55 protein-coding genes, 1 tRNA gene and 2 pseudogenes (1 of these 58 running past the window's edge) are annotated in these 57,671 nt (G+C 37.0%); 38 read left to right on the top strand and 20 right to left on the bottom strand.

What is annotated here, in order from left to right; genetic code table 11:
- Window positions 1-110 carry the 3' end of a quinone-dependent dihydroorotate dehydrogenase gene (locus Q0162_RS03150; protein ID WP_297888970.1) on the top strand. The gene continues 919 nt to the left of window position 1, outside the view, so 110 of the gene's 1,029 nt are visible here — the last part of the coding sequence; the start codon falls outside the window, past its left edge; the stop codon is at window positions 108-110.
- 67 nt (window positions 111-177) lie between these two features.
- Here the strand turns inward: Q0162_RS03150 and mscL are convergent, their stop codons facing one another.
- The 4 genes from mscL to alaS form a co-directional block, all read right to left on the bottom strand.
- Entirely contained in the window at window positions 178-552 is a 375-nt protein-coding gene (gene mscL / locus Q0162_RS03145; protein ID WP_297888967.1) for a large conductance mechanosensitive channel protein MscL, read from the bottom strand.
- Window positions 553-713: 161 nt separating this feature from the next.
- Window positions 714-2,078 (bottom strand): oxygen-independent coproporphyrinogen III oxidase, encoded by a 1,365-nt coding sequence (gene hemN, locus Q0162_RS03140; protein WP_297888964.1) that lies wholly within the window; start codon window positions 2,076-2,078, stop codon window positions 714-716.
- A gap of 105 nt (window positions 2,079-2,183) precedes the next feature.
- Window positions 2,184-2,750, bottom strand: a complete 567-nt coding sequence (locus Q0162_RS03135; protein WP_297888961.1) for an acyl carrier protein phosphodiesterase — start codon at window positions 2,748-2,750, stop codon at window positions 2,184-2,186.
- Complete coding sequence (gene alaS / locus Q0162_RS03130) at window positions 2,750-5,383, bottom strand: alanine--tRNA ligase (RefSeq protein WP_297888958.1); 2,634 nt, start codon at window positions 5,381-5,383, stop codon at window positions 2,750-2,752. The genes Q0162_RS03135 and alaS overlap by 1 nt, the downstream gene beginning before the upstream one ends.
- A gap of 110 nt (window positions 5,384-5,493) precedes the next feature.
- Between alaS and recG the strand changes: the two genes are divergently transcribed.
- From recG to Q0162_RS03110, 4 genes are all read left to right on the top strand, one after another.
- The gene (gene recG, locus Q0162_RS03125) at window positions 5,494-7,608 is read left to right on the top strand and encodes an ATP-dependent DNA helicase RecG (RefSeq protein WP_297888955.1); all 2,115 of its coding nucleotides are present in this window, start codon (window positions 5,494-5,496) and stop codon (window positions 7,606-7,608) included.
- Window positions 7,609-7,709: 101 nt separating this feature from the next.
- Complete coding sequence (locus Q0162_RS03120; RefSeq protein ID WP_297888952.1) at window positions 7,710-8,057, top strand: immunity 22 family protein; 348 nt, start codon at window positions 7,710-7,712, stop codon at window positions 8,055-8,057.
- On the top strand, window positions 8,047-8,292 hold the full coding sequence (locus Q0162_RS03115) for a porphobilinogen deaminase (protein WP_278638027.1): 246 nt from the start codon (window positions 8,047-8,049) through the stop codon (window positions 8,290-8,292). The genes Q0162_RS03120 and Q0162_RS03115 overlap by 11 nt, the downstream gene beginning before the upstream one ends.
- 290 nt (window positions 8,293-8,582) lie before the next feature.
- Entirely contained in the window at window positions 8,583-9,017 is a 435-nt protein-coding gene (locus Q0162_RS03110) for a hypothetical protein (protein ID WP_297888949.1), read from the top strand.
- On the opposite strand, the gene Q0162_RS03105 is transcribed toward Q0162_RS03110, so the two are convergent.
- The gene (locus Q0162_RS03105; protein ID WP_297888946.1) at window positions 8,992-9,684 is read right to left on the bottom strand and encodes an LrgB family protein; all 693 of its coding nucleotides are present in this window, start codon (window positions 9,682-9,684) and stop codon (window positions 8,992-8,994) included. The genes Q0162_RS03110 and Q0162_RS03105 overlap by 26 nt on opposite strands.
- 1 nt (window position 9,685) lies before the next feature.
- On the bottom strand, window positions 9,686-10,030 hold the full coding sequence (locus Q0162_RS03100) for a CidA/LrgA family protein (protein WP_095897721.1): 345 nt from the start codon (window positions 10,028-10,030) through the stop codon (window positions 9,686-9,688).
- 125 nt (window positions 10,031-10,155) lie between these two features.
- Between Q0162_RS03100 and Q0162_RS03095 the strand changes: the two genes are divergently transcribed.
- Together Q0162_RS03095 and Q0162_RS03090 are read left to right on the top strand one after the other, a co-directional pair.
- Window positions 10,156-11,136: a hypothetical protein gene (locus Q0162_RS03095; protein WP_297888942.1), complete on the top strand. Its 981-nt coding sequence runs from the start codon at window positions 10,156-10,158 to the stop codon at window positions 11,134-11,136.
- 17 nt (window positions 11,137-11,153) lie between these two features.
- A complete protein-coding gene (locus Q0162_RS03090) occupies window positions 11,154-13,574 on the top strand; it encodes a glycoside hydrolase family 95 protein (protein WP_297888940.1) in 2,421 nt (806 codons plus the stop codon).
- Window positions 13,575-13,626: 52 nt separating this feature from the next.
- Here the strand turns inward: Q0162_RS03090 and Q0162_RS03085 are convergent, their stop codons facing one another.
- Entirely contained in the window at window positions 13,627-15,282 is a 1,656-nt protein-coding gene (locus Q0162_RS03085) for a ribonucleoside-diphosphate reductase subunit alpha (RefSeq protein WP_297888938.1), read from the bottom strand.
- A gap of 163 nt (window positions 15,283-15,445) precedes the next feature.
- Between Q0162_RS03085 and Q0162_RS03080 the strand changes: the two genes are divergently transcribed.
- Window positions 15,446-16,243 (top strand): SAM-dependent chlorinase/fluorinase, encoded by a 798-nt coding sequence (locus Q0162_RS03080; protein WP_297888935.1) that lies wholly within the window; start codon window positions 15,446-15,448, stop codon window positions 16,241-16,243.
- Between the two features lie 91 nt (window positions 16,244-16,334).
- Window positions 16,335-17,387: an efflux RND transporter periplasmic adaptor subunit gene (locus Q0162_RS03075; RefSeq protein WP_297888932.1), complete on the top strand. Its 1,053-nt coding sequence runs from the start codon at window positions 16,335-16,337 to the stop codon at window positions 17,385-17,387.
- 9 nt (window positions 17,388-17,396) lie between these two features.
- Here the strand turns inward: Q0162_RS03075 and Q0162_RS03070 are convergent, their stop codons facing one another.
- The gene (locus Q0162_RS03070) at window positions 17,397-17,954 is read right to left on the bottom strand and encodes an L-threonylcarbamoyladenylate synthase (protein ID WP_297888929.1); all 558 of its coding nucleotides are present in this window, start codon (window positions 17,952-17,954) and stop codon (window positions 17,397-17,399) included.
- A gap of 36 nt (window positions 17,955-17,990) precedes the next feature.
- Between Q0162_RS03070 and Q0162_RS03065 the strand changes: the two genes are divergently transcribed.
- Complete coding sequence (locus Q0162_RS03065; RefSeq protein WP_297888926.1) at window positions 17,991-20,183, top strand: FUSC family membrane protein; 2,193 nt, start codon at window positions 17,991-17,993, stop codon at window positions 20,181-20,183.
- 6 nt (window positions 20,184-20,189) lie between these two features.
- Here Q0162_RS03065 and Q0162_RS03060 read toward each other — a convergent pair whose 3' ends face one another.
- Window positions 20,190-20,639 (bottom strand): energy transducer TonB, encoded by a 450-nt coding sequence (locus tag Q0162_RS03060; protein ID WP_297888923.1) that lies wholly within the window; start codon window positions 20,637-20,639, stop codon window positions 20,190-20,192.
- A gap of 67 nt (window positions 20,640-20,706) precedes the next feature.
- On the opposite strand from Q0162_RS03060, the gene recO reads away from it, so the two are divergent.
- Window positions 20,707-21,423 carry a DNA repair protein RecO gene (recO, locus tag Q0162_RS03055; protein ID WP_297888920.1) on the top strand — a complete coding sequence of 239 codons (717 nt, stop codon included), beginning with the start codon at window positions 20,707-20,709 and terminating at the stop codon, window positions 21,421-21,423.
- Between the two features lie 125 nt (window positions 21,424-21,548).
- The gene (lipA, locus tag Q0162_RS03050) at window positions 21,549-22,439 is read left to right on the top strand and encodes a lipoyl synthase (RefSeq protein WP_297888915.1); all 891 of its coding nucleotides are present in this window, start codon (window positions 21,549-21,551) and stop codon (window positions 22,437-22,439) included.
- A gap of 67 nt (window positions 22,440-22,506) precedes the next feature.
- Here the strand turns inward: lipA and Q0162_RS03045 are convergent, their stop codons facing one another.
- Together Q0162_RS03045 and pdhA are read right to left on the bottom strand one after the other, a co-directional pair.
- Window positions 22,507-24,117: a pyruvate dehydrogenase complex dihydrolipoamide acetyltransferase gene (locus Q0162_RS03045; protein WP_297888912.1), complete on the bottom strand. Its 1,611-nt coding sequence runs from the start codon at window positions 24,115-24,117 to the stop codon at window positions 22,507-22,509.
- A gap of 36 nt (window positions 24,118-24,153) precedes the next feature.
- The gene (gene pdhA, locus Q0162_RS03040) at window positions 24,154-25,152 is read right to left on the bottom strand and encodes a pyruvate dehydrogenase (acetyl-transferring) E1 component subunit alpha (protein WP_297888909.1); all 999 of its coding nucleotides are present in this window, start codon (window positions 25,150-25,152) and stop codon (window positions 24,154-24,156) included.
- Between the two features lie 129 nt (window positions 25,153-25,281).
- Here pdhA and Q0162_RS03035 point away from each other — a divergent pair, with 129 nt between their 5' ends.
- The 8 genes from Q0162_RS03035 (at window position 25,282) to Q0162_RS03000 (ending at window position 36,132) form a co-directional block, all read left to right on the top strand.
- Entirely contained in the window at window positions 25,282-27,621 is a 2,340-nt protein-coding gene (locus Q0162_RS03035; RefSeq protein ID WP_297888906.1) for a family 20 glycosylhydrolase, read from the top strand.
- A gap of 163 nt (window positions 27,622-27,784) precedes the next feature.
- A complete protein-coding gene (locus Q0162_RS03030) occupies window positions 27,785-28,786 on the top strand; it encodes a MoxR family ATPase (protein WP_297888903.1) in 1,002 nt (333 codons plus the stop codon).
- Window positions 28,787-28,845: 59 nt separating this feature from the next.
- Window positions 28,846-29,712 (top strand): DUF58 domain-containing protein, encoded by an 867-nt coding sequence (locus Q0162_RS03025; protein WP_297888901.1) that lies wholly within the window; start codon window positions 28,846-28,848, stop codon window positions 29,710-29,712.
- Between the two features lie 46 nt (window positions 29,713-29,758).
- On the top strand, window positions 29,759-31,396 hold the full coding sequence (locus tag Q0162_RS03020; protein ID WP_297888899.1) for a hypothetical protein: 1,638 nt from the start codon (window positions 29,759-29,761) through the stop codon (window positions 31,394-31,396).
- Between the two features lies 1 nt (window position 31,397).
- A complete protein-coding gene (locus Q0162_RS03015; protein WP_297888896.1) occupies window positions 31,398-32,399 on the top strand; it encodes a VWA domain-containing protein in 1,002 nt (333 codons plus the stop codon).
- A 5-nt stretch (window positions 32,400-32,404) separates the two neighbouring features.
- The gene (nth, locus tag Q0162_RS03010; protein WP_297888893.1) at window positions 32,405-33,034 is read left to right on the top strand and encodes an endonuclease III; all 630 of its coding nucleotides are present in this window, start codon (window positions 32,405-32,407) and stop codon (window positions 33,032-33,034) included.
- Window positions 33,031-34,308 carry an adenosylmethionine--8-amino-7-oxononanoate transaminase gene (gene bioA / locus Q0162_RS03005; RefSeq protein ID WP_297888890.1) on the top strand — a complete coding sequence of 426 codons (1,278 nt, stop codon included), beginning with the start codon at window positions 33,031-33,033 and terminating at the stop codon, window positions 34,306-34,308. The genes nth and bioA overlap by 4 nt, the downstream gene beginning before the upstream one ends.
- 132 nt (window positions 34,309-34,440) lie before the next feature.
- Window positions 34,441-36,132, top strand: a complete 1,692-nt coding sequence (locus Q0162_RS03000) for a L,D-transpeptidase family protein (protein WP_297888887.1) — start codon at window positions 34,441-34,443, stop codon at window positions 36,130-36,132.
- On the opposite strand, the gene dapA is transcribed toward Q0162_RS03000, so the two are convergent.
- Window positions 36,129-37,001: a 4-hydroxy-tetrahydrodipicolinate synthase gene (dapA, locus tag Q0162_RS02995; RefSeq protein ID WP_297888884.1), complete on the bottom strand. Its 873-nt coding sequence runs from the start codon at window positions 36,999-37,001 to the stop codon at window positions 36,129-36,131. The two genes, Q0162_RS03000 and dapA, sit on opposite strands and share 4 nt — an antisense overlap.
- Window positions 37,002-37,007: 6 nt before the next feature.
- Window positions 37,008-37,556, bottom strand: coding sequence for a hypothetical protein (locus Q0162_RS02990; protein WP_297888881.1), 549 nt, complete (start codon window positions 37,554-37,556; stop codon window positions 37,008-37,010).
- A gap of 229 nt (window positions 37,557-37,785) precedes the next feature.
- Between Q0162_RS02990 and Q0162_RS02985 the strand changes: the two genes are divergently transcribed.
- The 4 genes from Q0162_RS02985 to Q0162_RS02970 all read left to right on the top strand — a co-directional run bounded on the left by Q0162_RS02985 (window position 37,786) and on the right by Q0162_RS02970 (window position 40,284).
- Window positions 37,786-38,376: a 5'-nucleotidase C-terminal domain-containing protein gene (locus Q0162_RS02985; RefSeq protein ID WP_297888879.1), complete on the top strand. Its 591-nt coding sequence runs from the start codon at window positions 37,786-37,788 to the stop codon at window positions 38,374-38,376.
- Between the two features lie 6 nt (window positions 38,377-38,382).
- On the top strand, window positions 38,383-39,297 hold the full coding sequence (locus tag Q0162_RS02980; protein ID WP_297888877.1) for a bifunctional UDP-sugar hydrolase/5'-nucleotidase: 915 nt from the start codon (window positions 38,383-38,385) through the stop codon (window positions 39,295-39,297).
- An 88-nt stretch (window positions 39,298-39,385) separates the two neighbouring features.
- Window positions 39,386-39,465, top strand: a tRNA-Leu gene (locus Q0162_RS02975).
- A 60-nt stretch (window positions 39,466-39,525) separates the two neighbouring features.
- Window positions 39,526-40,284 carry a Mur ligase gene (locus Q0162_RS02970; RefSeq protein WP_297888875.1) on the top strand — a complete coding sequence of 253 codons (759 nt, stop codon included), beginning with the start codon at window positions 39,526-39,528 and terminating at the stop codon, window positions 40,282-40,284.
- Between the two features lie 2 nt (window positions 40,285-40,286).
- Here the strand turns inward: Q0162_RS02970 and Q0162_RS02965 are convergent, their stop codons facing one another.
- Window positions 40,287-41,012 carry a 16S rRNA (uracil(1498)-N(3))-methyltransferase gene (locus tag Q0162_RS02965; RefSeq protein WP_095897744.1) on the bottom strand — a complete coding sequence of 242 codons (726 nt, stop codon included), beginning with the start codon at window positions 41,010-41,012 and terminating at the stop codon, window positions 40,287-40,289.
- 129 nt (window positions 41,013-41,141) lie between these two features.
- Here Q0162_RS02965 and Q0162_RS02960 point away from each other — a divergent pair, with 129 nt between their 5' ends.
- Together Q0162_RS02960 and bshC are read left to right on the top strand one after the other, a co-directional pair.
- Window positions 41,142-41,444, top strand: a complete 303-nt coding sequence (locus tag Q0162_RS02960) for a hypothetical protein (RefSeq protein ID WP_297888868.1) — start codon at window positions 41,142-41,144, stop codon at window positions 41,442-41,444.
- 15 nt (window positions 41,445-41,459) lie between these two features.
- Complete coding sequence (gene bshC / locus Q0162_RS02955; RefSeq protein WP_297888865.1) at window positions 41,460-43,061, top strand: bacillithiol biosynthesis cysteine-adding enzyme BshC; 1,602 nt, start codon at window positions 41,460-41,462, stop codon at window positions 43,059-43,061.
- Between the two features lie 360 nt (window positions 43,062-43,421).
- On the opposite strand, the gene Q0162_RS02950 is transcribed toward bshC, so the two are convergent.
- The 5 genes from Q0162_RS02950 to Q0162_RS02930 form a co-directional block, all read right to left on the bottom strand.
- The gene (locus tag Q0162_RS02950) at window positions 43,422-44,045 is read right to left on the bottom strand and encodes a WbqC family protein (protein WP_297888862.1); all 624 of its coding nucleotides are present in this window, start codon (window positions 44,043-44,045) and stop codon (window positions 43,422-43,424) included.
- Window positions 44,046-45,599 carry a signal peptidase I gene (lepB, locus tag Q0162_RS02945; protein WP_297888859.1) on the bottom strand — a complete coding sequence of 518 codons (1,554 nt, stop codon included), beginning with the start codon at window positions 45,597-45,599 and terminating at the stop codon, window positions 44,046-44,048.
- 2 nt (window positions 45,600-45,601) lie between these two features.
- Complete coding sequence (locus tag Q0162_RS02940; protein ID WP_297888856.1) at window positions 45,602-46,426, bottom strand: HAD family hydrolase; 825 nt, start codon at window positions 46,424-46,426, stop codon at window positions 45,602-45,604.
- Between the two features lie 112 nt (window positions 46,427-46,538).
- Entirely contained in the window at window positions 46,539-47,243 is a 705-nt protein-coding gene (dapB, locus tag Q0162_RS02935) for a 4-hydroxy-tetrahydrodipicolinate reductase (RefSeq protein ID WP_297888853.1), read from the bottom strand.
- A 45-nt stretch (window positions 47,244-47,288) separates the two neighbouring features.
- Window positions 47,289-48,059 carry a C40 family peptidase gene (locus tag Q0162_RS02930; protein WP_297888850.1) on the bottom strand — a complete coding sequence of 257 codons (771 nt, stop codon included), beginning with the start codon at window positions 48,057-48,059 and terminating at the stop codon, window positions 47,289-47,291.
- Between the two features lie 218 nt (window positions 48,060-48,277).
- On the opposite strand from Q0162_RS02930, the gene Q0162_RS02925 reads away from it, so the two are divergent.
- The 5 genes and pseudogenes from Q0162_RS02925 (at window position 48,278) to Q0162_RS13265 (ending at window position 52,011) form a co-directional block, all read left to right on the top strand.
- Complete coding sequence (locus tag Q0162_RS02925) at window positions 48,278-48,907, top strand: TetR/AcrR family transcriptional regulator (protein WP_297888847.1); 630 nt, start codon at window positions 48,278-48,280, stop codon at window positions 48,905-48,907.
- 74 nt (window positions 48,908-48,981) lie between these two features.
- Window positions 48,982-50,262 carry a TolC family protein gene (locus Q0162_RS02920; RefSeq protein WP_297888844.1) on the top strand — a complete coding sequence of 427 codons (1,281 nt, stop codon included), beginning with the start codon at window positions 48,982-48,984 and terminating at the stop codon, window positions 50,260-50,262.
- A complete protein-coding gene (locus tag Q0162_RS02915) occupies window positions 50,259-51,188 on the top strand; it encodes an HlyD family efflux transporter periplasmic adaptor subunit (protein ID WP_297888841.1) in 930 nt (309 codons plus the stop codon). Before Q0162_RS02920 ends, Q0162_RS02915 begins: the two co-directional genes overlap by 4 nt.
- Before the next feature lie 11 nt (window positions 51,189-51,199).
- A complete protein-coding gene (locus Q0162_RS02910) occupies window positions 51,200-51,520 on the top strand; it encodes a hypothetical protein (RefSeq protein WP_297888838.1) in 321 nt (106 codons plus the stop codon).
- 28 nt (window positions 51,521-51,548) lie between these two features.
- A pseudogene (locus Q0162_RS13265) lies at window positions 51,549-52,011 on the top strand (N-acetyltransferase family protein).
- Window positions 52,012-52,024: 13 nt separating this feature from the next.
- On the opposite strand, the gene Q0162_RS02900 reads toward Q0162_RS13265, so the two are convergent.
- The gene (locus Q0162_RS02900; protein ID WP_297888835.1) at window positions 52,025-52,354 is read right to left on the bottom strand and encodes a multidrug efflux SMR transporter; all 330 of its coding nucleotides are present in this window, start codon (window positions 52,352-52,354) and stop codon (window positions 52,025-52,027) included.
- 50 nt (window positions 52,355-52,404) lie between these two features.
- Here Q0162_RS02900 and Q0162_RS02895 point away from each other — a divergent pair, with 50 nt between their 5' ends.
- From Q0162_RS02895 to Q0162_RS02865, 7 genes and pseudogenes are all read left to right on the top strand, one after another.
- Complete coding sequence (locus Q0162_RS02895) at window positions 52,405-52,938, top strand: hypothetical protein (RefSeq protein ID WP_297888832.1); 534 nt, start codon at window positions 52,405-52,407, stop codon at window positions 52,936-52,938.
- A gap of 17 nt (window positions 52,939-52,955) precedes the next feature.
- Entirely contained in the window at window positions 52,956-53,381 is a 426-nt protein-coding gene (locus tag Q0162_RS02890; protein ID WP_297888829.1) for a hypothetical protein, read from the top strand.
- Between the two features lie 228 nt (window positions 53,382-53,609).
- A complete protein-coding gene (locus Q0162_RS02885; RefSeq protein ID WP_297888827.1) occupies window positions 53,610-54,449 on the top strand; it encodes a hypothetical protein in 840 nt (279 codons plus the stop codon).
- A 76-nt stretch (window positions 54,450-54,525) separates the two neighbouring features.
- The gene (locus Q0162_RS02880; protein WP_297888823.1) at window positions 54,526-55,488 is read left to right on the top strand and encodes an ABC transporter ATP-binding protein; all 963 of its coding nucleotides are present in this window, start codon (window positions 54,526-54,528) and stop codon (window positions 55,486-55,488) included.
- 81 nt (window positions 55,489-55,569) lie between these two features.
- Complete coding sequence (locus Q0162_RS02875) at window positions 55,570-56,304, top strand: ABC transporter ATP-binding protein (RefSeq protein WP_203137231.1); 735 nt, start codon at window positions 55,570-55,572, stop codon at window positions 56,302-56,304.
- Between the two features lie 14 nt (window positions 56,305-56,318).
- Window positions 56,319-57,449, top strand: a complete 1,131-nt coding sequence (locus tag Q0162_RS02870) for an ABC transporter permease (RefSeq protein ID WP_297888816.1) — start codon at window positions 56,319-56,321, stop codon at window positions 57,447-57,449.
- 7 nt (window positions 57,450-57,456) lie between these two features.
- Window positions 57,457-57,671, top strand: a pseudogene (locus Q0162_RS02865) (ABC transporter permease); the annotation flags it as partial.

The raw sequence follows: 57,671 nt of genomic DNA, 5'->3' as shown, positions 1-57,671 counted from the left end.
TAGAAGCAGGAGCTTCATTAGTACAACTTTACACTGGATTTATCTACGAAGGAGCGGGACTTATAAAGCGTATTAATAAAAAACTTATAAAAAAGAACCACGCCTTATAAAATAGGGCGTGGTTTTAATTAAACAATTGTTGAAATGTGTAGTGTTGCGGTTACACGATTTTTTTATTTATTTTTTCAATAAATCTCTAATTTCAGCTAATAGTTCTTCTTGAGTAGGACCAGCTGGCGCTGCTGGAGCTTCTTCTTCTTTCTTCTTCATTTTATTTATACCTTTTACAAGCATAAACAATGCAATAGCAACACACAAGAAGTTGATTATAGCCGCTAAAAACTTACCGTAAGCTACTCCATTCCATACTAAACTTTGTAAATTTTCAGCTCCTGTAGCTTTTAAAGCTGGTGCTAATAACAAAGGAGTAATCACATCAGATACTAATGATGACACAATAGCACCAAAAGCAGCCCCAATGATAACCCCAATGGCTAAATCTACTACGTTGCCTTTTACTGCAAACTCTTTAAATTCTTTTAAAAATCCCATAATAATTCAATTTTTAAGTTAAAAAAATGATTTGTTTTTATTTCGGGGCAAAAGTAATATTTTTTTCTAAAAATACAAAAAGAAAAGGGACGAATTTCACAACTGTCCCTTTTCATCACTAACTAAAAAACTCAATCACTATAACGGTTAAGTATAACTTTTTAAACTGTCATACTAAATATTTTGGTGTTAGGCATTTTGCGTTGTAAATGTAAATCAAAAGCCATACAAATATTTCTAATAAAAGGTTTCCCTGCATCAGGAACTTCTATACGATTGTTTGATATATGTAACAATCCATCATTTTGCATCTCCTCCAAGTGTGCTATTACTTCATTTATTTCAAAGAATTGAAGTGATTCATCAGTCCAAGAAGTCTCAAACTGGCACATTAAGTTAAGAATGTGACGCCTGATAATCAAATCTTCTTTATTAAGAATATGTCCTTTACAAACAGGAATTTCATTCTTTTCAAGACGTGAATAATAATCGTCTAAGTCTTTTTCATTCTGAGCAAAACCATACCAACTATCACTGATAGATGACATTCCTAAACCTATCATCACTTGAGTTTTAGAGGAGGTATACCCCATAAAATTACGATGTAATTGTTTGTTTTTGAATGCGTGATACATACTATCAGTAGGTAAAGCAAAGTGATCCATTCCTATTTCTATATAGCCTGCCTCAAGTAGATGCTGTTTACCCACTTCATACAATTGACGCTTCACTTCTCCTGTAGGTACATGTTCATCTTTAAAACCACGTTGCCCACTACCTTTTATCCAAGGCACGTGTGCATAACTATAGAAAGCTATACGATCTGGACGAAGGGTATTACTTTTATCAATAGTGAAGAGTACATCGTCTAAGGTTTGAAAAGGCAATCCAAAGACCAAATCATGGCTCACTGAGGTATAGCCGATAGTTCTGGCTTGTTCGGTAACACGCTGTACATTCTCAAAAGGTTGCAAACGATGAATGGCTTTTTGCACTTTAGGAGAATAGTCCTGTACTCCATAACTCACACGTTTGAAGCCTAAATCATAAAGGGTTTGCAAATGTATTTCAGTGGTATTATTAGGATGACCTTCAAAACTAAATTCATAGTTTTCTACTCTATCAGCACGCTCAAAAATTCCTTCTATCAAACGACATAATTGAGAAGGTTGAAAAAAGGTAGGAGTACCACCTCCTAAATGTATTTCTTTAATACGAGGGCGTTCTTTCAAAAAATCAGTATACAATTGCCACTCTTTGAGTACTGCTTCTATATAAGGTATTTCCATTTCGTGACGTTTGGTAATACGCTTATGACAACCACAAAAAGTACAAAGGCTCTCACAAAAAGGTAAATGAATGTAAAGACTAATACCTTCAGTACTATTACTCTCAGAATATGATTTGGATAAACTCTCTAACCATTTTTCAGTGGAAAAAGTACTACTATCCCAATAAGGAACAGTAGGGTAGCTAGTATAGCGAGGACCTGCTACATTGTATTTTTGAATGAGAGATATTGGCATTTTTGTACAAAAAACGAGGCAAAGGTATAAAAAAAAGTGAAAAGTGAAAAATGAAAAATGAAAAATAAATAGCATCAACAATACAATCTTCTGAAAACCAATACTTCATATAGATCTTTGTATTTCTCCAAAGAAGTTTTCAAACTCTTTTTCATATAAACTTTCATCTTTGCACAAATCATTGGCAGCATATTGCATTTTGGAAATAAATCCCGTACGCCTATCCATTTGGTAGAGTATTGATGCTATTCCTTCAATAGTCTGATATTTTTCTAACCAATGTTCTGCTATGATATATTTGCTCAAATTCTGTGCTTTTTCACTTAATAAGAGTTGATGTTTTTCTAAAGAGTTGTAAAAACGTTGGGCATATTGTTCTAAAGATATAGTAGAATATTCTTTCCAATGTTTAGCAAGAAAGTAATCGTAGTAAATATCTACTAAAACTCCTGCATAATGATTATATGTAGGCACTAGGCGATGTTTACTTTGTCGGAAAATAGGATGCGCATCAGTGAATGTATCAATTTTGCGATGTAATAAAATACCCCGTTGCATTGCTTCGGGGTATTGTAAGTATTCTTTACCTCGTACGGTATCGGCAATAAAGTTACCAATGGTAAGTAATTCATCACCTTCTCCTGAGAGATAAATATGGGCTAAAAAATTCATTATAGAAAGTCTTTTACTTTAGATAATGCTTCGGCAATACCTTCAGGTTTTTTACCTCCTGCAGTGGCGAAGAATGGTTGACCACCTCCACCTCCGTGAATGTATTTACCTAATTCGCGTACTATTTTGCCAGCGTCTAAACCTTTAGCTTGAGCTAATTCTTTATTGATATAACACAATAAGAGTGCTTTACCTTCTTCGTGAGCTGAAGCAAAGAATACAAAAGCATCTTTCACCTCATTACCTAATTCAAAAGCAAGGTCTTTAAGTGTTGCTACCTCAGCATCTACTTGCTTGATAAGACATTGAATACCATTAATTTCTGTAAATTCAGCTTTGAGATTAGCTTTGAGTTGTTTAGCTTGTTCTTTTTTCAGTTGTTCCAATTCTCTGTGCAAAGCTGCATTTTCTTCTTGTAAATGTGTGATAGCTTTCACAGGGTCTTGTGTATTTTTAAGTGTTTCTTTGATACGCTCTACCAGCTGTTCTTGTTCAATGAAATACTGCATAGCTCCTCCACGAGTGATTGCCTCAATACGACGAATACCTGCTGCTACGGCTCCTTCTGAGATAATTTTGAAAAACCAAATATCACCTGTATTTTTCACGTGAGTACCCCCACAGAGTTCTTTACTATCTCCAAACTGAATCATACGTACACGGTCGCCATATTTTTCACCAAAGAGCGCCATAGCCCCTGATTCTACCGCTTGTTGGATAGGAATATTTCGGTGTTCTTGCAAAGGAATTTTCTCAAAAATACGTTTGTTTACCAAACGCTCTACTTCTTTAAGTTCATCAGAAGTGAGTTTAGCAAAGTGAGAGAAGTCGAAACGCAAAGCTTCAGGGGCTACACGTGAACCTTTTTGCTCTACGTGTGTGCCTAATACCTCACGCAAAGCTTGATGTAACAAGTGTGTCGCACTGTGGTTGGCTTCTGCCATTTCACGAGCTACTGGATGTACTTCGGCTTTGAATGGGTCGTTGAGTTCAGTAGGAAGATGCTCTGCTATGTGAATGATAAGGTTGTTTTCTTTTTTAGTATCTAAAATATAAATAAGTTCACCATTAGCAGCTTGTAATGTACCTTTATCGCCTACTTGCCCTCCCCCTTCAGGATAAAAAGGCGTAGTATTGAATACTAACTGGAAGTGTGTACCATCTTTCTGACTTTCTACACGGCGATATTTCACTAAACGCACTACAGCCTCTAAGGTGTCATACCCTATAAACTCTTCTTCATCGTCGTCACGAAGCACTACCCAATCATCAGTTTTTACTTGAGCAGCCGCACGCGAACGTTCTTTTTGTTTTTGTAATTGTACTTCAAACCCTTCCTCATCCATAGTGAGCCCTTTTTCAGAAAGAATGAGTGCCGTTAAATCTTTAGGAAAACCATAAGTATCATACAATTCAAAGGCTTTACCACCTGACAGTTGCTTATCAGGACTATTTTGTATCATCACATCAAGCATCAACAAACCTTGTTCAAGAGTACGCAAGAAAGAAGCCTCTTCCTCTTTTATCACACTCATAATCAATAATTGTTGCTTCTCCAATTCGGGGAAAGTAGCCCCCATTTGAGCGGAAAGGGTTTCTACTAATTTATAGATAAATGGTTCTTTTTGGTTTAAGAAAGTGAAACCATAACGAATGGCACGACGCAAGATACGGCGGATTACATAACCCGCTCCGTTGTTAGACGGTAGCTGACCATCGGCTATAGCAAAAGCTACTGCTCTAATATGATCTGAAATCACACGAATTGCAATATTTACCTGCTCTTGCTCAGGAGTTACACGACCATTACTATTATAATGACTTTTGGTAATCTCTTCTACTTTGTGAATAAGTGGAGTAAAAACATCGGTATCGTAGTTTGATTGTTTGTTTTGAAGTACCATACAGAGGCGCTCAAAGCCCATCCCTGTATCTACATTACGTGAAGGAAGTTTTTCAAGGCTACCGTCAGCCTTGCGGTTGAACTCCATAAACACATTATTCCAAATCTCAATAACTTGAGGGTGGTCGTTATTCACCAAATCACGCCCTGCTACTTTGGATTTTTCCTCATCTGAACGGATATCTACGTGAATTTCAGTGCAAGGTCCACAAGGTCCTTGATCTCCCATTTCCCAAAAGTTATCCTTCTTATTTCCAAGCAAGATATGATCTTCAGCAATGCGTTCTTTCCAAATATCGAATGCTTCTTGGTCAAAAGGTACACCATCTTCTTCGCTGCCTTCAAAAACGGTTACATAGAGATTTTCTTTAGGAATTTTATATATTTCAGTTAGCAATTCCCAAGCCCAGCTAATAGCTTCTCTTTTGAAGTAATCACCAAACGACCAGTTGCCGAGCATCTCAAACATCGTATGGTGATACGTATCGCGACCTACTTCTTCCAAATCGTTATGTTTGCCTGATACACGCAAACATTTTTGAGTATCAGCTACACGTTTGTGTTTAGGTTTTGCGTGTCCTAAGAAAAACTCTTTAAACTGGTTCATACCTGCATTGGTAAACATCAAGGTAGGGTCATTTTTGATTACCATAGGAGCTGAAGGAACAATGGTATGTCCTTTGCTTTCGAAGAATTTTAGGAATAGATTTCTTATTTCTTGTGAAGTCATATATTTTCGATTAACAGTTGATAATTAACTTTTTCAGGGCGCAAAAGTAACAATATTTTTTTCAATTAGCAAATTTGCTCATTTACTAATTATTCACTACTTTTGCCCTTATGATTCCAGAAAATATCCTACATACTTCTATAAGTCATCTACGCGGGGTGGGCGCTCAGCGAGCTGAACTCCTGAAAACGGAACTCGGCATTTATGAGTATCAAGATTTGTTGAACCTCTTCCCTAATAGGTATATCGACCGAACTAAGTTCTACAAAATCAATGAGCTACAAAACAATAATGCTGAGGTACAACTCATGGGTAAAATAGTAAATCTACGTACTGTAGAGTCGACTCATCAAAAAAGCAACCGCCTTGTCGCTACCTTTGTAGACGAGACAGGAACTATGGAACTCGTGTGGTTCAAAGGGCTAAAATGGTTGCGTGATTCTCTAAAAATCAACGAGCCTTATGTTATTTTTGGCAAGTTGAATTTCTTTGGAGGAACTTTTTCTATGCCTCACCCCGAAATGGATTTACTCAGCGAGTTCAAAAAAATAGGACATAACAGCATTCAGCCCGTTTATCCTTCTACTGAAAAATTAGCTAAACGCAACATTACCAATAGAGTAATGCGACAATTAGTACAAACTGTTTTTGAAGAAATAGGCTATAATTTTACTGAGAATCTACCCGATACAATACTCACTGCTATGAATCTCATTTCTAAGCAAGAGGCAATGTGTAACATTCATTTTCCTACCAACCAATCCTTGCTTACCAAAGCCTCTATACGATTGAAATTTGAAGAACTCTTTTATATACAAGTACAATTAGTACGCAAAAATCTGTTACACAAACAGAAATTTCAAGGACAACCTTTCAAAAAAGTAGGTGATGCTTTTATGAACTTCTACAACCATCACCTCCCTTTTCCTCTCACCAATGCCCAAAAGCGAGTACTGAAAGAAATACGTGCTGATGTAGGCTCCAATGCCCAAATGAACCGTTTGTTACAAGGCGATGTTGGATCTGGAAAAACAATTGTTGCTCTAATGACAATGCTTTTGGCAGTAGATAATCATTGCCAAGCTTGTTTAATGGCTCCTACCGAAATTCTTGCTAACCAGCATTACCAAACCATTAGTGAGTTGCTAAAAAACACTGGGATAACCGTTGCTCTACTCACAGGCTCCTCTAAAACAAAAGAACGCAGAATATTAGATGAACAATTACAATCTGGAGAACTTTCTATTCTCATAGGCACTCACGCTCTATTAGAAGAGAAGGTACAATTTCAGAATTTAGGACTTGCTATTATTGATGAACAACACCGTTTCGGGGTAGAACAAAGAGCAAAACTATGGCGTAAAAACACTATACCTCCTCATATTTTGGTAATGACAGCTACTCCCATTCCGCGTACTTTAGCAATGAGTGTATATGGCGATTTAGATGTATCAGTAATTGATGAACTTCCTCCGGGGCGTAAACCTATCAAAACCTTACACCAATATGAAAACCGACGTGCAGAGACTTATGAATTTATCAAAAGAGAAATAGATAAAGGTAGGCAGGCTTATGTGGTATATCCTCTCATAGAAGAATCAGAAGCTTTAGATTTTAAAAATCTTACTGAAGGTTATGAATATATCACAGCAAGTTTCCCTTTACCCAAATACAAAGTATCGATTGTTCACGGCAAACTTAAACCTGCTGAAAAAGATGCTGAAATGGAGCGTTTCCTGCGCAATGAAACACAAATAATGGTAGCTACCACTGTAATAGAAGTAGGAGTAAATGTACCTAATGCTTCAGTAATGGTAATTGAAAGTGCCGAACGTTTTGGTCTTTCGCAACTACACCAATTGCGCGGACGTGTAGGTCGTGGTAGTGAACAGAGTTATTGCATATTGCTCACAGGTAACAAAATGAGTAACGAAACTCGCATTCGTATGGAAACAATGGTGCGCACTAATGATGGTTTCGAAATTGCTGAAGTAGATCTTAAACTGCGAGGTCCTGGCGACCTGATGGGAACTCAACAAAGTGGAGTGCTTGCCTTAAAAATAGCCGATCTCGTGAAAGACCAAGATATACTAAAAGCTGCTCGCTTTCAAGCTATCGACCTACTCAAAGCCGACCCTAATTTAGAATTACCTCAAAACCAACAAATTGCTTATACTCTTAATCAGTTACAACGACACAAGAATTTATGGACATATATTTCGTAATCCTACAAAATATATGAAAACATTCAGTATAAAAGAAACTACTGATAACTCATTTGAAGCACTAAAGATATTTGGAAATAGTTTACCTTATTAAAAAGAAAATGAACAAAATAAAAATTTGGATAGGTACTTTTAAAGGTACTAATGAGGAGTTTCAATCTTATTTTGATGAAGATAATAACTGCCTTTTTTGTAAAGATATTAACGAAGAAGAATATGACCCCGACTTTATAGGTATCATTCCTTTATTTGATAGGGTTTTAGATGTAGAATTCTTAGCAAAAGAAACACCTTTGGGAGCTAAAAATAGAACTTTATTAGTAGAAAAATGTAAAGAAATGGGTATTTATCAAGGGAATGCTGTTTTTTTCTATTCAGGAGATACTCGCGATATTGTAGAAGGTGAAATTTTTAATCAATTAGTATATGTAGGACAATATGATTTGTAATAAGGAACCTATTAAAATAGAAGAAATTACAAGAGGAAATATTATAGTATCTTACAAAGGTAATTACTATAAAATTTTAGGAGAAGGATTGTTGTTATCAGCAAAAAACATTTACAGTTATGTTATTTATCGCAATTCAATAGATAATACCCTATCTTATATAGAACAAGAAGAAATATTACAAGCTATTATAGATTATTTTTCAAAGCAAGGACAAAAAATAATAGTTGAATAGTGCAATGAATGTAGATAAATATACACCATTTAAAGACTTTGGCTTCTATTTAATAGTAGCCCTCTTATTATTGCTCACCAGTTATATAACACTCTTTCCTTATCTGCTACAATATGAGGAAAGTAACCATCCCTCAAAAAGAGCAATCTTGAGCAATAGTATTTTTGAGATAGTTTTTTTCTCTTATAACTTCTTGGAAAAGATTACTATTTATGCTTTACCATTGGCTTTTATCACCTCTTTGTTTTCAATAGCGACATTACTATCAATTTTAGCAAATCTGATAAAATATGTATACCATAAAAACAACTGATTTCTTTACAAATAAAGGCATAAATAAAGCCTTATATGATAAAACTCTTGTTCAAACTATAGCCGATGTATGGTCTGAAAACCAAAATCTTTTAGCTATCTACCATATTCATTACAAGATAGAGTTTAGTTTTACTAAAAACAACACACTTCATTATGTAATGATTGAAGAAATAACTCCTCAAGAGCAAAAACAGTCTACTCAGTGTGAGTTTATTGACGATATGGCTATCTTTCAAAAGAGTTTAAACAATATTAAAACACTTTTTAAACTGACTTCTACTGATAACAACATTACTATAGATAAAGTTCTTATTCATTTTGAAGATGGAAAAGTAGATAGCTTGTACTATTTTCCTTATTCTGCAAGTATAACAAACACTGAAATTAGAACAACAGATGCACCACTGTAGGAGCTAATACAGCTGTAAAAATACCATTGAATATCATCCCCAAACTCGCATATACAGCATATTTTTCACTGAGGTTAAACGCTGCCATTATACCCAATGCGTGAGAAGCTGTGCCTAAGGAAATTCCTTTAGCCATCGGACTCTTGATACGAAACCAATTGAGAAAAGTAATTCCAAAAATATTCCCCAAAAAGCCCGTAGTCATCACTGCCATCACGGTGATAGGCTCTATGCCGTGGAGCACACGCGATACTTCTAATGCAATAGGAGTTGTTACTGATTTTGGTGCTAAAGAAATGGCTATATCATTGGAAAGTCCTAACCATTTGGCTGTTAGACACACTGTTATAATCCCTACTAAACTACCAGCAAACTGAGAAACTACTAACGGAATCAGTTGTTTTTTTATCTTAGAAAGTTGGAGATAAAGAGGCACTCCTAAGGCTACAATAGAAGGTTTGAGCCAAAAATCAATATATTGCCCTGCTTCTTCGTATTTTTCTGGAGATATTCCAAAAATAATAAGATATGAAACTAATACCAAAACTGTAATGAGTACAGGGTTTAAGAATACTGAATTATATTTTTTTTGTAGTAGCAATACCCCATAATAAAAAATAAAGGTAATACCTAATAATACTACTTGATTTTCTGCGAGTGCTTTCATTTTATTTGAGACGTTTACGGAAAAATTGATATACGTGACCAGTAACTACAATCACCACTATAGTACTAATAATAATAGAAATAAAAATAGCTAAAAAGTTTTCACCTATCTGCTTGAAATAAGCCATAATACCTATGCTAGGAGGAACAAAAAAGAGACCTAAATTAGAAATTAGCAAATCGGAGAGGGCTTTAATTGATTGCAGTTTTATCCATCCGAGTTGCAAAAATAAGGTGAGAAAAAGCATTCCAATGATACTAGAAGGAAAAGGAATGTGTGTAAGGGTTACAATCAATTCACCTATACCTAAACAGCCAAAAATAATAGCAAAATAACGTATTAACATAACTTGTTTGCATTAAATAACGGCTGCAAAATTACAACTTCTTTTTTAATATGAATAAAAAATGTGAAAAATTTGCATTATATACATTTTTTTTTCTACATTTGCAATATTTTTAAAAGTGATTTATGAGTAATAACTACGACAAAACCCTTTTTTTAGAACAAGCTAACAATAGTTTAGCTGAAATAGGAGCCGAGCAATCTCTTCCCGCTTATGGACTCCCTGAAGAAGACAAGCCTAGAGGAGGAGGTATTTTATCTAAAATTCTTATCGCCATATTAGCTATTGCTACTGGCGGTTTAGGATATTATACCTATTCTCTCAATAAGGATAGACAAGCTACTGAAAATGAGTTAACTACTCAAAAAAAGCAAGTAATGAGTGATTTAGAACTACTTCGAGATAGTTATGATAAAGTAGTGATTGAAAACAAAGATGTAAAAAAAAATTTGTTGCAAGCACGCAATAAAATTGACCTATACATTGATTCTTTGCAAAATATGAAAGTTAGCATTTCTTCTTTAGCACGTTTCAAAAGTCAAGCCTTTACTCTAACTAGAGAAAGAGAGCTTTTGATAAGAAAAAATGACTCTTTGATGCGCGTAAACTCAGTTATCAAAAAAGATTTAGATAGTATGAGTCTGAAATTAGATTTAGCAAGTGCAAAAGTGGACTCTCTCTCCCGCCAAACTAATCAACTCAAAAAAGTAGTAGAAACAGGTGCTGCTTTGCAAATCAGTAAACTTATTGCTGAAGCGGTAAAAGGCTCTAAAAACAAACCTACCGATAGGGGTAGAGCTGCCGATAAGTTGAAAATATGTTTTACTGTTGGTGCTAACAAAATAGCTAAATCTGGATCAAGATATTTCTACATACAAGTAACGAGTCCTTCTGGGACTATTTTAGGTCGTAATAAAAATTTTTCTGCTGGTAAAGAAAGTCTAAACTATAGTACTGCCTCACATTTTATTTATGACAACAAGAGTGTAGATATTTGTGATTTTATTGCTAAAGTAGGTAAAGACTTTGAAAAAGGCAGCTATAAAATAACCATTTATGATGATAAACTCAACCTAGTAGGCAATAGCGATTTATTATTAAAATAGTATAAACTTTATAAATTATGAAAACTATTAGCTTTTTTATATCTTTGTTAATTGGCTTGTCTATCTTTGCGCAATCTCAGGATGTTTCTGTTGTGTTTCATAAACCTGCTGAACACTTTACTGAAAGTCTTCCAATTGGTAATGGACGCTTAGGCGCTATGATTTTTGGTAAAACTGATATTGATAGAATTGTACTCAACGAGATTTCTCTTTGGTCAGGGGGTATACAAGATGCCGATGACCCTAGTGCTCATGTACACCTAAAAACAATACAACAACTATTGTTAAACGGCAAAAATTTAGAGGCACAAGATCTTTTGCAAAAACACTTTATTGCTAAGGGAAAAGGCTCTTGTAAAGGCAATGGAGCAAATTGCAACTATGGTTGTTACCAAATATTAGGTGAATTACTATTAGATTGGAAAAACACCCTCCCTATAGAGAATTACCAACGCATTCTTCGTTTAGACCAAGCTACTGCCTTTACTTCATTTAAACGTGGTAACAACAATGTTCAACAAATAGCTTTTGCTGATTTTAAAAACGATCTTATTTGGATAAAAATTACAGCTTCTCAACCCTTAGATATTGATATTTCTCTACATCGCAAAGAAAACGCCACAATACTCTATGATTCAAACAAAATTATACTTTCTGGGGTACTACCTAATGAAAACACGCAAGGAATGCAATTTGCTTCGGTTATAAACATTCAAACAGATGGAAATCTTCAAAATACAACCAATGCAACTTCTGTACAAAAAGCCAAGGAAATAGTACTCAAAATAAGCGCTGCAACTAACTATAATTTTACTAAAGGAGGACTTACACAAGACAATGTACTACAAAAGGCTAATAACTATTTACAAAAAACAACAATTCTTTTTGATAATGCTATTAAAGAAAGTCAAAAAGCTTATCAATTGTTATTCAATCGCAATCGTTGGTATAATACAAAAAATACCAATACAACAACTCTCAGTACCTTTGAACGATTACAACAATTTTACAAAGGCGAAAAAGATGCCTTACTCCCTATATTATATTACAATTTTGGAAGATATCTACTCATCTCTTCTTCTCGTGAAGGCCTGCTCCCTGCTAATCTACAAGGTTTATGGGCAGAAGAATATCAAACTCCTTGGAATGGCGATTACCATTTAAATATTAATCTACAAATGAACTATTGGTTAGCTGAGAATACAAATCTTTCTGAACTTACCAATCCTTTACATCAGTTTACTAAAAACTTACTTCCTAATGGACGAAAAACAGCAAAATCCTACTACAATGCTAATGGTTGGGTAGCACACGTGATTAGCAACCCTTGGTTTTATACCTCTCCAGGAGAATCAGCTGAATGGGGCTCAACACTTACAGGAGGAGCGTGGTTATGTGAACACATTTGGCAACACTACCTCTATACTCACGACACTGATTTTCTAAAAGAATATTACCCCGTACTAAAAGAAGCTGTAGCTTTTTTCCAAAGCTTATTAATCAAAGACGCCAAAACTGGATATTGGGTAACTGCTCCTTCTAACTCACCCGAGAATGCTTATGTAATGCCTCAGTTAAAAAATGGTAAAAAGCAAATAGGTAACACTTGTACAGCCCCTACTATGGATATGCAAATAGTACGTGAACTCTTTAGCAATACACTCCAAGCCGCTAAAATACTAAATTTAGATAGTGAACTTTACCCAAAATGGCAAGAAGTAATATCTCATACTGTTCCCAATCGTATTGGAAAAGAAGGTGATCTCAACGAATGGTTGGATGATTGGAAAGACGCAGACCCTCAACATCGCCATGTATCACATCTCTATGGATTATATCCTTACGATGAAATTACCCCTTGGGATACTCCAGATTTAGCTGAAGCTGCTAAAAAAACACTTCAAATACGTGGAGATGGTGGTACTGGTTGGTCACGCGCATGGAAAATAAATTTCTGGGCACGCTTGCAAGATGGCAATCACGCTTTAGTATTATTACGACAATTGTTACACCCTGTAGATCCGAATAGTACAAGCGGACAAAATGGAGGTACTTATCCTAACCTATTCTGTGCTCACCCTCCTTTTCAAATAGATGGAAATTTAGGAGGTGCAGCAGGTATTGCCGAAATGCTTTTACAAAGTCATGGAAAAAATTATACCATTCGTTTTTTACCAGCTCTTCCCTTACACCCAGATTGGGAAAAAGGATCTATGCAAGGAATGAAAGCTCGCAATGGTTTTGAGGTAAGTTTCAGTTGGAAAAAACACCGCCTAAAAAAAGCTACCATCACATCTATCAATGGTGCTAACTGTAGCGTTCTACTTCCTGCAGGCAAAAGTATTTACTACAAAAAGAACTTATTAATACGTTCTAAAAAGAAACCTCAAGAGGTAAGTTTCCCTACTGAAAAAGGAGCTACCTATAACATTCAATAAAACAAAAGGCTGTACATTTGTGCTACAGCCTTTTTACAAACAAATTAATCTATTATGCTTCGCAACTACTGCAGTTAACAAAATTCATTATCATCTCTTTTGCTACAGATTGACTACGTTGATAGTACAAACTTTTCACACCTAACTTCCACGCTTCTATCATCACTTTATTTACATCTTTGATAGGCATCACCGATGGAATATTTAAATTCAAACTCTGTGTCTGATCTATATACGTTTGCCGTTGTGCAGCTTGTGATATAATTTCCATTGGAGATATTTCTTTGAAAGTTTTAAATACATTCTTCTCTTGTTGTGTAAGTTCTTGCAAGTGTTGTACTGAACCATTATTTAAGCGGATAGAACGCCATATATCTTCATTATTGAGTCCTTTTTCTTCCAAAAGTTGAGTGAGATATTTATTTTTACGCATAAAATTTCCTTTAGAGAGTCCCACTTTATAGTAATTGCTCGAATAAGGTTCAATACCAGGAGATACTTGTCCCAAAATAGCTGAACTAGAGGTAGTAGGAGCAATTGCCATAGTAGTGGTATTACGCCTACCATAACCTTTTAGCACTTCTGGTTCTCCATAAATATGTGCTAATTCTTTAGTAGCTTTCTCAGCTTCCTCACGGATGTGTTTGAAAGCTCGGGCATTAAATTGAGTAGCTTCAAAGCTTTCAAAAGGTATCATATTGCGTTGCAAATATGAGTGATAACCTAATACTCCTAAACCTAAAGCACGATGGCGAATAGCAAAATTGCGTGCTGCTTGTAAATAGTAGTTTCCTTTTGTTTTCTCTATAAATTCTGATAGTACAGCATCTAAAAAGAATATTGCTAATTTCACTGCCTTAGTATCTTTCCATTCGTCAAAAAGTTCTAAATTCATAGACGAAAGACAACAGATAAACGATTCATCTTCACTAGATGGCAACATAATCTCACTGCACAAATTGCTTGCACGAATGAGCATATCTTTATCTTTGTATACTTGAGGACGGTTGCGATTTGCATTGTCAGTAAAAATGATATAAGGCAATCCTTTTTGTTGGCGAGATTCTAATACACGAGCCCATAAACGGCGTTTTTCTACGTCACCATCTATCATTTCCTGCATCCAATAATCAGGCACACAAATTCCGAAGAAAAGATTTTGAATAGGAAACTCTACATCCTTAATTTGCAAGAATTCTTCAGCATCGGGATGGTCAATATCAAGATAAGCGGCAAAAGCACCACGTCTTACACCTCCTTGTGACACCACATCCATAGCTGAGTCGAACAATTTCATAAAACTCACTGCACCACTTGATTTACCATTATCGGTAACAGCAGAACCACGGCTACGCAATTCCCCAAAGTAACCAGAAGTCCCCCCTCCTATTTTGGTTTGCATAATTACCTCTCCGAGTTTGTGAGTAATTCCCTCAATACTATCAGGCACATGTACATTGAAACACGAAATAGGTAAACCACGCTCAGTACCCATATTTGCCCAAATAGGAGATGAGAAGCTAATCCACCCCTTGGTGATCATTTCCTTAAAAGCTGGCTGTAACTCGGGTTTATACAAACGTTGTGCAGCAGCGCGTGTGATGCGATCTATTGCACCTTCCACACTTTCCCCTTTTAATAAATAACCTCTATTGAGGATTTGCTCAGACTCTTCATTGAGCCACCAAATATCTTTTTCTTCGTTCATAACTTTCTATTTTCGGGGTGCAAAGTAACGGCTTTATATTCGATTTTCACACCCTCTAAAGAATAAGTTATTAACAAAGTTTTCAACAATCAGTAAAAATCAGTGATTTTGAGTTGGGTATTTCAACTTAATACTCTACCTTTGCAACCTCATTCTCACAAATATGAAAATCATCACTCTTACTACCGATTTTGGTTTGCGCGATTATTCAGTTGCCGCTGTGAAGGGTACTCTTTATAGTAAGTGCCCAAATGCTACCATTGTAGATATTTCTCATTTTATCTCTCCTTTTAACATCTTAGAAACTTTTTATATCCTCCAAAATAGTTATATGCACTTCCCTAAAGGGAGTATTCATATCATAGGAGTAGATACTGAACGCACTACTACGAAAAAACACCTATTAATGCTACTTAATGGTCATTATTTTATAGGAGCTGATAATGGTATTTTTCAACTTCTTTCTGAAAATTGTCCAAATGTAGTATTATATAAATTTGACACCCAACCTCATACCCCTCTTTTTTCTACACTTTATAGTTTCACTTCTGTAGCCGAACAAATCTATAAAGGAATTCCTTTTGATCAAATAGGTACTCCTATAGAAAAATGTAATCCTATGTCATATTTCAAGCCAGAAGTATCTACAGACGAAATTTTTATCCATGGAATGATTATCTATATAGATCATTACGGCAATGCTGTGAGTAACATTTCACGCTCTCTTTTTGAAGAAACAAGAAAAGGACGTAAATTTGAAGTGATATTCAACTTCTACTCTTTCAAAAAAATATATAATAGTTACAGCGAAATGAATGGTGATGGCAATATGATGATTCTCTTCAATGAACTAAACTTACTACAATGTAGTATCTATAAAAGTGACACTCGTTCAGTGGGAGGAGCTTCTTCTCTATTAGGTATTAATTATCTTGATAAAGTAAGTGTTAAATTTAATTAAAACACTTTTGGAAACTTTTTTTGTTTATTAAGTTTTTTTATCATACCTTTGCACCCGATTTAGAACACTTAATACGCTTAACACAAGAAAAATGAAAAAAGTAATTATTACAGTTATTATAATAGTCCTCGTAGGATTAATAGCTTTCCGCCTATATTCTAACAAGCAAAAGAATGCTGAAGAAGTGGCTATCGTTGCCCAAAAAGAAGCTCAAGTAGCCGTTCGAGCTGCTAAGGTAGCAGAAGAAAAAGTAGCTGACCTTTTTACAGCTAATGGTACTTTTGTAGCTGAACAAGATTTGAATGTTTCTTCAGAAATGGGAGGACAAGTAATAAAAATCTACGTAAAAGAAGGTGATTTTGTAAGAGCAGGGCAAGTATTAGCTCAAACAAAAGCCGACAGAACTAATGTTCAATTAGATAATGCTAAAGCAGCTCTCGAAACAGCTAAATCAGATTTGAAACGATTTGAAAGTGCTTTCCAAACAGGAGGAGTTACTGCTCAACAATTAGAACAAGCGCGCTTGCAACTCAAAAATGCACAAGCTAACTACAATTCAGCTGCTATTGCCTCGGGAGATACAGCAATTCGCAGTAAAATCAACGGAATTGTGACCAGCAAAGAAGTGGAAGAAGGAACACTTGTAGCAGCAGGACAAACACTTTTTAATGTAGTAAATATTGACAATCTAAAATTGAAAATTACAGTAGATGAAAGTCAAGTAGGACAACTAAAAGTGGGGGATGTTGTTAAAATTAAACCTAGTACCTCTACTGAATTAGTAGAGGGAAAAATTACTTTTGTCGCTCCCAAATCTAATAGTGCTCTCAAATTTCCTGTAGAAATATTAGTAGCTAACAAAGATAAAAAACTAAAAGCAGGTATGTACGCCTCTGCTCAATTTGGTAATGACAACAATGAAATTACAGCTCTTGTAGTACCTCATTCTGCTTTCGTAGGTAGTGTTAGTCAAAACAAAATCTTCAAAATTGTAAACAACAAAGCCGAAATGGTAAATGTAAAAAGCGGTCGTAACTTTGGCGATAAAGTGGAAATCATCAGTGGACTTACAGCTGGTGATGAAGTGATTACCAGCGGTCAAATAAATATCGATAATGGTACTCCTATAAAAATAGTACAATAATTGTACTATTTATCTCAATATTAAAATCTCTCCGTCTGCATCAAAACGTATCAGTCGTGAGGGATTTTTTATTTGGGTATCATATTGACGATAGGGCACTACATAATCACATTGTGCAATAATTTTAGGGTCAATCAACTGATAATACAAAGGCGTTGGTTCTCCACTGATATTAGCAGATGTAGAGACTATTGGCTTGCCAAAATCAGCAATCATTTGTTGGCAGAAAGCATCTTGTACAACTCTAATGGCTACAGTATCATCAGCAGCTATTACATTTTTAGCCAAATGCAAAGGGTGACTATAGATGATAGTGGTAGGTTCTTGTAAAGTTTGAAGATAAGCGAGCACCTTAGAAGGAACAGCTGTTACATATTGTTGTAACATCTGTATATCACTCACTAAAATGATAAGACTTTTGCTTTCACTCCGTTGTTTTATTTGGAAAATTTTGGCTACCGCTTCAGGATTTGTAGCATCACACCCCAACCCCCAAACCGTATCAGTGGGGTATAGAATTATCTTCCCTTCCTTTAATATTTCAGTTATCAGATGGTTATTTGCCATTAGTTTTGTAATTTTGCCCGCAAATATATGTAAAAAATGTATACCTCCATCATATCTTTCTTTAAAAGTTTTTCTTTTTTCAAAGGCTGCCTGAAAACTATTGCGGTGCTTATTCCCTTAGGATTAGGTCTTTGGCTTGACTTATTGGATATTGGTATCCCTATGGCTTTGAGTGTGATTGCCATTTCTCCCAGTGATATCCCAGGAAATCAAAAACACCTCTATGGAGGACTTTTTATAGCAACATTGCTAGCAACTCTCAGCTGTGTTTTAGTAAACCTCACAGCTCCTTATGAGTACTTGTTACTGCCTACTATTTTTCTGCTCACCTTTGGCAATGCTTACATTTCGTTATATGGACATCGCGCTACAATGGTAGCTTTTGCAGGTTTGTTTGAGATAGCCTCTACTTTAGCCCACTTACAAACAGGATGGGGCATTGTGTTGTACAGCAGTTGTGTGCTATTAGGAGGCTTATGGTACAGTGTGTTAGTATATATATTCTTAAAAATACGTCCGCGTTTATACAGCGAACAGTTATTAGGAAAATGCTTTGCTCTCACAGCAGAGTTTTTTTCAATAAGAGCTGATTTGCTTATTGCTAAAGACAGAACTGAAGGTTTAAAAAAACTCATCAATCTGCAAACAAGTCTCAACGAAAATTATGAAAAGCTACGTGAAGCTGTACTTGATTCACGTAGCAAATCGGGTAAAACTGATTACCTACAACGCCAATTTTTGATGTTTATAGAGTTAGTAGATATCTTTGAATTAGCCTTAGCTAACCCCGTACAATACGAAAAAGTAGACAAGGCTTTTGCTAAACATCAAGAATATTTACAAACTTATGTAGATTTCCTCAAAGAATTATCAAGGCAGTTGCACCAAATGGCAGAATATATTGGTTCACGCAAGAAGATACAATTAGACAACTATTTGAAAGACTTATTAGTGCAAACTAAAGAAAAAAACGAAAAATTAAAAGTACTTTCAGAAGTATCGGAAGAAGATAAAGAGCGTGCCTTGCTATTGCGAAATTTTTATATCTATATAGAAAGTCAGTATCATTCTATTGAAAATATCCGACATATTTTTGAGAATTATTACAGCAATGATGCAGGAGTGCGTGATGAGAGTACTTATCGCAAGTTTGTGAGTTACCAAAACTATTCGTGGCGACGTCTCAAAGACCATATATCTTTAAAATCAACCTTTTTTAGGCACGCTATGCGTCTATCTATTGTAGTAATTTTAGGTTACCTCATAGGTGATATATTCCCTATCAACAATGCCTACTGGATTATCCTTACCATCTTCATCATTATGCGCCCTGGTTTTGGCATCACCCAAGAACGTTCGCTTAGTAGAGTATATGGTACTATCATTGGAGGAGTTGCTTCTTTTGCTGTAATCTATCTACTCCCCTACCCCAGTTTATACCTATACATTGCTATTTTGTGTATGCCTATTGCTTTTGGATTAATCCAAGAGAATTATATGTATGCGTCTATATTTATCACTATTAGTGCAATATTTATTTTTGCACTGATTAACCCTAATGTTTACAGCCTTATTTACGACCGCCTACTGGATACTGTCATAGGAGTTGGGCTATCGTTTGCAGGAAATTATCTCATTTTACCTACTTGGGAACATAGTACTTATAGAGAAGCTGTTACCAAGTCGATAAAAGCTAATATTGCTTATTTACAACAAGTAAAAGAAATTTTTAATACTGAAGAAGGAATTACTACTGCCTATAAAGTATCACGCAAAGAAGCTGTGTTAGCACTTTCTAACCTAAATACCACCTTCCAAAGAATGTTACAGGAGCCAAAATTTATGCAATATAAAAATCCATCGGTATACGGAATTATTGTGATACAACAAACTTTCTTAGCTTCAGTAGCATCATTTGGTATTAGGTTGAACAGCAAGAAAGTAACCTTTCCTAAGGCAGTATTCAATGAGGCGATTGAGAGTCTTATAGCTGCTTTACAACACGCTTTAACATTGCTTACTAACCCTACAACTACCATTCAAACTGATTATAAAACACCCATTGAAAAATTCAATCAAGTGATTAAAGAAATTATGGATACCTCTCAAAATACAAATAATTCTTTACAAATTTCAAGGCGTGAGATACAATTCTATGGAGAGCAGTTTAATTATTTATTTGGATTAGCAAAGAACTTAGAACAAAGTATTAAAACAATTAACAATTGATAATTATTAACGGAACTTAAAGATAATACGAGATTGAAAATAAGAAGGTATTGGTCTGCCTCTATGTTGAGCTGGTATTAACTTAGGAAGTTTTTGAACTGCAAGAATAGCCTCTTTACGAGCATATTCAGTAGTGCCTCTACAACTAAGTACCTTCACAGATCCATCAGTGTTTACACAAAATTGAATAACAGCTTCACCAGCATCCTCAAAAGGTCTTTCAAGATGTACTACCGATTGTAAATGCTTGTTATAATATTCATTAAAACACTTATCTTCTTCAGATTTAGGAACAGCTTTACATTCCATAAATCTAACTTTTTGAGTAATCAATGGATAGTTACAAGCTGCCATTTCAGATACTTCAAAAACAGAAGAATAAACTATAATTTTATCTTTGAATTGAGCATAATTTTTAAGACTCAAAAAACAACATAAACATATAAAGAATCTCATAGTAAAGCATTTTTTAAAACTATGAACAAGGAATATGCCAAGAATTATACAATCATAAAGGAGATATATGTACGAAAAAGTTGAAGCTATTGTAATATCAAACTTAAAATATAGTGATAACAGCCTCATTGTAAAGTGTTTTACTAAAACACTTGGCACACGTAGTTATCTACAACAAGGTATTCTTTCTGCTAAAAAGAACAGCCAAACCATAGCACTTTTTCAGCCTTTTACCCTCTTAGAGCTCGTTGCTACTCATAAGAGTAATGGTTCCTTAGGTCGTATCAAAGAAGCAAAAGTAACTACCCCTTATCTCTCACTCCATACTGATATATACAAAAGTACAGTAAGCCTTTTTCTTTCTGAAATATGTGCAAATATATGTACTTCTGAGGCTCCTGATATAGAACTTTTCAACTACTTAGAAGAAAAACTTATCTATTTAGACCGCAATGAGTTTTCTGCTAATTTTCATTTAAAGTTCTTGCTTGACCTTAGTAAGTATCTCGGTTTTTACCCCGATGATAACGATTCACATCTCCCTTTTTTCAATTTGGAAGAAGGTCATTTTACAACTATCGAAAGCAGTTCAACAGTTATTTCGGGAACTATACTTGTTCTATTTAAAAATATTTTAATAACAGATTATCCATCTCTAAATCATATTAAAACTAATAAAAACGAACGCAATGCACTATTACATCAACTACTAAAGTACTACGAATGGCACTTCCCTAATTTTAAAAAAGTAAAATCCTTAGAAGTTTTACAAGTACTTTTTTAAATCTGCTATCTATATTGATTTATAGAATTTTACAATAGTCTATAAGAAGTTTATATCAGCAAAAAATTGTCAGTTTATAAAAAAGTAGTACTTTTGAAAAATTTTTAGTTTAAAGATTAAAAACAATGAATGCAGAATCACTTGCTATCAATAATATAGAAACAGATATAACCCCTACTAAAAAACCTGAGTGGATACGCGTAAAACTACCTACTGGAAAGAAATACACTGAACTGAGAAGTGTGGTAGATCGTTACAATCTTCATACAATTTGTACTTCTGGTAGTTGCCCTAATATGGGTGAATGCTGGGGAGAAGGCACTGCTACCTTTATGATTTTAGGAAATATTTGTACTCGTTCTTGTGGATTTTGTGGTGTAAAAACAGGACGACCTGAAAGTTTAGATTGGGAAGAACCTGAAAAAGTAGCACGTTCTATCAAATTAATGAACATCAAACACGCAGTACTCACTTCAGTAGACCGCGATGATTTGAAAGATATGGGAAGTATTATTTGGGCAGAAACTGTAAGAGCAGTACGCCGTATGAACCCTAACACTACTATGGAAACCCTCATCCCTGATTTCCAGGGAGTAGAACGCAACTTGAACCGCATTTTGGATGCTGCTCCTGAAATTATCTCTCATAATATGGAAACTGTACGCCGATTAACACGAGAAGTAAGAATTCAAGCTAAGTATGACCGAAGTTTAGGAGTATTGCGTTATTTAAAAGAAAATGGTGCTAACCGCACTAAATCAGGAATTATGTTAGGGTTGGGTGAAAAGGAAGAAGAAGTGATAGAAACCCTTCACGACTTAAAAGAAGCTAAAGTAGATATTGTAACTATAGGTCAATATTTGCAACCTTCTAAAAAACACTTACCTGTAAAACAATTTGTAACTCCTGAACAATTTGCTAAATACAAAGAAATAGGCTTAGAATTAGGTTTCCGCCACGTAGAGAGTGGAGCATTAGTTCGTTCGTCCTATCGTGCTCACAAACACTTATTATAATAAGTATGATATAAACAAAAAAGGCTGCTCTTTGAAAGGGCAGCCTTTTCTTTATAATAACATTCTCTTATGCGAGCATCGTTACAGGGTTCTCAATATATGCTTTGAGAGTTTGCAAGAATTGAGCACCAGTAGCACCGTCAATAGTGCGGTGATCGCAAGCAAGAGTTACTTGCATAGTGTGACCTATTACTATTTGTCCATTTTTAACTACAGGTTTCTCTACAATTGCACCTACTGAGAGAATAGCTGAGTTAGGCTGATTGATAATAGAAGTAAATACATCTACACCAAACATACCTAAGTTAGACACAGTGAATGTGCTACCTTCCATTTCAGTAGGAGTCAATTTTTTATTACGTGCTTTGCCTGCCAAATCTTTTACTAATGCACCTATTTGAGTAAGTGTTAATGAATCAGTAAATTTGATAACAGGAACTACTAAACCATCTTCAATAGCTACTGCTACCCCTACATTCACGTGCTTATTATACACAGTAGTATCTCCTTTCCAAGAAGTGTTTACTTGAGGATGTTTTTTAAGTGCCATTGCACAAGCTTTCACTACCATATCATTGAAAGATATTTTTGTATCAGGCAAGTTGTTAATTTGAGCACGTGATGCCATTGCATTTTCCATATCAATTTCAATTGCCAAATAGTAGTGAGGAGCCGTAAATTTAGATTCTGACAAACGTTTTGCAATTGTTTTGCGCATTTGTGAGTTCTTCACTTCCTCAGTTACTTCTACACCCACAGGAATTACTGTTGGGATAGCTGAACTTGCTGAAGCTGAAGTTGTAGCAGGAGCTGCTGCCGCTTTTGCACTTGGAGTAAAGTTCTCTACGTCTTTCTTCACAATACGTCCATTTTCTCCACTTCCTTTTACTTCAGTAAGGTTAATACCTTTATCTTGAGCAATTTTCTTAGCCAAAGGTGAAGCAAACACACGGTCGTTAGCATTAGCTACTAGAGTAGCAGCTGGAGCTGCTGTTTCAGCAGGTTTGCTTTCAGCTTTAGGAGCAGCTGCTGCTGGAGCACTACCACCTCCTTGTAATGCAGCTAATACTGCATTTACATCAGTACCTGCAGGACCTATGATTGCCAACAATGAATCTACTGATGCACTTTCTCCCTCTTTTAAACCTACATATAATAAGGTTCCTGAGTGGAAAGATTCAAATTCCATTGTAGCTTTATCAGTTTCGATTTCAGCTAAAATATCACCTTCTTTTACTGTATCACCTACTTTTTTAAGCCAAGAAGCTACAGTACCTTCAGTCATTGTATCGCTAAGTCGAGGCATTGTTACCACTTCTACACCTGCAGGTATAGCAGCACCTGCAGCAGGAGCAGGAGCAGCAGCTACTTCAGCAGATTTAGGTTCTTCAGTTTTAGGAGCAGGAGCTCCGCCTCCGATAAGTGCTGAAATATCTTCCCCTTCTTTACCTATGACAGCCAAAAGAGTATCTACCTTGGCTCCTTCACCTTCTTGTAGCCCTATATATAATAAGGTACCAGAGTGAAATGATTCAAACTCCATTGTAGCTTTATCTGTTTCAATTTCAGCTAAAATGTCGCCTTCATTTACTTTATCGCCTACTTTTTTAAGCCACTTTGCAACAACACCTTCTTCCATAGTGTCGCTGAGACGTGGCATAGTAATAATTTCTGCCATTTATGTTCTTATATTTAATTAGTGTTTTTTATTTTATTAGAGTCTACTTGGCAAGAAAGGATAATTTTCTTGATCGTAAACCACATCATACATAATGTGTTTTTCTGGGTAAGGTGATTCTTCAGCAAATTTCTCACACTCTGCCACACGTTCTTTTACACGTTCTTCAATAGCTTCTAACTCTGTATCAGTAGCGTATTTTTTCTTTTTGATAACCGCAAGTACATTAGTGATAGGGTCTTGCTTTTTATATTCTTCTACTTCTTCTTTTGTGCGATAGTGTTGCGCATCTGACATAGAGTGACCACGATAACGATAAGTACGAATATCAAGCAAAGTAGGACCGTCACCACGGCGAGCTCTTTCCACAGCTTCGTATACTGTTTCTGCTACTGTTTCAGGGTGCATACCATCTACTGCTTGACAAGGCATTTCATAACCTAAACCAAGTTTCCAAATATCTACGTGGTTTGCTGTTCTTTCTACTGAAGTTCCCATTGCATAGTGGTTATTTTCTACAATGAAAACTACTGGCAATTTCCATAACATCGCTAGGTTAAGTGTTTCGTGAAAAGCACCTTGTCGCACAGCACCATCCCCCATAAAAGTAAGGGTTACCGCCTCACGATTAAAGTACTTATCGGCAAAAGCTAAACCTGCACCAAGAGCAATTTGTCCCCCTACAATACCATGACCACCATAAAAATGATGTTCTTTAGAGAAAATATGCATAGACCCTCCTAAACCAAGAGATGTACCTGTAGCCTTGCCATATAATTCTGCCATAATACGTTTAGGATCAACACCCAAACCTATAGGATGTACGTGGCAACGATAAGAAGTAATCATCTTGTCCTTAGTCAAATCCATTGCGTGAAGGCAACCTGCAGCTACAGCCTCTTGCCCATTATAAAGATGCAAGAAACCTCTTACTTTTTGCTGAATATAAACTGCTGCTAGTTTATCTTCAAACTTTCTCCAAAAAAGCATATCCTCGTACCATTTTAGGTACACTTCTTTATCAAATTTTTTCATTTGTTAATGTATATAAAAGTCTATTCGTTTTAAAAATATTTGCAAAGGTGCAAAAAAAAAATTACGTAACCAAAAAAAAATTAAAAAAAAATTATATCTTTGCCCCATTAATTCAAATTTATAAACATAATGAAGACAAAATTAACTTCCGCACTTTTGTTATTGATGACAATGATTTCCTGTAAATCAACGACTACCAATGGAGAGGGGAGTACTGCTAACTATGAAATAGTTCCAGCTCCCGAGATGATTTCTCCCCCTCAAACTGAAGCTGATAAAGCTTTTATACTTACAACCGACACCAAGCTCACTTATCCTGAAGGTGATACAGCTTTGCAACAGTACGCTGGATTCTTGCAAGAGTACATCAAAAAACAAGCAGGGATAGAAGTAAAAGTAGTTCCTAACCAAAATAACGAAACTAATACCATCTCTTTATTACAAAACTACTCTAGCGATAATAAAGAGGCTTACCAAGTAACCATTACTGCAAACAACATCACTATTAATGGAGCTTCTAAAGCTGGAACTTTCTATGGGGTTCAATTTTTAAGAAAATCAATCCCTGTACAGAAAGTAAATAAAGTAACTTTCTCTGCTAAAGTAATAACTGATAAACCTTACTTTGCTTATCGTGGAGCTCATTTAGATAGTGCTCGCCACTTTTTCTCTGCCGACTCTGTACGTATCTACATAGATATGCTTGCCCTCCACAACATTAATAAATTTCATTGGCATCTCACTGATGATCAAGGCTGGCGCTTTGAATCTAAAAAATATCCTGAACTCACTATAGTAGGAAGTACTCGCAGCCAAACAATGATAGCCAAAGAATGGGATAAATTCGATGGTAAACCTCATAGCGGTTTCTACACTCAACAAGAGATGAAAGAGCTCGTGAAATATGCTGCTGATCGTAACATTACCATCATCCCTGAAATTGATCTTCCTGGACACATGGTTGCTGTTTTGGCTACTTATCCAAAATTAGGTTGTACTGGAGGTCCCTATAAAGTAAGAGAAACTTGGGGTGTTGCCGAAGATGTTCTTTGTGCAGGTAATCACGAAACTTACGACTTTATCAAAAATATACTAGAAGAAGTAACTGAAATTTTCCCTTCTGAATACATTCATATTGGAGGGGATGAATGCCCTAAAACAAATTGGAAAAAATGCCCTAAATGTCAAGCTAAAATTAAAAACTTAGGTATCAAAGGTGATAGTAAACACACTTCAGAAGAATATTTACAAAGCTATGTAATCACCTTTGCTGAAGAAGTTCTAGCTAAAAAAGGTCGTAAAATGATTGGTTGGGACGAAATTCTTGAAGGAGGCTTAGCTCCTAATGCTACTGTAATGTCTTGGAGAGGCATTGGTGGTGCTATTGAAGCTGCTAAATCTAACCACGATGCTATTATGACCCCTATGTCTTTCTGCTATTTTGATTTCTATCAAACTGATAAAACTGATAAAGAACCTCTTGCCATAGGCAACTACCTCCCTGTAGAACGTGTATACTCTTTTAATCCTTATCCAGAAGCCCTCAACAAAGAACAACTAAAACACATTTTAGGTGTTCAAGCTAATATTTGGACAGAGTACATAAAAACCTTTAAGCACGTAGAGTATATGGCCTTACCACGTATGGCTGCCTTAGCTGATGTTCAATGGGTAGACCCTGCTAAACCTAAAGATTACCAAGCTTTTATACAACGTCTAATGCGCCTTATTCCTATCTATGAACTAGAAGGTTACACCTACGCTAAACACATTTTTAACCTTCGTGGAGAAGTAAAGTCTGGTATAGATGAAATTACAATTACTTTATCTTGTTTACAAGACACTCCTATTTATTACACCACTGATGGCAGTGAACCTACTAAAAGTTCCAATGTATATAAAGAACCTTTAAAAATCACTCAAAACGCAAATCTAAAAGCTAAAGTATTTGGAAAAGAAGGCGAAAGCGAGTTCAATCAAGAGTTCTCTTTCAATAAAGCAACCGTTCGTCCTATTGAGTTTCTTAGCAAACCTACTCAAAACTATACTTATAATGGCGCTATTACCTTAGTAGATGGTAGAAAAGGGGGAACAAATTCGCGTTCTAGCGAGTGGCTAGGTTTTAGTGAAGCTCCTTGCGAAGCTCTTATTACCTTAAAAGATAACACTTTAGTAAAAGAAGTGAGTTTCAATGCTTTCATTGAAACTGGTGATTGGATTTATCCTCCTACTAATTTTGAAGTGTGGGGGTCTAAAGATGGGAAAAACTATGAGTTACTTGGTAAAGAAAGTTACTCTCTACCTAAAGAACATTTTAAAGAAATAAAAACTTATACGCTATCTTTTCCTGCAAAAGAAGTTACTTATCTAAAAGTAAAAATCAATGAAGTAAACAAAATTCCTGCTTTCCACGAAGGAGCTGCAGGCAAACCTGGTTTTCTTTTCATCGATGAAATACAAGTAAACTAGTTTTTTTTAAACTCACTAGAAGAAGCTGTCTGAATAGTTTTTAGACAGCTTTCTTTTTATGTTCAAACATATAGTTTTTTCAAAACTATAAAAAAACACTATCTTTGCCTCTGTAACGGCACAATATTTGTACAATAGATAAACACTAAAAATAATTCATATTATGGAACAAAGAACATCTGTAGATATCAGCCAGATAAACGAAAAAATAGAGCGTGAAAGCGTATTCATTGATGCACTTACCAATGAAATGAATAAAGTTATTGTTGGGCAAAAGCATATGGTAAACGCCCTGCTTATCGGTCTGTTAGGCAAAGGACATATTCTTTTAGAAGGGGTACCTGGGTTAGCTAAAACACTTTCTATTAACACTCTTGCAAAATCAGTTCATGGGTCATTTAGTCGTATTCAGTTCACTCCTGACTTGTTACCTGCCGATGTCATAGGTACAATGACCTATAATATCAAACAAAATGAATTCTCTATTAAAAAAGGACCTATCTTCGCAAACTTTGTCTTAGCCGACGAAATTAATCGTGCTCCTGCTAAAGTACAATCTGCTCTATTAGAAGCAATGCAAGAGAGACAAGTAACTATAGGCGACTCTACCTTTAAACTCGATGCTCCTTTTATGGTAATGGCTACTCAAAATCCGGTAGAGCAAGAAGGTACTTACCCACTTCCCGAGGCACAAGTAGACCGTTTTATGCTCAAAACAGTTATCGACTATCCCAAATTAGACGAAGAACAACAGATTATGCGCGATAACCTTAGCAATAGCTATGCTGTAGTAAACCAAACGGTGAGTTTAGAGCAAATCCTAAAAGCTCAAGAAGCTGTTCGTGAGGTGTATATGGACGAAAAGATTGAAAAATACATCCTAGATATCATTTTTGCAACTCGTTATCCTGAAAAGTATGACTTAGCTGAACTTAAACCTCTTATCAGTTTTGGTGCATCACCTCGTGGTAGTATCAATTTAGCTATGGCTGCGAAATGTTATGCTTTTATCAAACGTCGTGGTTATGTTATTCCTGAGGATGTACGCGCCGTTGTTTTTGATGTATTACGTCACCGTATTGGCATCACCTACGAAGCAGAGGCTGAAAACATTACCTCAGTAGAAATGATTCACAAAATAGTGAATACAATAGAAGTACCTTAGCAGGTAAAGTCAACAAACTGATAAGGGTATGTAAGTAATAAATTAATCGCTTATTTATTTTGGATACTAAAGAAATATTAAAAAAAGTACGTAAGATAGAGATAAAAACACGTAAACTCTCCGATAATATTTTTGGAGGAGAATATCACTCTACCTTCAAAGGTCGTGGTATGACCTTCAGTGAAGTGCGCCCCTACCAGTTTGGCGATGATATCCGTAATATCGATTGGAATGTAACAGCTCGCTACAACGAACCTTTTGTTAAAGTTTTTGAAGAAGAGCGTGAACTTACTCTAATGTTGATGGTAGATGTAAGTGGTAGTGAGCTCTTTGGTACCGAACAACAATTCAAAAGTGAGTTTATTACTGAAATAGCAGCTACTTTAGCTTTTTCTGCCCTACAAAACAACGACAAAACAGGCTTGATTCTGTTTTCTGACCAAATAGAGTTGTATATTCCACCTAAAAAAGGAAAATCACACGTATTGCGTATCATTAGGGAACTCATAGAGTTTCAACCAAAAAGTTTTAAAACTAATATTTCTGAAGCATTACAGTTTCTCAGTAGAGTTACCAAAAAAAAAGCTATTGTATTTATGCTTTCTGACTTTATGGATAAGGGTTATGAAAAACCGATACAAATAGCTGCCAAGAAACACGATATTACTGGCATCCGTATCTACGATAAAAAAGAAACTGAATTGCCTAATTTGGGATACATAATGGTAAAAGATGCTGAAACAGGAATGCTAATGCGCGTAAATACTTCTTCAGCTGCAGTACGAAAAGAGTATGCAAAGCAATATCACGAAATTGTGAACTATTTTGAAACCCTTTGGCAAAAATCTGGTGCTGGTGTAGTGAGTTGTAGAAACGATGAGAGTTATACCCAAAAACTATTAGGTTACTTTAAAAATAGGGGTTAGATTTTAGCCAATAGGTCTTAGGAATTAGAAAGATAAAAGACTAAAAATGAAACGAATATTATATTTCATATTATTATTTGTATTTCCTCCTCTTCACGCACAAGAGGTGAAAGTAGAAGCAAATACAAAGAACATAAAAATAGGAGAACAAATAGAGTACAAAATATCAGTACAAGCACCTGCCGATGCAGTTGTAATATTCCCTGAGGGACAAACTTTTGGTGCTTTGGAAATGGTGAAAACAAGCTCTACTGACACCTTGAAAGAAACAGGTAAATTTCGTTTGGAAAAAGCCTATTATCTCACTCAGTTTGACGAAGGAAAATATACTATCCCACAACAAAAAATAAATATCAGCAATAAGGATTTCTATACTGATTCACTACTTATAGAAGTACACACTATTGCTGTAGATACACTTAAACAACCTTTATATGACATCAAACCTATTGCTGAAGTAGCCTCTCCTTCCTCATTTCGCCTTTGGTTATGGATTGTTTTAGGACTTGTAGTCCTTCTTTTTTCAGCAACTGCTCTGTATTTCTTTATCTTCCGTAAGAAAAAATTATCAGCTGAAGAAGAACGAAAAAAACTACCACCTTTTGAGCGTGCAATTCAAGACTTAAAAGACTTACAAAATTCTAAATACCTTATAGAATCACAACACAAAGCCTATTATACTCGCCTTACCGACATTGTAAAAGAATACTTAGAAGATGAGGTGCATATTTTAGCTAAAGAAAGTACCACCGATGAGCTTTTAGCCAAAGTTACTACTCTGCAACAAACAGGAAAACTACACTTATCAGAAGAAACTATCAATAACCTCAAACGTGTATTACAAAATGCAGATTTAGTGAAATTTGCTAAGAGTAAACCTTCTGATAATAACGCTGAATATGACCGTGAAACTATTGAGAGAGTAGTTATCAAAACTAAGGAGGCCATCCCTATAGTAGTTGCAGATGGAGAAACTCCTGCTCAAGACGCTTTTGTGATGAGTGTGCTAAAAATAAGAGAACGCAAAAAAAAACGCAATCGCATAGCTCTGATAGCTTCCCTTTGCTTTATATTGTCAACTCCTGTACTCCTTATTGGGTATAATCTATTGAAAAATAAATATTTCAATACTTATGCAAATATCAATCACAGTGAGTGGGTAACAAGTGATTATGGCTTTCCTATTACTGAACTTACTACTCCTGAAGTACTCATTCGTAAGCAAATAGTAGATATTACCGAATACAAATCTATCATAGATAAACAATATACGTTCTATTATGGTAGTATTAATTCGCCTCTCTATATAATGACGAATATCATTACTTTTAAAAAGGATACCCAAAATGCAACACCTCAACAAGAAGGACAAGACAATAATCTTACTTTAGACCCACGAAAGGTAAATGAAATTGTTCTTTCACAATTAGATAAAGCTAAGGCAAAGAATATTTCTACCTTGGCAGAAGAATATACCTCGCCCAGTGGTGCTAAAGGTATGAAAGTATTTGGTAAAATGAGTATTCCTGATGAAAAAGGCAATTATTTTAATGCTTTGTATGAACTCTATAGTTTTACTGAAAATGGTGCTTTGCAACAAGTACTTATCACTCATATAGACGAACCTAACGCCGAAGAAATAGCTCAAAAGGTCATCAATTCTATAGCTTTTAAAACAGAATAGTATGCTTAAAAATATTACATTTGCCAATCCTCAATTCTTTTGGTTACTATTAGTTTTACCACTAATGGTAGTGTGGTATGGTTATTGGAATAAAAAATCTAAACCAAATGTTACTTTATCCTCTACAATCGCGTTTAAAAAGATGAGTTCGTGGAAGGATTACTTATACCATTCTCTTTTTGCTTTCCGTTTGTTTGCTATTACTTTAATTATTATAGCCTTAGCGCGCCCTCAAACACATTCCGAAAATGCACAAACTAAAATTACCGATGGAATAGATATTGTAATGGCAATAGATGTCTCATCAAGTATGCTTTCTCAAGACCTAAAACCTAACCGTTTTGAAGCCTTGAAAAAAGTAGCCTCCCAGTTTGTAAAAGACCGCCCTAACGATCGTATAGGTTTAGTGGTATACGCTGGAGAAAGTTATACCAAAACACCTGTAACTACAGATAAGGGCATTATTCTTAGCTCATTGGCTGAACTTACTTATGGACAAGTAGAAGATGGCACCGCTATAGGTATGGGATTAGCAACTGCTGTAAACCGACTTAAAGAAAGTAAAGCTAAAAGTAGAGTGATTATCCTCCTTACCGATGGGGTTAACAACACAGGAGTAATTGATCCTCTCATTGCTGCTGAATTAGCTGCTGAATATGGTATCAAAGTGTATACCGTAGGCATTGGCACTAATGGTATGGCTCTTTCTCCTTATGCACTCAACCCCGATGGCAGTATAATGTACCGAATGTTACAAGTGGAAATTGATGAATCATTGATGAAAAAAATCGCACAAGTAACTCACGGACGTTATTTCCGCGCTACTAACAACCAAAAACTCCAACAGATTTACGATGAAATCAACAAATTAGAAACCTCTAAAATAGAAGAGTTTAAATATACTGAAGTAGACGAAAAATTCCGCTTGTTAGTAATCATCGCTACTGCTCTATTGTTCCTTGAGTTCCTTTTAAAACACACTGTTTTTAGGAATGAAATATAATACAAATGAAAAAAAAAGAAAAAGTAAAATTCATCATTGATACACTTGAAAGTATCTATCCTGAAATCACTATACCTCTACAACACAAAGACCCTTATACTTTACTAATAGCCGTACTCCTATCGGCTCAAACTACCGATGCTCGTGTGAACCAAATCACACCTATTCTATTTAGTAAAGCTGACAATCCTTATGATATGGTACTGCTTTCGGTAGACGAAATACACGAAATTATCAAACCATTAGGGCTTGCCCCTATGAAATCTAAAGGTATTCACGGACTTTCACAAATACTCATTGATAAGTACAATGGCGAAGTCCCTCAAACCTTTGAAGCCTTGGAATCTCTTCCCTCTGTAGGACATAAAACTGCTAGTGTTGTACTTGCTCAAGCTTTTGGCATCCCTACTTTTCCCGTAGACACTCACATACACCGCCTAATGCACCGCTGGAAACTCTCCGATGGTAGTTCGGTTATACAAACTGAAAAAGATGCTAAACGCCTCTTCCCTAAAGAGAAATGGAACAAGTTACACGTACAAATCATCTTGTACGGACGTGAGTATAGCCCTGCACGAGGTTGGGATATAGAAAAGGATATCATAACCAAAACCATCATACAATCAAAAAAATGAATTTACAACAGCGAGACGAAAAACATTTGTGGCACCCGTATACTCAACATCAAACGGCTGCCAAACCCCTCGGAATTGTGAAAGGAAAAGATGCCCTCCTTTGGGATGAAAACGGCAAAGAATACATTGATGCTATTGCCAGTTGGTGGGTAAATCCTTATGGACATAGCAACGAGCGATTAGCTCAAGCTGCCTACAAACAGCTCACTCAATTGGAGCACGTACTTTTTGGAGGCTTCACTCATCAGCCTGCTGTAGAACTTGCCGAAAAACTTATCAGTATCTTGCCTAAAAACCAGCAAAAGGTATTCTTTTCCGACAATGGATCTACTGCCGTAGAAATTGGTATCAAAATGGCATTGCAGTATTTCTTTAACAAAGGTGAAAAACGTTTTACTGTAATTGCTTTTGAAGATGCTTTCCACGGTGATACCTTTGCCGCTATGGCTGCCTCGGGTATTTCTTTCTTCACCGAAGCCTTTAAAGAACACTTACTCAAAGTAGTTCGTATTCCTTTACCTAAAAAAGGAAGTGATGAAGCGGCTAAAAAACTCAAAGAGGTAATTGCTGAACATCACCCTGCTGCCTTTATTTTTGAAGCCTTAGTACAAGGTGCTTCTGGAATGCAAATCTATGAGCCTGAGGCTTTAGATGAACTTATTCACATCGCTCAAGAAAATGGCGTAATTACCATCGCTGATGAGGTAATGACAGGATTCGGTCGTACTGGGCGCACTTTTGCTTCAAATTATCTCACCCATAAACCCGATATTATGTGCTTATCAAAAGCACTTACGGGAGGAACAATCCCATTGGCAGTAACAACAGCTACGCAAGAGATATTTGATGGTTTTTACAGTGAGGACGTAAATAAGGCTCTCTTCCACGGACATACCTTTACAGCCAACCCTACAGGATGTGCCATTGCCTTAGAAGCTATTCGCATTTTAGAAAGTGATGAAATGCAAGCTAATTTACAGCGCATTGCACGCCGCCATCAGGAATTTTTAGCACGTATTGCCAAATATCCATCGGTGGAAAATGCACGTACTTTAGGCGTTATTTTAGCTTTCGATCTCAAAACTACTCAAAACACCGATTACTATGGTTCATTTAGAGATAAATTATACAATTTCTTTATTTCCGAAGGCGTTATTTTACGTCCTGTAGGAAATATTATCTACATTTTACCTCCTTACATCATAACAGATGAGCAACTAAACCGAGTATACGATGTTTTAGAACAAGCAATACAAAAGTTCTCTAATCTATAAAAAGGTAACTTTACTAAAGGTTTTATTGCTTATATAGCTAACTCCTTTAGTAAAGTTATTTTGTATATTATTTGTTTAGATCGAAAAAAAAGAATACCTTTGCCCCTTAATTGTAACTTTTTTTTGCATTCAATGAAAATAAAACTCTACTTTTTAGTAGCTGTATTAGCTATTCTCCAAAGTTGTAAAAAGAACCCCGCTTCACACCCCAATTCATCACTGAGAGAGACTGGAGAAGAATTTTACACTGAGGCACTTACTATTGCAACAGATACAACAACTGTTAGTTTTGAAAATATTCCCGTATTAGATTCATACTATAAAAAAGGAGTACTATCCGAAACTCATAGTTTTTATACCCAAAATGGCAACAAAACACGTTGGCTCTACGAAGATATGCCTTCTCGTTTATTTAATGAGTATCTCTCTGTTTTAGATAGTATTACTAACGATGGCTTAACTCCTGAAACTTATAGACGTACCGCTTTGAAGAAAGCGGTAGATAGTGCCTATACACACAAATTATCTAATGAGTATAAAGCTACCTTAGATAAACAGATTACTGCTTCATTTCTATTGCTTACTAAACATCTCACTAGTGGCCGATTTACAAAAATCACTTATGGTAAACACACTTGGCGCAAACCTAAGTATGATACTCAAAAAAATATAAATATACTGTTAAATATAGATGATAAAGAAACTTTAGCAAATGCTATAGCCCCTTTATTTCCTAAAAACAAACAATATGAGCAAATGAAAGCACTCTACAAGCAGCTCAAACAACAAGTAGTTGATACTTTTATTACTGTTGATTTTCCTGCAAAGGATTTTGTATATGGCTACACTGCTCCCATAGTGGTACAATTGCGCAACAGCCTTAAACAAAAAGGATTTAAAGCAGCCCCTGAAATTGAGGCTCAAATGGTAGATAGTACTCTTATCAGAACAATACAGCGTTTCCAAAAAAGCAACGGACTCACAGCTAATGGTTTATTGGGAAAACAAACCCTTTATTTCCTAAATATGAACAAAACTCGCGAACGTGATTTGTTACAACTCAATATGGAACGTATGCGTGTGTTCAACAACGATTTAGGTGAACACTACGCTTTGGTGAATATCCCCGATTTTAAACTATCACTCTTTCACAAGGACTCGTTGCAATTCCAAACACGTGTAGTTGTAGGTAGAACAGAAACCTCTACCCCTATTTTTACTGATACCATTCGCTACGTAGAATTCCGTCCTACGTGGTCGGTACCACAAAGTATTATCAAAAAGGAGATGTTGCCACAAATCATATCACAAGCCGACCCTGAAAAATACCAAAAAAGAGGCTATACTATGTATGAAAAGGGTAAAAAAGTAGATCCTACAACCATTGATTGGACAGACCCTTCCGTTCACAAACGCGGTTTTCACTTTGTAGAAGCTCCATCAGCTAATAACTCCTTGGGATTAGTAAAATTCATACTCACTAATGATATGAGTATTTACCTGCACGACACTCCCTCTAAATATTTCTTTCAGCGTGATGATCGCGCCTTAAGTCACGGTTGTGTGCGTGTGCAAAACCCTAATGAATTAGCTTATCATCTATTAAAAAATGAAGCTACTGAAACACCTTGGACTTTAGAAAAAGTAAATGAAGCAATGAATGGAAAGCGCTCTCAATATCGCATTGCTTTAAAAACGAAGTACAAAATAAATATTCTTTACTACACCGCTTTTATAGATGAAAACGGCGAATTAACTTTGAAAAACGATATCTATGATCTCGATAACGAACAACTAAAAGAAATAAAGCGATTTGAAAGTTAATCTTTCAAATCGCTTATTACTTTTTTCAATTCTTCTGATGCCTCTACTAAAGGCAAACGCACATAAGGTTCGCACAAACCTTTAGCGGCTAACATAGCTTTAATACCTATTGGATTTCCTTCTTTAAAAGCTAATGCTGTTCTAGGGAGCAATTTATATTGAAGTTTATTAGCTTCAACTGTTTTTCCTTGTCGTCCTAAACGCACCATTTCTGAAAATTCTTTAGGATAAGCAATTCCTATCACCGAAATAGCTCCACTACCTCCCATATATACTGCTGGCAAAGTAGTAGCATCATCACCAGAGAGCAAGATGAAATCCTTAGGCATATCTTTGATGATATTCATATCAAGTAACAAATTCCCCGAAGCTTCTTTAATCGCTACAATATTCTGGAAATCATTTGCTAATCGCACAACAGTTTCAGCTGTCATTGATACTCCTGTACGTCCTGGTACATTGTATAAGATAATAGGGAGTGTACTTTCTTTAGCAATAGCAGCAAAGTGTGCATACAAGCCATTTTGCGAAGGTTTGTTGTAATAAGGCGTTACCGATAAAATTGCTACAAAAGGTGATAAATCGGTTTGTTTGATTTCATCAATCACATTTTGGGTATTGTTCCCGCCTATACCTAAAACCAAAGGTAAACGTCCTTTATTAGCTTTGATAATCGTTTCGCGTACAATGCGTTTTTCATCTTTAGTAAGTGTTGGGGCTTCACTGGTAGTACCTAGCACTACAATAAATTCAACTCCCCCTTCGGTTACATAGTCCACAATGCGGGTAAGAGCTTCGGTATCCACCTGATTGTCTTTTGTGAAAGGTGTAATGAGAGCTACACCTGTTCCTATTAGTTGGTTTGTCATAACTTTTTATTTATGAATAATGGTTCCTAATACTTTTTTTACTTCTTCAGTAAAAATCTTTTCTTCAGTCAGCTTACAAGCAATAGTAATATCGTTGTATTGCATATCAATTCCTTGGAAGCCTATTCTCAGTTTAGCTCTAATAGATGAGGAAAGTAAGAGTAAGGGTAATTTAGGCTCATTAAAGTAATTGATGAGCAAATCGTATTCTTGTTCTGCTAAACGATCAGCGTGATAATTTCTTATCTTTCCTTGCCAATTAATTTCTTTATCTACTAAAAAAGGCACTCCATTAGTATGAGTCTCTTCTGAACTGCGTTTATATCCTAAAACAATATAGTTTTCAGGACGTATGGAATAGTGTTTCATTAGTTCTAACAATGGATTTACTTCCTTCACTGCATCCATATCCACAATACAGCCTACTTTCACTAAGTCGCTGTCTAACCTTTTGTTATATTTTTCTAAGGCTTTAAAATTCTTGCGAATTTTATTTTTTAGATAAAAATTTTTTATAATGTCCAAAATATATTGTAATTTTGCGTGTGATTGCAAAGGTAAAAATAATTTTTAAATTAAAAACATATTTATGAGAAAGTTTGACATAATAAAGCATTATTTTTTTATATTTTTTATAACACTATCCTTTTTAGTATCTTGTACCTCTGCTAAATATCGACTCACAAAAGAGCGTACTAAAAATATTCCAATTACTGAGTCTATATTTCAAAAAACTAATATAGAAAATTTCATAACTCCATATAGAGAACGTATCAAAGCAGAGATGTCTACTGTTTTAGCTGAAAATGCTCGCGATTTAGTAAAGGATAGAAAAACCACCTTGCTCAACACAGGAATTAGCAATTTTATGGCTGATGCTACTTTCGAAATAGTTTCTGAATCTTACAAAAAGCGTACAGGGAAAGAAATTGATTTTGTGATGCTTAATTGGGGAGGTATACGTTCCGATTTGCCTAAAGGTCCTATTACAATGGAATCGGCTTTCAACCTAATGCCTTTTGAAAATGAAGTAGTTGTTCTTACTATGCCAGGAAGTAAAGTAAAAGAACTTGCCGATTATCTAATACATCACCGCGCTCCCCACCCTCTCTCTAAACAAGTATCATTACAAATCACCAAAGATGGTAAAATCACTCATTTCACCATTAATGGTAAACCTTTTGATCCTAACAAAACTTATGTAGTAGTTACCTCAGATTATTTGTATAATGGAGGTGATCAAATGTACTTTTTTAAAGACGCACTAAATGCTGATAAAATAGACTATAAACTTCGCAATGTTCTTATTGATTATTTTAAGAAAATTGATGTTTTAGATATTAAAGAAGACCACCGTTTCGAATATAAACCTTAATGTATTATGGAAAGAAGAACTTTTTTAAAGAATATAGGAGCTTCCTCTCTGTTAGTAGGGATGGGAGGATTAGGGTCTCTATCAATGAAACCCAGTAATGCAAAACAAATTACAATTTTGCACACTAATGATGTGCATAGTCATATAGACCCGCTACCTGCTAACGACCCTTTTAGTCCTAATAAAGGAGGTGTAGCACGTAGGGCTGCCCTTATAGAGCAAATACGCCAAGAAAACCCTCATACACTCCTTTTTGATGCTGGTGACATTTTTCAAGGAACACCTTATTTCAACTTCTATGGGGGTGAATTAGAATTCAAATTGATGTCTATGCTCAAATATGATGCTGCAACTCTAGGCAATCACGACTTCGACAATGCTCTCGAAGGTCTCTATGCGCAATTACCTCACGCTAAATTCGATTTTATCATCTCTAATTATGATTTTAGCAATACCATTTTAAATGGACATACACTCCCTTATAAAATTTATCATCTTAATGGTATTAAAATAGGTGTTTTTGGTATAGGAGTAGAACTAGAAGGCTTAGTTAATAAACAGATGTACGGCGAAACTGTATATCTCAACCCTATAGAAGTTGCGCAAGATATGGAACGCAAATTGCATAACGAGGAACATTGTGACCTCATTATCTGCCTTTCACACATAGGTTATGAATACAAAGATAATCCTAATAAGGTGTGCGACCTAAAAGTGGCAGCACAAACATCGTATATCGATTTGATTATTGGCGGACATACACACACTTTCTTGCCAAAACCTACTTTGGTAACCAATCGCCGTGAAAAAACAACTTTAGTAAACCAAGTAGGATGCTATGGTATCAATTTAGGGCGTATTGACTTCTTTTTTGAAGATGAAAAGCTAGTGAAAAATAAATCTGTTAGCATTGAAGTTTAATAAGTTAAAAAATATTTAGCAAAAAAGTTAGGCTTTTTTTTGCATATTCAAAAAACTTATGTACCTTTGCACCCGATTTAAAAAGCAAGCCTGAGTGGCGGAATTGGTAGACGCGCACGACTCAAACTCGTGTTCTTCGGAGTGAGGGTTCGATTCCCTCCTCAGGTACAACAAAAAAAAGCTATCCTAATAGGATAGCTTTTTTTATAACAATTAACTTTCAATACAATGAATATCCATTTTATAGTAGCCCCCAGCACTCACTTGCGCCCCTTGATGATGGCTCTAAATGAACGGAACCACATCACTACCTTACCAGAAGAATTGTCTTCTGAAATTCATTATGTAATTGCTGATCCTCACCTATCACCTACTCACCCCGATTTGTTATTGGCTCAAAACTTAGGGCTTTCACCTATATCACCTAATGCTTTTCTATATGAATATTTCAAAAATAAAACCCGTGTAGTACTCAGTGGTGATAAGGGTAAGAAAGAGTGTTTGGCACGTGTGCTACACACTATGGATTTTTATAACCAACCTTTGAGTTATTGTTTAGAAACTCCTATTAATGGCAAACAAGTACATTTTGTAGATACCGAATTTGTTCTTTTTGAAGGAGGAGACAACAGTGCCGCGCTACATCCTACCATTGCCCTCATCAGTGATATCAATAATGAAAAAGTAGAAGAATATCACAACTTTATAGAATCGATTACTAAAGGAGGTATCCTTATTTATAACGAAGAAGATGATGCTCTCAAAACACTTGTAGAAAACAACGAGAGGGCGATACGTAAAATGGAATACCGCACCCCTCTATTTGAAACGCACAATGGCGAAACTTTTCTTATTACTCCCGAAGGAGAATTGCCCTTAGGCGATGCGTCGGCTACCCAAATAAGCTATATTGAGGCTGCCAAATGGGTATGCCAAAATATAGGCATTGATGAAGCCGATTTCTATGAAGCTATGGTGAGTTTCTAATCCTATTGGAGTTCATTAAGTACGGCTACTGTATGGCAAGCTACTACGGCTGCTGTTTCGGTACGCAAACGCGTATCACCCAATGATATAGGCACAAACGCCTGTTGTAAAGCGGTGTTGAGTTCAGTTGTTGAAAAATCACCTTCAGGTCCTATTAGTACTGTGATACGCTCAGGGAACGGAGTGAGTGTTCGTGAGAACAACCGCTTCTCATTTTCGTAACAATGGGCTATATATTTAGCTGAAGTATCTGTCTTTATCACTTTAAAAAACTGAGTTGATGCAATAGGAGCATTGAGTTTAGGCAAATAACATTGCAGCGATTGCTTCATCGCCGAAAGAAGTATCTTCTCAAAACGCTCTACTTTAATAGTCGTACGCTCAGAATGTTCACAAATAATAGGTGTAATTTCATCTACCCCTATTTCAGTAGCTTTCTCTAAAAACCATTCATAACGTTCATTCATTTTGGTAGGAGCTACTACCAAGTGTAAATAATAAGAACGCGGTGATTGGGTAGTGCATTTCAGTATTCTTACTTCGCATTGTTTAGGAGACGCAAAATCTAATTGTGCTTCAAAAAGTTGTCCCTTACCATTAGTAATATGTAACACATCACCCACTTTTTTGCGCAATACCTTTACTATATGCTGACTTTCTTCCTTATCAAAAAAGCAATTTGTACTATCTAATTGCAGTGCTGGGTGATAAAATAATTGTATACTCATAGTTTAATTTTCTTAGAAATCATAAGCATTTTTCGAGGGCAAAGATACTACAAATTAAAAAAAAATACGTTTTTTATTTTGTAATTATAAAATTTAACTTACTTTCGCCCCGTGAAAAGTAATATTAATATGAAACGCATAATAGTAGACTACAACAAACTAACCAATGAGATTCTCTCTATGTTAGTAGAAAAATACCCTGATGGGTATACTGATGCAGATGTAATTCGTTTTAAAAACGCCAAAAATGAGACCGTTGATGCCTTAGAAATACGCACCGAGGACACTATCTATTTAGTGAAAGTAAGTACTCGTTTAGCCGATACAATGGAAAACTTCGACGAGGACGACGACTTTATGAACAATAATGACGATGAAATAGGGGTAGGCGGTTTAGATATCCCCGACGATTCTTCATTAGACGACGAATAAAAATACTTCAAGCGTATGATTTCCGCTTATATTCCTTACTCCAATATTCGGTTTTTCTCTACGCTCATCACCGATTATGTAGATGGGCAAGAAAAACTACGCCCTTTCTACAATCACTTTCCTTCAATAACAGAATTTGAAAAGCAAATAACTGAAAAAGAAGCTGATTTTAGTCAAGAAAAACGCAATGTTTTAGTAAGTAGCTTAAAAGCACAATACGCCGAGCTAAAAACGACCCCTAAAGTACTCAAAAATATAGAACTTTTAGCTCAAAGTAATACGTTCACAGTTACTACAGGACATCAGTTGAGTCTTTTTACAGGGCATCTTTATTTTATTTTCAAGATAATTTCAGTAATTAATACTGTTAGACAGCTCACTGAAAAGTACCCCGATAAACATTTTGTTCCTGTGTATTGGATGGCTACAGAAGATCACGATTTTGAGGAAATCAACCATTTTCACCTCAGCAATCGCACCATCTGTTGGAATAGCGACCAAACAGGAGCAACGGGCAACTTTTCCACCAATACACTCGAAGCGGTATTTCAAACGTTTGATAGAGCAATAGGATTGGGTAAAAATGCTGATGAATTGCGAGCTCTCTTCCGCGATAGTTATCTAAAAAACAATAATTTATCTGAAGCTACTCGCTATTTAGTAAATGCCCTATTTGAAGATTATGGAGTGGTGGTAATCGACGGTAACGACAAAGCTTTAAAAAAGGAATTTATCCCCTATATAAGCAATGATTTGTTATACAGTGTTGCTCATCGTGAAGTAACTAAAAGTATTGAGGCTTTACAAAAGGTGAATAGTACTTATCCTGTGCAAGTAAACCCACGTGAGGTGAATATGTTCTACCTCACCCCTAACGGCAGACATCGCATCATACGTACCACCGAAGGTTTTGAGGTACACAATACAAATATTCGCTTTTCTAAAGAAGCTATTTTAGAAGAACTCAATACCTATCCTGAACGGTTTTCTCCTAACGTTATCTTGCGCCCTTTGTATCAAGAGGTGATATTGCCTAATTTGGCTTATATAGGCGGTGGTGGAGAAATAGCTTATTGGTTAGAATTAAAAGGATTTTTTAATGAGGAAAAAGTACCCTTCCCCATACTGATGTTGCGCAATTCGGCAATGCTCGTTTCACAACGACAAGCTGAGAAAATGCAAAAACTACAGCTTTCAATAAATGATTTGTTCTTGAAAACAGAAGAGTTAAAGAATAAAAAAGTACGACAACTCAGTGAATTTCCTATAGATTTTACCCCTGAAAAAGAATTACTCCAAAAGCAATTCACTCATCTATACCAATTAGCCGAATATACTGATATTACCTTTAAAAATGCAGTGAAAGCGGAAGAAGTCCGACAATTAAAAAGTTTAGACAAACTCGAAAGACGCCTTTTAAGAGCTCAAAAAAGAAAGCTTGCAGATGAATTAGCACGCACTACTATTTTGCAAAGCGAGCTCTTCCCTAATGGTGTCTTACAAGAACGTTTTTCTAATTTTACTGATTTCTATTTACAAAAAGGCAAAGAACTCATCCCTAAATTCGTAAGAAACTTCAATCCATTTGATTTTAGATTTGTAGTAATACAATACTAACAAAACAAAAAAAGCTCCCTAATTGCTTAGAGAGCCTTTTTCACAATGCATATAAATACTACTACTAACTCCAAAAATAAAAAAAATTCTAAATAAAAAATGTTATTACTATTTAGTATAGTAATAAAGTTTTTACATAAAATTTATTTTAATAAGTATTACATCAATTAATTATGATGATATTTAATTTAGTTTTTCTATCAATTATAAAGAAAACTCTGTGCCAAAATCTTCACCTTATCCAATATTGAGCAAACTTTTCTAATTATCAGCTTCTTAAATAAAAATCAACTAAATTTTTCATTTTCAAAGCTTATGAAAAAATGTGTAATTACACATTCTTTAACGCATACTTACACACTAGACAACAACCTTTTCTAAATACTCTTGGGTATTAGGACCTTCATGAAATAACAAATCTAATATTGATAAATTAGATATAAATCCATGTTTATCTGAAAATATCTGATGATAAAGAGGCATTGTTATAGGATATTCTTTTTTAGCACTACTTAAAAAACGATAGTCATTCACTTCTTGAGGCTCGGCTTCATACCCTTTTGTTTTATCAAAATTGATATGTACCAAGAGGCACGCTAAAATAGTTTCAATAGTATCAAGATTTACATCGAGCAAATAAGTGTATTGTTTTTCAAAAATACGTGCCAAATCGTCCTCGTAATACTCAAAATAAGGTGAAGTGCGATAGGCAGTTTCTAAGCTCTTCCAATGCAATCGTTGCCAAGGAAAATTATTTTCTACCTTTACATCTTTAAACAGCTGTCTGCCAGTATCCCCTCCTACGTGTTTGATAGGTAAATTAAGGGCTTGTTTACCATTCGCACCATAAATATAAGCCCTATTGCGCAAAGTTTGCTTCTGATAATTATCCGAAACTTCTAATACACAAGGGTTGTTCAATATCAAATGAAATTGAGCTATTGAAGGAAAATAAGTGGGGTGCAATAATACTTGTGTTACCATTTATTCTTTTTCTTTTTTCTTTTTCAGCAAACTATAAGCTAACCACAAACCGAGCAAAGCAAACACGATATAACGATACGATACGGGCTCTCCATCACCATTCACAGTGGTGAACAGACGATTCCAACGTATTTTCTTAAAGCCTGAAGCGTTTTGGTCTAAACTCATCCAAACGAGTACTGGTTTTCCTAATACGTGATCTTCAGGTACAAAACCCCAAAAACGGCTATCTTCAGAATTATGGCGATTATCACCCATCATCCAATAATAGCCTTGTTTAAAGGTATAGCTATTAGATTTCTGTCCATTGATATAAATCTCATTACCTTTTACTTCCAATTGGTTGTGTTCATACACGCTGATAATGCGTTTATACAAAGGTAAATTCTCAATAGTAAGTGTTACACTTTTTCCTTTAGCAGGGATGGTAATGGGACCATAATTATCCTCATTCCAAGGGAATGCAGGAGTATGAGGGAAGATAGCCTTATTGTACACTCCCGCCTTATTCACATTGCGAGTTACAGATACAATATTAGGATTGGCAGCTAATGCTTTTGCCACATCGTCAGTAAGAGAAGAAAAAATATAGGTGTCGTTATTGATAGGATAAGCGCGATCGGTCACACCAAATTGTTGGTACATAGCACTCCAAACTTCTTCTATAGAGTTAAACAAATTAGGCTGTGTCACCACTATATACGATGTTTGTAGTTTAGCACGTACAGGGTAAATTTCTTTTTTGCCATTGATCCATACATCACCATCTTTTATCTCAAGTACATCACCTGGGATAGCTACTGTGCGTTTCACATAGTTTGATTTCTTATCAATAGGTTTATCAACGTGAATACCCGAATTATCGCGGAAGTATCTTACCGTATCAGTAGGCCAGTTGAATACAGTAATATCATTTCGGTGTACTTTTTGCAAAGCTGGCAAACGCAAATAAGGTAATTGTGGTGTTTTGATGTACGATTTTGTACCTATTACAGGAATAGAATCGTGTACCATAGGTAATGATAAAGGCGTCATAGGCACACGCACTCCGTAATGGAACTTGCTCACAAAGAGGAAATCACCTACTAAAAGTGTTTTTTCTAAGGAAGAAGTAGGAATCATATAAGGTTGTATGAAATAGGTGTGAATACCCGATGCTGCTACCACTGCAAAGAGTACGGCACTCACCCAAGATGATACGTTTTTCTTAATAACCTCTACATCTTTTCCTACATAGTGAGTAGATGGCAAATAGGTTACATAGGCTGCAAATAACCCTAAAGTAACTACCGAAAGTAATGTATAGCGTTTTTTACGATAGTTAAACACGTGCAACCATTCATAGGTCATCACTACTACCATAATATTACCTATCACAGGTAAGTACAACAAGAATACCCACCACCACGGACGTGAAATGATACGTAAAAAGATGACAGTATTATAAAAAGGTACAAAGGCTTGCCAAGCTTTGTAACCTGCTTTTTCATAACCTTTCCAAAAAAATAGCCCATTGATGAGCTGTGCAATAATTAAAATGTATAAATATACCATCTTTAATTGTTATTATTAATTATTAATTGTTTTAAGAAAGCCGCTACCCCATCTTTAGTATGATGTAGTGTTATATGTTTGGCAACTGCTTTTACTTCTTCACGTGCATTATCTACTGCAACCCCACATCCTACTCCTTTTAGCATCTCTAAATCGTTATAGTTATCGCCAAAAGCAATTGCTTCACTTAGTGGCAAATGATATATTTCATCTAAAACTACCTTCACGCCTGTGAGTTTAGAAATGCTTATATCCGATACTTCTATATAAGTTTCTTTTGCACGATAAATTTGCATTGTGTGAGCATACTTTTCATTCAATAACAGAAACATTTGGTCTATAAGAGTTTCTTCTCCCATCAACATCAGTTTATGAGCTCCGTGTCCCGCTTGTTGCCATTGAGTAAGTACTTCGCGATTAGATCGCACTATAGGAGTTACTAATGTATTTCGTTCTTCTCGTTCTGCCCACTGGTCGTATTGAGGCACATACCACTCATCATTGTAATAAAAGCTAATATGTATTTGCGAAGAAAGTACCTGCTCGTTGAGGGTTACGACTTCTTCCAATACCTGAAGAGAAATAGCTACAGAGTGCAATACTTTCTCTCCATTGAGCACTAACCCACCATTATAGGCTATAAGAGGTAAACCGATTATATCTAAATCTTTTTGTAAGTGGTACATTTGTTTAGGCATACGTGATGATACTAAAACGAAAGGGAGTTTTCCTTTGAGACGCTTCACCTCTGTAATAGTAGCTTGTGACAATGTTCTCAAGCCACTTAAAAGAGTACCATCAATATCCGAAAAAATAATTTTATACATTTTTAGTTTAAAATTCTGAGTTCTAAAGTTACAAAGATAATGCCATTTCCTTAAAGAAAATTGGTGTATTAAAAAAAATTCATTGAGTTTTATACCCTTTTAAAGGTCTATATTAATTGTTAATTCCAAGTACGTCTCCCATTTTGAATACTCCTTGTTTTCCTACAATCCATTCAGCTGCCATCACAGCTCCAAGAGCAAAACCATTGCGATTGTGAGCTGTATGTTTGATTTCTATAGTATCCACTTCACTGCCATAGGTAATAATATGAGTTCCTGGTGTACTATCAATACGTTTGGCTACAATTGAGATTTCGTTTTCCCGAGCCTTATCTAAATGCCAGCCCGTTTTATCAGTTTCTGCAATGATACCTTCTGCTAAAGTTATTGCCGTACCACTAGGGGCATCAAGTTTTTGGGTATGGTGAATTTCCTCAATAGCTACCTCATAATCCTTAAGTCCTGACATTAGTTTAGCCAAAGTTTTATTAAGAGCAAAAAACACATTTACCCCTATACTGAAGTTGGAAGCATATAAAAAAGCTGTTTGATGTGCTTTGCACAGCGCTACCGCCTCATCGTATTTAGCTAACCACCCTGTAGTGCCAGCCACTACAGGCACCTTATGTCTCAAACTATTACTGATATTTGCAAAAGCACTACTAGGTGTACTAAATTCTATAGCTACATCGGCTATTGTAATATCATAAGGCGTTTCGGCATTGTCTATTTTCAAAACAATTTGATGTCCACGTGCAACAGCTATTTGTTCAATAGTCTTGCCCATTTTACCATATCCTAATAAAGCAATCTTCATAGAATTAACATTTTATAATTAATATTTCACCTTCTTGAATTATAGTTACTTAGAAATAATTCTTTTTAAAAGTCGCAACTGATGTGTGTAATTTCTAAGTTCATCATTAAAAATCCCAATATGATCTAAACGATCGACTCTTACTTTTCCAAAAGAATGAATAATTTTATTGTCGCCTAACAATATCCCTACGTGAATGATATTTCCTTCTTCATCATCAAAAAAAGCTAAATCTCCTGCTTCACATTCCTCTATAAAACTAACAAGTTCCCCACACTTAGATTGTTTCTCAGCCGTACGAGGTAGGTGCATATTATTAAGTTTGAACACCATCTGTACAAGCCCTGAAGCATCTATACCAAAAGGTGTCTTCCCTCCTGCTAAAAAAGGTGCATTTAGATATTCTAAGGCAGTAGGAATAATCCCTTGATGAAGATTTCTTTGGGTAGATTGTGAAGTGTGTAAAAGGTGATTGTAAGAGAAAGTCGCTCCTTTAGGTATATGCAAAAAAAGGTCTTCTCCAGTCTTTAAACGGAGTTTCGTAAGCCATCGGTGAGCATATTTTTCTTTCTTCTTAAGACATTTTTTATAATCCCTATCCGAAATTTCAACAAACTGACTATTGGCTACCCAGCCTTCTACATTGTCGAATAACAAACGCACATAGCTCCAATGTTCTTCTTTATCAATTACTTGCAGCAATTCTCCAAAGAGCAATTGTGTAAGCATTCCTGCCCCTTCAGAGGGCTCTAAACGTACAGGAACAACGCTCAAATGGCATATTCCATAAGGGGTTTCTAATATTTTCATACTCATCACGCGCGCAAAGGTACAAATTAATTAGCAATTAGCAAATAACGATGAACAAAACTTACACTCCTCCCTCCCTACAACAACTCTTTTTGTAAAAAATCTCACTCCTCTTATCAAACCTATTACCTCATTCAATAAACACACAATTAACAAAGATTTAACATCAACCATTTGGTTAATACAAATGTTTAACTTACCTTTGCCCCCGAAATCAAACAACAATGAGTAACACTAAAGACACATCCACTGAAGATCGCATCAAAGCTGCTGCTCGCAAAGTCTTTCACCAGAAGGGTTATGCAGGCACTCGTACCCGTGATATTGCCGAGGAAGCTGGTATCAACCACGCAATGCTCAACTATTATTTCCGCAGTAAGAAAAAACTCTTTGAGATTGTAATGACCGAAACAATAGCGTATTTCTTTCAAGGTGTAGGTACTATCCTCAACGATGAGAGCACCTCTTTAGAAGAGAAAATAGAGCGAGTAGTGGCTAATTACATCAATTTACTCTTGGAAGAACCTGAATTACCGACCTTTATGTTCAACGAGGTGCGTGCTAACCCCGAACCTTTTGTTGCCAATACCCCTATCCTTAAAGCGTTAGAGCACTCAGTCTTAGCCCGCCAATACGCCGAGGCAGTAGCGCAAGGACGAATCACCGAACCCAACCTTATGCACACCGTGCTCAACGTGATCAGTTTAGTGATATTCCCCTTCATCGCCCAGCCTATCTTTACCGCCCTGAGCAGAACCGACAAAGAGGCGTATAAAGCCCTAATGCTCCAGCGAAAATCCCTTATCCCTCAATGGATTAAAGCGATATTGTTCCTCCCAAATAGAGCTGAATAAAGAGGAGATATATTTTTTATCCATACCCTAACCAAATGGTTAAATATACTGTATAACGTAAACAACATCTATATATGAGATTTATAGCATTACTTTTACTCTTCCCCATAATAGGTATCGCACAAGAAACAATTACCTTGGAGGATTGTTATCGCTTGGCGCGAGAGAATTACCCTACCGTCAAAAAGCTCGATTTGGTAGCCAAAACCGAAGGCTATACCCTTGCCAATGCCAATCGTGCTTACCTCCCGCAGATCTCTATCTTGGGGCAAGCCACTTACCAGTCTGAAGTAACCGACCTCTCCAAGTCTGTAGCGGGGGTACTTCCATTACCGCCCAATGTTTCTTTGCCTACCATCGACAAGGAGCAATACAAGGTCGTGGGCGAGGTAAGCCAACTGCTCTATGGGGGTGGTGCAATTCACAGTCAGAAGGCAGTCGCCAAAGCCCAGAATGCCGTACAAGCGCAAGCGGTCGAAACGCAGTTATACACCCTAAAACAGCGTGTGAGCAACCTATATTTTGGGGTGCTCCTCATCGATGCCCAGTTATCGCAAAACCGCCTCAATATCGAAACGCTCGAGTCGCAACTCAAAAAGGCGGAAGTAGCCCTGCAGAACGGAACTACCCTCCCCAGCAATGTCAATGAGCTCAAAGCCGAAATCCTCCGCGTAGCAATGCAGACCACCGAGTACGAAGCCGCCCAAGCTACCTACTTGCAAATGCTGTCTACCTTTATAGACAAAGAGCTCACCAGCGCTTCCCAGCTCACACAGCCTGCGCCTCAGTACCAGTCTCAAACCCTATCCACCGAAGTTTTTCGCCCTGAACTCAAGGGATTTCAGCTACAGGAATCGTTGCTCAAAGCCCAAGAAAAACAGCTCAACAGCGAATATATGCCTAAGCTCAGTGCGTTTTTCCAAGGCGGTTACGGGCGTCCCACGCTCAATATACTCAACAATCAAGCGGATTTCTACTACATCACAGGGCTTCGTTTGCAGTGGAATTTAAGTCCACTATACAACCTGTCGAGTAAGAGACACATCTTGCGCCTGAATCGCGAAAGTATCGCAACCGACCGTCAAGCCTTCTTGCTCAACACAAAACTCGAGCTTACCCAGCAGTCCGAGCAACTCAAAAAGCTACAAAAGCTAATAGAACAAGACGAAACATCGGTAACCCTGCGCCATTCCGTCGCCAAAGCAGCCGAAGTACAGTTAGACAACGGGGTCATCACTACCCACGAATACCTGCAGAAAGTCAATGCTTGGCATCTTGCACAACAAACGCTATCGCTTCACAAAATACAACTCTTGCAAGCTCAAGAGCAACAACAATTAATCATAGGAAAATGAAAAAGATAACACTCATCACCGCCCTTGCAGCTCTTATCGCCTGCAACAACAAACCTCAGTTCGATGCTTCTGGCAACTTCACTGCCGACGAAGTAATTGTTTCCGCCCAGCAAACAGGGCAACTCATCGCCTACAACGTAGAAGAAGGCAAGACCCTCACCGAAGGACAAAAGGTAGGGCAAATAAACGTCGAAGTCCTCAAGCTCCAAAAAGAGCAGGTCGAGGCTACCATTTCTTCCCTCAAAGAGAAGACCCTAAACCCTGCCGACCAAGTAGCGCTCATTCGTAGCCAATACGAGGTACAGAAAGCACAACTCGAACAGCAGGAGCGCGAGCTTACCCGTGTGCGACAACTCGTGGCAGGAGGCGCTGCTACCCAAAAGCAATTGGATGACCTCACCGCTTTAGTCGACCAGCTCCGCAAGCAACTCACCGTAACCGAAAACCAACTAAAGGTCAGTCTCACCAATATCAACACCCAGAACCAAAATGTACTAAGCCAAGAAGCCCCCTTGCAAAAAAATGCCGAGGCCGTTCAAGAGCAAATCAACCAAGGGGAAATCATCAACCCCATAGCGGGAACGGTGCTCGTCAATTATGCCCTAAAAGGAGAAATGCAGACCTTTGGAAAACCTCTGTACAAAATCGCTAATACCGATATACTAACCCTAAAAGCCTACATCACCGGCGACCAACTATCCCAAATCAAGCTACAACAGCAAGTCACCGTGCGCACCGATGCCGGCAAAGGCGAATATCGCACCTATCAAGGCGAAATCACCCACATATCCAATAAAGCTGAGTTTACCCCAAAAACGATACAAACCAAATCCGAACGTGCTAATCTCGTCTATGCTATCAAAGTCAAAGTAAAAAACGACGGCTATCTCAAAATAGGAATGTACGGTGAAGTGTTATTCAAATAGTAAATTGAAAAATGAAAAAACGACCTTTATACCTAAGTATTGCGTTTTCATCCGCAGCCATACTCGCACTTATTATAGTAGTAACGCGCTCACTATGCACCAGTTACTACCATTCACCCCTTGCGATAATCCTATCCAAAGCCGTTTTTATCATAACTTATATAATATTCCCGCTATTTTTCATCTATCTAATAATAGCCGAAACCAACCTTAATTTTATGTACCAACACAGCCTTAGAAAGAGGCAACACAAGCGCACAGCCAGCTTCAACCTATCACTCATCACCTTAGCACTAGTACTCCTCAGCCTTCTCGCCCACCTCTTCCTTTAAGATTAATAACACATAAAAAACAATAAGTATGAATATCCGAGCCATCAACCCCAATGAATACCCCTTTTTAGACGGTTTTCTCTACGATGCTATCTTCATTCTCGAAGGCATAACACCCCCCGATAGAAGCATCATACATCACCCCGAACTACAAAAATACATCGCCCATTTCGGTAGGGAAGAAGATGATTATTGTTTAGTAGCCGAAGTAGACGGCGCTCTTGTAGGGGCTGTTTGGGTACGTATCATCAACGATTACGGACACGTAGACGATGATACCCCCTCCCTTTCCATATCCGTACCCTTACCGCCAAAAAGGCATAGGCACAGCCCTAATGCAAGCGATGCTCACCCTGCTCAAAACCAAAGGCTACAAGCAAGTATCGCTGTCGGTACAAAAAGCCAATTATGGCCGCAAGCTGTACTTAAAGTTAGGTTTTCAGATAGTCAAGACCAACGAAGAAGATGAAATAATGGTTTGCACGCTGTAAGAAAACGAGTCAATCAGTGTCCATTTGCCTTTGAAAAAAGGTTAATCTCCACCACCCCAGCGATGATAAGCAGGGAACCTAATACAAAAGGCAAGTCTATTTTGTTCTTAAAAATAAGAATACTCACAATAGCTGTCAGTACAATCCCTACCCCCGACCAGATAGCGTAGGCTACCCCCAACGGAATATTCTTGAGGGCTAAGGATAAAAAATAAAAACAAACACCATAAGACAATAGTGAGCCTACAGCAAACAACCATTTGCTAAACCCTTCCGATTTACCTAAAAGAGCGGTGGCTAAGACCTCTAAAACAATCGCTAATGTGAGGTATAGGTAATGCATATAAGTATAGTATCTAAATTCGTGGCAAAAATATAACAATTTTACTGAAAATGAAATTAAAACTCATAGAACACATAAAGCTCACTAAAGAACTCGTAGACCGAGAACATTTCTTTGCCTTAGGATATTGTGAAGCACTCAAAACCCATTTGATGAAAGTACTTGTAAGTTGGGCAGCAGGCTATGAACGCTATTACCGCATAAGTGCCGAAGATTACGTATCGTTCGAAGAAGATCGTCCTGTATTCTACGAATTGTACAAAAACGAGCTCGGTGAGGATAACGAATGCTTTACACAGAAGTTTATGGGAGCGCAAGCTCTACGCGATTACGATGGTCGTAAGAACTTTCAGGCGTGTTATTCCTCAAAAGAAATGAACCCTTTTGGGCATTATGCCTATTACAACGGAGTACTATATGCTCAAATTCTCTGGGACAAAGGCACGATATACGTACCCCCTTATCAGAAAGTAAAAACCCTTAATGGCGATTGGGATTATCCCTTGCGAAAAGATTGTTACATAGAAAAAGACCCCGAAGGCAAAGACCTCTGCTTTTGTCTTGATATAGAAAACGAAAAGTAACCTAATAATTAGTAAATATGTTTGATATAGAAGAATGTAGAATAACCCTCCTTACAGAGTATACATACGAAGTAGCCTACTTAGGAGGGTGTATGTTGCTAAGATATGGAACAGAGCCTCCACGCGGAGATGAGATTTGTTCAGTATATTTCCCTAAGTCAAACAATGAATTACCCTATTGGTGCTACCTGAGAAATATCAAGCAAATAAGTATAGATAAATCGATCGAAAGTTTCTTTATATCAATAGAAGCCGTGAAACCTCATCAATGGTTAGGTGTTGTAACCCTAATTATTGATCCTAAACATAGTAGATTTGCTTGTTTAGATGATTGGTATCCTTTTGTCAAAATAGAGGAAAACAAAATAAGTTATCGTAACGATTATACAAGAAAAGAATGTATTTTAGATGATTTTCAACTGCTTAAATGGCAATCATTTTAAGAAAATAACCCCTGGTGGCGCGAGCCACAGGCTCGCGCCTACCAAAAAAAAGAGCTTGTAGCTCATTGGCAAAACCGACAAATTAACAAATCAGAAAAATGAATAGTATTACCCAGCAATTGGGCTAACTTTACTAAAATACTTCCTGAAAAGTATTATAATGTGGGTACTTATACTTCTATTGTGGTTAGGTACAAGAAGAAAGAAGAAAAATGAAACCTTTATACTATGATTTACATTGAACAATATCAAACCCTTACTTCTATTCCCGAAAAACTCAACAGTGGGGATAAACTTATGACTCTTACCGAGGAAGGACTCTCGGTAAAGAACACAAAAACAGGTAAAGAGTACTTTATCAAAGGGGATGTGCTCCATTACGAAGAATCTCTAAATCACACCTACCTATGGTGTGCCCTATACAATGAGAATGAGACTTTTACTCTTATGGCTATTGATGAAAATGGCAAAACTATAGCCTCATTGGAGATGGAAGACCCTTTTGGTGCAGCGAGTTTATGGCTTACCCATCTGCCTAAAGAAAATGAAGTAACCATTTCCTTATTAGATGGTGCAGGTTGGTCAGAAAGTTACTATATTGCTTTAGAAGGTAATGAACTGAGAATCTATCAAAAACTGCCTGATAGCTACATATATATGTTTCCTCTTGGCAATCGTTCCCTTCTTACTAACTTTGATGACAGACTGATGTTAGCTTCCTATCCCGATTTTGAGATACTAAAAGAAAAACAACTCTCTGATACTGATGGTGAAGGTATACTTAATATATGGCAAGTAGACGAGCATTTTGGTATTTTCTCCAGTACACAAGGAATATGGTATGCCTTTAGTTTAGATACCCTTGAGATTATTAGTGAATGCGTGATAAAAGGTTATGAGCCTATTACTGAAGGAGAATACTATTACTCACACATTGCAGCTCTTATTCCAACACCTGATAAGTTCCTTTTCGAGCATTGGAGTTACCAAGATAAAAAAGAAGAAAGCCAATGGTTTGCTGTGGATAAAGCCTATTTATCTACCCTTATCCAAAAATACCTAAACTAATTGCTAGCGCGAGCTTGTGGATCGTGCCTACCAAGAAAAGAGTTTGTAGCTCATAACCAAATCAGTAAATCAAAAGATGAATAGCATCACTATACATAATCTCAGCAAGTCCTACGGCGATATCCACGCCGTGCAACACCTTTCCTTAGAAGTTAAAAAGGGCGAACTTTTCGGGCTCATCGGTCCTGATGGGGCGGGCAAAACCACCGTCTTTCGTATGCTCACCACCCTCCTATTGCCTGATGAGGGCACTGCAAGCATCGAGGGCTGGGATATCGTCAAAGATTATAAGGAAATCCGCAAGCACGTGGGCTATATGCCTGGGCGCTTCTCTCTGTACCAAGATCTCACTGTCGAAGAGAACCTCTCCTTCTTCGCTACCGTCTTTGGTACGACTATTTCTGAGAATTACGACCTTATCAAGGATATTTACGAGCAAATAAAGCCGTTTAGCAACCGTCGCGCGGGCAAGCTCTCAGGGGGAATGAAGCAGAAGTTAGCTCTTTGTTGCGCCCTCATTCACAAGCCCCAAGTCCTTTTGTTAGACGAGCCCACCACGGGAGTAGATGTGGTTTCACGCAAAGAGTTCTGGGAAATGCTGAAGAAACTGAAGGAGCAAGGCATCAGCATACTCGTTTCCACCCCTTATATGGACGAAGCCAGCTTGTGCGACCGCATAGCCTTAATACAATCAGGCAAGGTGCTTTCCACCAGCACCCCCGAGCAAATCATAGCCCAGTACCCCACCGCACTCTATGCTATCAAGGCTCCCGACCTGTACGCACTGCTGAAGCACCTGCGCGAGCATCCCAACATTGATAACTGTTACCCTTTTGGCGAGTACCTACACATTACTCTCAAGGAAAACACCCACATTCCCATATTCGAGCAACAGCTGAAAACCACCTTCCCTCACCTCGAATGGAAAGCCATTACCCCCACCATCGAGGACAGTTTTATCCGCCTAATGGAGGGTGATGTAGGGGCGAATGGCAATTCGCCCTCATCTATGACAAATCGGCAAATTAATAATCCCTAAACTTTGCCAAAGTTGAAGCTAACAATTAGAATCAAATAAACTAATAATAATTGCCCGTGTGGCTCGCACCAAATCAGAAAAATGAACGCAATCCACTGTCATAACCTAACAAAGCAATTCGGCGATTTCAAAGCCGTGAACAACATTTCCCTTACCGTTGAAAAAGGCGAAATCTTCGGTTTCCTCGGTGCCAATGGTGCGGGGAAAACCACTGCTATACGTATCTTCTGCGGACTCTCCTACCCTACTTCAGGCGAGGCTACCGTAGCAGGCTTCGATGTCTATCGAGAGCAAGAGCAGATAAAGAAACACATCGGCTATATGAGTCAGAAGTTTTCGCTCTACGACAACCTCACCGTGCAGGAAAACATCACCTTTTATGGAGGTGTCTATGGCTTGAGTCGCAAGGAAATCAAAACCCGCAGTACCGACCTTATCACCAAGCTCGGCTTGGAGGCTGAAGCCAATAAACTCGTAGGATCGCTACCTCTAGGCTGGAAACAGAAGCTCGCCTTTTCGGTGGCTATCTTCCACCGTCCCGAAATCGTATTCCTCGACGAGCCTACCGGTGGCGTAGACCCCATCACGCGCCGTCAGTTCTGGGATATGATATACGAAGCCTCCGCACAGGGCATCACCGTATTCGTTACCACCCACTATATGGACGAAGCCGAATACTGCCACCGCATTAGCATAATGGTAGACGGCAAAGTGGAAGCAATGGATACGCCCACCCGACTTAAATCACAGTTTAATACCCATTCAATGGACGAGGTGTTCTACCAACTCGCCCGTAAAGCAAAACGTAATGAATAACCCCGTAGGGGCGAATGGCAATTCGCCCACCTATTAATATGAAACAGCTCATCGCCTTTATACGCAAGGAATTCTATCACGTATTCCGCGATCGTCGCACGCTATTGATACTCTTTGGTATCCCCATAGCGCAGATTATCCTTTTCGGTCAAGCCCTCAGCAGCGAGGTCAAGAATATTGGTATCGCTGTATTAGATGAGGCAAACAACACCTATAGCCAAGAAATCACACACCGCTTGCAGGCAAGCCCGTATTTTAAGCTAAAGGAGCCTTTGTTCCATTACAATCAAGTAGAAGACCAATTCAAGCGTGGTACTATAAAAGCCGCGCTCATCTTCCCTCCCGATTTCGGCAAAGACCTCTACACCTCCAGTGGTACCTCGCTACAACTCATCACCGATGGTAGCGACCCCAATACAGCTAAAACGGTGCAAAACTACTTCTCAACTATGGTAGCCAGCTATCAGCAAGAGCTGAACCCCGCTGTACAACTACCCTACCAGATAACCGTTGAAAACCGAATGTTATACAACGAGGAGCAGAATGGATCTATGAACTTCGTCCCTGGGGTGATTGCGCTTGTCTTTATGATAGTGAGCACTGCCCTCACCTCGGTAGCGGTGGTGCGCGAAAAAGAGTTAGGCACTATGGAAATCCTTTTGGTATCGCCTTTCAAACCTATAATGATACTCATTGCCAAAGCCGTGCCTTACCTTATTCTCTCGCTCATCAACTTCACCGTGATACTCCTGCTATCGGTCTATATGCTTGATGTCCCGATACGTGGCAATCTGCTGTTGCTATACACCGAAAGCACCTTGTTTATCATCATCTGTTTGTCGTTGGGGCTACTCATATCCACCGTTACCGCCTCACAGCAAACCGCTATGCTCATCGCTATGATGGGAATGATGTTGCCCACGGCTTTCTTTACCGGCTTTATGTTCCCCATAGAGAATATGCCTCTCATCTTTCAGGGAATATCCAAAGTCTTCCCCTCAAGTTACTACTACGCTATCGTGAAGAAAGTAATGCTCAAGGGATTAGATTTCACTTACGTATGGAAAGAAACGCTGATATTAATAGCAATGGCGGTAATTTTCTTAAGCCTTGCAATGAAGAAGTTTAAGATTAGATTACAATAAAGAAGAAATGAAAGTATTAAGCTTTATACTCCAAAAAGAATTTAAGCAGATATTCCGAGATAAGACGATCTTGGCAATGATGCTTGTGGCACCTATGATGCAACTGATTATACTGCCTTTGGTTGCCAATTTCGACGTGAAGAATATCAACCTTGTGTATATCGATTACGACCAGAGTCCGTACTCGCACGAGCTCATACAGAAGATTACTGCGTCAGGGTA

This window comes from uncultured Capnocytophaga sp. (genome assembly GCF_937936315.1).
Lineage (GTDB): Bacteria > Bacteroidota > Bacteroidia > Flavobacteriales > Flavobacteriaceae > Capnocytophaga.
Note: the sequence above shows the minus strand (reverse complement) of the source record. Positions and strands in the feature narration are given on the sequence as shown.

What these genes read in the sequence shown, in the direction of transcription:
- mscL (WP_297888967.1), bottom strand. Translation starts at nt 552, where the DNA reads ATGGGATTTTTAAAAGAATTTAAAGAGTTTGCAGTAAAAGGCAACGTA.
- hemN (WP_297888964.1), bottom strand. Translation starts at nt 2,078, where the DNA reads ATGCCAATATCTCTCATTCAAAAATACAATGTAGCAGGTCCTCGCTAT.
- Q0162_RS03135 (WP_297888961.1), bottom strand. Translation starts at nt 2,750, where the DNA reads ATGAATTTTTTAGCCCATATTTATCTCTCAGGAGAAGGTGATGAATTA.
- alaS (WP_297888958.1), bottom strand. Translation starts at nt 5,383, where the DNA reads ATGACTTCACAAGAAATAAGAAATCTATTCCTAAAATTCTTCGAAAGC.
- recG (WP_297888955.1), top strand. Translation starts at nt 5,494, where the DNA reads ATGATTCCAGAAAATATCCTACATACTTCTATAAGTCATCTACGCGGG.
- Q0162_RS03120 (WP_297888952.1), top strand. Translation starts at nt 7,710, where the DNA reads ATGAACAAAATAAAAATTTGGATAGGTACTTTTAAAGGTACTAATGAG.
- Q0162_RS03115 (WP_278638027.1), top strand. Translation starts at nt 8,047, where the DNA reads ATGATTTGTAATAAGGAACCTATTAAAATAGAAGAAATTACAAGAGGA.
- Q0162_RS03110 (WP_297888949.1), top strand. Translation starts at nt 8,583, where the DNA reads ATGTATACCATAAAAACAACTGATTTCTTTACAAATAAAGGCATAAAT.
- Q0162_RS03105 (WP_297888946.1), bottom strand. Translation starts at nt 9,684, where the DNA reads ATGAAAGCACTCGCAGAAAATCAAGTAGTATTATTAGGTATTACCTTT.
- Q0162_RS03100 (WP_095897721.1), bottom strand. Translation starts at nt 10,030, where the DNA reads ATGTTAATACGTTATTTTGCTATTATTTTTGGCTGTTTAGGTATAGGT.
- Q0162_RS03095 (WP_297888942.1), top strand. Translation starts at nt 10,156, where the DNA reads ATGAGTAATAACTACGACAAAACCCTTTTTTTAGAACAAGCTAACAAT.
- Q0162_RS03090 (WP_297888940.1), top strand. Translation starts at nt 11,154, where the DNA reads ATGAAAACTATTAGCTTTTTTATATCTTTGTTAATTGGCTTGTCTATC.
- Q0162_RS03085 (WP_297888938.1), bottom strand. Translation starts at nt 15,282, where the DNA reads ATGAACGAAGAAAAAGATATTTGGTGGCTCAATGAAGAGTCTGAGCAA.
- Q0162_RS03080 (WP_297888935.1), top strand. Translation starts at nt 15,446, where the DNA reads ATGAAAATCATCACTCTTACTACCGATTTTGGTTTGCGCGATTATTCA.
- Q0162_RS03075 (WP_297888932.1), top strand. Translation starts at nt 16,335, where the DNA reads ATGAAAAAAGTAATTATTACAGTTATTATAATAGTCCTCGTAGGATTA.
- Q0162_RS03070 (WP_297888929.1), bottom strand. Translation starts at nt 17,954, where the DNA reads ATGGCAAATAACCATCTGATAACTGAAATATTAAAGGAAGGGAAGATA.
- Q0162_RS03065 (WP_297888926.1), top strand. Translation starts at nt 17,991, where the DNA reads ATGTATACCTCCATCATATCTTTCTTTAAAAGTTTTTCTTTTTTCAAA.
- Q0162_RS03060 (WP_297888923.1), bottom strand. Translation starts at nt 20,639, where the DNA reads ATGAGATTCTTTATATGTTTATGTTGTTTTTTGAGTCTTAAAAATTAT.
- recO (WP_297888920.1), top strand. Translation starts at nt 20,707, where the DNA reads ATGTACGAAAAAGTTGAAGCTATTGTAATATCAAACTTAAAATATAGT.
- lipA (WP_297888915.1), top strand. Translation starts at nt 21,549, where the DNA reads ATGAATGCAGAATCACTTGCTATCAATAATATAGAAACAGATATAACC.
- Q0162_RS03045 (WP_297888912.1), bottom strand. Translation starts at nt 24,117, where the DNA reads ATGGCAGAAATTATTACTATGCCACGTCTCAGCGACACTATGGAAGAA.
- pdhA (WP_297888909.1), bottom strand. Translation starts at nt 25,152, where the DNA reads ATGAAAAAATTTGATAAAGAAGTGTACCTAAAATGGTACGAGGATATG.
- Q0162_RS03035 (WP_297888906.1), top strand. Translation starts at nt 25,282, where the DNA reads ATGAAGACAAAATTAACTTCCGCACTTTTGTTATTGATGACAATGATT.
- Q0162_RS03030 (WP_297888903.1), top strand. Translation starts at nt 27,785, where the DNA reads ATGGAACAAAGAACATCTGTAGATATCAGCCAGATAAACGAAAAAATA.
- Q0162_RS03020 (WP_297888899.1), top strand. Translation starts at nt 29,759, where the DNA reads ATGAAACGAATATTATATTTCATATTATTATTTGTATTTCCTCCTCTT.
- Q0162_RS03015 (WP_297888896.1), top strand. Translation starts at nt 31,398, where the DNA reads ATGCTTAAAAATATTACATTTGCCAATCCTCAATTCTTTTGGTTACTA.
- nth (WP_297888893.1), top strand. Translation starts at nt 32,405, where the DNA reads ATGAAAAAAAAAGAAAAAGTAAAATTCATCATTGATACACTTGAAAGT.
- bioA (WP_297888890.1), top strand. Translation starts at nt 33,031, where the DNA reads ATGAATTTACAACAGCGAGACGAAAAACATTTGTGGCACCCGTATACT.
- Q0162_RS03000 (WP_297888887.1), top strand. Translation starts at nt 34,441, where the DNA reads ATGAAAATAAAACTCTACTTTTTAGTAGCTGTATTAGCTATTCTCCAA.
- dapA (WP_297888884.1), bottom strand. Translation starts at nt 37,001, where the DNA reads ATGACAAACCAACTAATAGGAACAGGTGTAGCTCTCATTACACCTTTC.
- Q0162_RS02985 (WP_297888879.1), top strand. Translation starts at nt 37,786, where the DNA reads ATGTCTACTGTTTTAGCTGAAAATGCTCGCGATTTAGTAAAGGATAGA.
- Q0162_RS02980 (WP_297888877.1), top strand. Translation starts at nt 38,383, where the DNA reads ATGGAAAGAAGAACTTTTTTAAAGAATATAGGAGCTTCCTCTCTGTTA.
- Q0162_RS02970 (WP_297888875.1), top strand. Translation starts at nt 39,526, where the DNA reads ATGAATATCCATTTTATAGTAGCCCCCAGCACTCACTTGCGCCCCTTG.
- Q0162_RS02965 (WP_095897744.1), bottom strand. Translation starts at nt 41,012, where the DNA reads ATGAGTATACAATTATTTTATCACCCAGCACTGCAATTAGATAGTACA.
- Q0162_RS02960 (WP_297888868.1), top strand. Translation starts at nt 41,142, where the DNA reads ATGAAACGCATAATAGTAGACTACAACAAACTAACCAATGAGATTCTC.
- bshC (WP_297888865.1), top strand. Translation starts at nt 41,460, where the DNA reads ATGATTTCCGCTTATATTCCTTACTCCAATATTCGGTTTTTCTCTACG.
- Q0162_RS02950 (WP_297888862.1), bottom strand. Translation starts at nt 44,045, where the DNA reads ATGGTAACACAAGTATTATTGCACCCCACTTATTTTCCTTCAATAGCT.
- lepB (WP_297888859.1), bottom strand. Translation starts at nt 45,599, where the DNA reads ATGGTATATTTATACATTTTAATTATTGCACAGCTCATCAATGGGCTA.
- Q0162_RS02940 (WP_297888856.1), bottom strand. Translation starts at nt 46,426, where the DNA reads ATGTATAAAATTATTTTTTCGGATATTGATGGTACTCTTTTAAGTGGC.
- dapB (WP_297888853.1), bottom strand. Translation starts at nt 47,243, where the DNA reads ATGAAGATTGCTTTATTAGGATATGGTAAAATGGGCAAGACTATTGAA.
- Q0162_RS02930 (WP_297888850.1), bottom strand. Translation starts at nt 48,059, where the DNA reads ATGAGTATGAAAATATTAGAAACCCCTTATGGAATATGCCATTTGAGC.
- Q0162_RS02925 (WP_297888847.1), top strand. Translation starts at nt 48,278, where the DNA reads ATGAGTAACACTAAAGACACATCCACTGAAGATCGCATCAAAGCTGCT.
- Q0162_RS02920 (WP_297888844.1), top strand. Translation starts at nt 48,982, where the DNA reads ATGAGATTTATAGCATTACTTTTACTCTTCCCCATAATAGGTATCGCA.
- Q0162_RS02915 (WP_297888841.1), top strand. Translation starts at nt 50,259, where the DNA reads ATGAAAAAGATAACACTCATCACCGCCCTTGCAGCTCTTATCGCCTGC.
- Q0162_RS02910 (WP_297888838.1), top strand. Translation starts at nt 51,200, where the DNA reads ATGAAAAAACGACCTTTATACCTAAGTATTGCGTTTTCATCCGCAGCC.
- Q0162_RS02900 (WP_297888835.1), bottom strand. Translation starts at nt 52,354, where the DNA reads ATGCATTACCTATACCTCACATTAGCGATTGTTTTAGAGGTCTTAGCC.
- Q0162_RS02895 (WP_297888832.1), top strand. Translation starts at nt 52,405, where the DNA reads ATGAAATTAAAACTCATAGAACACATAAAGCTCACTAAAGAACTCGTA.
- Q0162_RS02890 (WP_297888829.1), top strand. Translation starts at nt 52,956, where the DNA reads ATGTTTGATATAGAAGAATGTAGAATAACCCTCCTTACAGAGTATACA.
- Q0162_RS02885 (WP_297888827.1), top strand. Translation starts at nt 53,610, where the DNA reads ATGATTTACATTGAACAATATCAAACCCTTACTTCTATTCCCGAAAAA.
- Q0162_RS02880 (WP_297888823.1), top strand. Translation starts at nt 54,526, where the DNA reads ATGAATAGCATCACTATACATAATCTCAGCAAGTCCTACGGCGATATC.
- Q0162_RS02875 (WP_203137231.1), top strand. Translation starts at nt 55,570, where the DNA reads ATGAACGCAATCCACTGTCATAACCTAACAAAGCAATTCGGCGATTTC.
- Q0162_RS02870 (WP_297888816.1), top strand. Translation starts at nt 56,319, where the DNA reads ATGGCAATTCGCCCACCTATTAATATGAAACAGCTCATCGCCTTTATA.